This window comes from Streptomyces sp. NPDC046887, assembly GCF_040644755.1.
Taxonomy (GTDB): domain Bacteria; phylum Actinomycetota; class Actinomycetes; order Streptomycetales; family Streptomycetaceae; genus Streptomyces; species Streptomyces lichenis.
In genome coordinates this window covers 112,465-167,203 of sequence record NZ_JBEYXH010000001.1, presented here as the reverse complement: position 1 = coordinate 167,203, position 54,739 = coordinate 112,465, and the positions used below count along the sequence as shown (strand labels likewise).

The following is a 54,739-nucleotide window of genomic DNA, read 5'->3' as shown; positions in this document are numbered from 1 at the left end:
CGAGCACGTGCCGCTGGTGGAGTGCGACGCCCGCGACCGCTCGTCCAGCAAGTACGTGCTGATCACCCTGATCGAGCACCTTCGCACCCAGGTGGCCCGGGCCACCCCGCAGGCATTGCAGGAGACCCCCGTATGACCGCGCCCGTGCCCCTGTCCGGGCCCCGGTTCCAGTCCGACCCGACCCGGCTGTACCGGGAGATGCGCCGCGACCACGGCCCCGTCGCCCCGGTGGTTCTGGACGGGGACGTCCCGGCCTGGCTGGTGCTGGACTACCGCGAGCTGCACCAGGTCACCAGCGACCCGGTGCTGTTCAGCCGGGACTCCGAGCTGTGGAACCAGTGGGACCGCATCCCGGCCGACTGGCCGCTGTTGCCGATGATCGGCCGCAAGCAGCCGTCCATCCTCTACACGGTCGGTGAACGCCACCGGCTGCGGGCCCGGATGGTCGCCGGGGCGCTGGAGTCCGTCGACCCGTTCGTCCTGCGGCGGTACGCGGAGAGCTACGCGGACGGGCTGATCGACGCGTTCTGCGGGGTCGGCGAGGCGGAGCTGATCGGCCAGTACGCCTCCCTCCTCCCGGTCCGCGTGCTGGTCCGGATCTACGGGGTGCCGGACGAGCAGGGCCCGGCCCTGGTCACCGCGCTCAACGACATGATCAACGGCCAGGAGGGCGCGCTCGCGGGCCAGCAGCACATGGCCACGGCGGTGATGGAGCTGCTGGCCGCCCGGCAGCAGGAGCCGGCCGAGGACGTGGCGTCGCGGATGCTGGCCGACACCTCGGGCTTCACCGTCGAGGAGATCGCCCAGGACATGATGGTGATGCTCGCCGCGGGCCACCAGCCCACCGCCGACTGGATCGGCAACTCGCTGCGGCTGATGCTCACCGACGAGCGGTTCGCCGCCTCGCTCTCCGGCGGCCGGCACTCGGTCGCCGAGGCGATGAACGAGGTGCTGTGGGCCGACACGCCCACCCAGAACGTGGCCGGGCGCTGGGCCTCCCGGGACACCCACCTGGGCGGCCGGCACATCAAGGCCGGCGATCTGCTGCTGCTCGGCCTGGCCGCCGCCAACGCCGACCCGCAGGTGCATATCGACAGCTCGGCCATGACCGGCGGCAACGGCGCCCACTTCTCCTTCGGCCACGGCGACCACCGCTGCCCGTTCCCGGCCCAGGAGATCGCCGAGGTCATCGCCCGGACCGGTATCGAGGTGCTGCTCGACCGGCTGCCCGACCTGGAACTGACGGTCTACGCGGATGAGTTGACCCGGCGCCCGTCGCCCTGGCTGCGCGGGATGACCGAGCTGCCCGTCCACTTCACCCCGACCCCCGCCCTGGGAGGCCACCCGTGAGCGCCGAACCGCTGACCGAGCCGGAGACCGCCACCGCGCCCACGGCCCATCCCGCCGGCTGCCCGATGGGCCACTCCGGCACCCAGGCCCCCATCGTCCTCGACCCCTTCGTCACCGACCTGGACGGGGAGAGCGCCCGGCTGCGCGCGGCCGGGCCGCTGGCGCGGGTGGTGCTGCCCGGCGGCGTACCGGTGTGGGCGGTCACCCACCACGCCGAGGCCCGCGAACTCCTCACCGACAGACGGCTGGTGAAGGACATCGACGTCTGGGGTGCCTGGCAGCGCGGCGAGATACCCGCCGACTGGCCGCTGATCGGCCTGGCCAACCCGCCCCGCTCCATGCTCACCGTGGACGGCGAGGACCACCGCCGGATGCGGAGCCTGGTCGCCCAGGCGCTCACCCCGCGCCGGGTGGAGCGGATGCGCGAGCGGATCACCGAGCTGGTGGACGGCCTGCTGGACCGCCTCGCCGCCGAACAGGCGGCCGGGAACGGCGGCCCCGTCGATCTGAAGGCCACCTTCGCCTACCCGCTGCCGATGTACGTGGTCAGCGAGCTGATGGGGGTGGACGAGGCCGACCACCCCCGCCTCAAGGTCCTCTTCGACAAGTTCTTCTCCACCCAGACCGCGCCGGAGGAGGTCCTCGCCACCCTGATGGAGCTGGCCGGGATCATGGGCCGCACGGTGGCCGAGCGCCGCGCCGCCCCTGGCGACGACCTCACCAGCGCCCTGATCCAGGCCTCCGAGAACGGCGACCACCTCACCGACGAGGAGATCGTCTCCACCCTCCAGCTGATGGTGGCGGCCGGGCACGAGACCACGATCTCGCTCATCGTCAACGCCGTGGTCAACCTCTCCACCCATCCCGACCAGCGGGCCCGGGTCCTGGCCGGCGAGATCTCCTGGGACGCGGTGGTCGAGGAAACCCTGCGCCATGACACGCCCACCTCCCACGTACTGCTCCGGTTCGCCACCGAGGACGTGGCGGTGGGCGAGCAGGTGCTGCCCCAGGGCGAGGCGCTGATCGTCTCGTACGCCGCCATCGGCCGCGACGAGCGGCAGCACGGCCCCACGGCCGGGGAGTTCGACGCCGCCCGCTCCCCGATCCGGCACATCTCCTTCGGCCACGGCCCGCACGTCTGCCCGGGCGCGGCGCTCTCCCGGCTGGAGGCGGGGGTGGCGCTGCCCGCCCTCTACGCCCGCTTCCCCGCCCTCGACCTGGCCGTTCCCGCCTCCGAGCTGCGCAACAAGCCGGTGGTCACCCAGAACGACCTCTTCGAGCTGCCGGTGCTGCTGGGCTAACCACCACACCGGGATCGTCTCAAGATCACGTCTCATCGGACGGACACGGTCCTCGGCCGTGTCCGTCAGGGACTAGGCTCCGGCCCGTGGCTGAGATCCAGATTCCCGCTGACATCAAGCCCGCCGACGGCCGTTTCGGCGCGGGCCCCTCCAAGGTGCGTACGGAGGCGCTGGACGCCCTGGCCGCCACCGGCACCTCCCTCCTCGGCACCTCCCACCGCCAGGCCCCGGTCAAGAACCTGGTCGGCGAGGTCCGCTCCGGCGTAGCCGAGCTGTTCTCCCTCCCCGAGGGGTACGAGGTCATCCTCGGCAACGGCGGCTCCACCGCGTTCTGGGACATCGCGACCCACGGCCTGATCGAGGAGAAGTCGCAGCACCTCTCCTTCGGCGAGTTCTCCTCCAAGTTCGCCAAGGCCGCCAAGCTCGCCCCCTGGCTGGCCGAGCCCACCGTCATCTCCGCCGACCCGGGCACCCACCCCGAGCCGCGCGCCGAGGCCGGCGTGGACGTCTACGCCTTCACCCACAACGAGACCTCCACCGGTGTCGCCGCCCCGATCAAGCGGGCCGAGGGCGCCGACGAGGGCGCGCTGGTCCTGGTGGACGCCACCTCCGGCGCGGGCGGCCTGCCGGTCGACATCACCGAGACCGACGTCTACTACTTCGCCCCGCAGAAGTCCTTCGCCTCCGACGGCGGCCTGTGGATCGGCGTCTTCTCCCCGGCCGCCCTGGAGCGCGCCGCCCGGGTGCACGGCTCGGGCCGCCACGTTCCCGAGTTCTTCAGCCTCCCCACCGCCATCGACAACTCCCTGAAGAACCAGACGTACAACACCCCGGCCCTCTCCACCCTCTTCCTGCTCAACGAGCAGCTGAAGTGGATCAACGGCCAGGGCGGGCTGGACTGGACGGTGCGCCGCACGGCCACCTCCGCGCGGAACCTCTACGGCTGGGCCGAGGGTTCCAAGCACGCCACCCCGTTCGTCACCGACCCGGCCAAGCGCTCGCAGGTCATCGGCACCATCGACTTCAGCGACGACATCGACGCGGCCGCCATCGCCAAGGTGCTGCGCGCCAACGGCATCGTGGACACCGAGCCCTACCGCAAGCTGGGCCGCAACCAGTTGCGGGTCGCCATGTTCCCGGCCATCGACCCGGCCGACGTCGAGGCGCTGACCGCCTGCGTGGACTACGTCATCGAGCGGCTGTAATCCCTTGCGGGGAGGGCGGGGCCCGGCGGATGGTGTCCGCCGGGCCCCGCCCCCGTTTTCAGGGGCTCAGCGGCTCAACCGCCGGACCCGGCCCCGCTTCCCCGGCCTACCGGCTCAACCGCCGGAACCGCCGTACCGCCAGCGGCAGGAACACCGCCGTGATCGCCAGCGGCCAGACCACCGCCATCAGGATCGCGTTCTCCTGCACCCAGCTGCCGTCCGAGCCGACCGGGTTGCCGAAGAGTTCGCGGGTGGCCGCCGCCGTGGAGGAGATCGGGTTCCAGGCGGCGACCGCGGCCAGCCAGTCGGGCATGGTGGAGGGGGCGACGAAGACGCTGGAGACCATGGTGACCGGGAAGGCCACCACGTACAGTCCGCCGGCCGCCTCCGGGGTGGGCACCAGCAGGCCCAGCCAGGCGCCCACCCAGATCAGGCAGGACCGCAGCAGGAGCAGCAGCGCGAACCCGGCCGCCCCGCCCGCCAGTCCGCCGTCCGGCCGCCAGCCCATGGCCAGCGCGGTGAGCGCGAGGATGGCCAGCTCGGCGGAGGCCACCAGCAGATCGGTCAGCCAGCGCCCGCTGACCACCGCGGAGGGAGCCATCGGCATCGAGCGGAACCGGTCGGTGACACCCTTGGAGGCGTCGGTCACCACCGCCAGCGCGGTGTTCATGAAGCCGAAGGCCATGGTCATCACGAACATGCCGGGCATCAGGAAGTCCCGGTAGTCGGACGCGCCCCCGCCGCCCGGCGGCTTCATCGCGCCGCCGAACACATACCCGTACAGCAGCACCGAGACGATCGGGAAGCCGAGCTGCCAGAGGATGTTGACGGGCTTGCGCCGGTAGTGGGTCAGGGTGCGGCGTACGAGGTTGAGGCAGTCGGCCACCGCCCAGTACGCCCGTCCCCGGCCGCCGCCGACCTCCGATCCGGTTTTCGTGATCGTCTGGCTCATACCGTGGCCACCTCTCCGGTCAGGCGCAGGAAGACGTCGTCAAGGCTCGGTCGGCGCAGCCCGATGTCCTCGGCCGCGATGCCCTCGTCCTGGAGGGTCCGGGCGACCTCGGTGAGGGCCGCGACCCGGTCGGTGACGGGTGCGTGCACCCGCCGCTCGCCCTCCTCGGTGCGCGGCTCGCCCTCGCACACCCGGGCCACCGCCTTGGCGACCGCGGGCAGGTCGGCCGCGTCCACCGCGACCACCTCGATACGGTCGCCGCCCACCCGGTTCTTCAGCGCCTCCGGGGTGTCGTCGGCGATGGCCCGGCCCCGGTCGATGACGGTGATCCGGGAGGCCAGCCGGTCGGCCTCCTCCAGATACTGGGTGGTGAGGAGGACCGTGGTGCCGTCGGCGACCAGCGCCCGGACCGCCTCCCAGACCTCGCCGCGCCCGCGCGGGTCCAGCCCGGTGGTCGGCTCGTCCAGGAAGAGCACCCGGGGGGCGAGGATCATCGAGGCGGCCAGGTCCAGCCGGCGGCGCATCCCGCCGCTGTAGCCCTCCACGCCCTGGTCGGCGGCCTCGGTGAGCGAGAACCGCTCCAGCAGCTCGGCCGCCCGCCGCCGGGCTCGCTTGCCGCCCAGGTGGAACAGCCGGCCGAACATCTCCAGGTTCTGCCGCCCGGTCAGCACCTCGTCCACCGCCGCGTACTGCCCGGTGAGCCCGATCAGCGCGCGCACCCGGGCCGGGTCGCGGGCCACGTCCACCCCGGCGACCTCGGCGCGCCCGCCGTCGAGACGGCGCAGGGTGGCGAGGATCCGCACCGCCGTGGTCTTGCCCGCCCCGTTGGGGCCGAGCAGCCCGTGCACGGTGCCGGAGCGGACGGCGAGGTCGAACCCGTCGAGCGCCGCCTTCTCCCCGTACCGCTTCTCCAGGCCCTCGGCCCGTACCGCCCATTCGTTCATGCCGGCCTCCCCGTCCATTGAGTACACCGTACCCAGATAGCAGCGTACAGCGTACCCAGTTTCTGTCCAACGGCTTAGGCTGACGGGTATGAGCAGCGGTGACAGCGGTACGGGTCCGGCCACGGCGACCAGTGGCAGCGGGGACATCGCCCGTAGCCTGGAGCTGCTGTGGGGGCTGGGCGAGCCGCCGAACCGCGGCCCCAAGCGGGGGCTGGCCCTGGAGCAGATCGTCACCGCCGCGGTCGCGGTCGCCGACGCGGAGGGCCTGGCCGCGGTGTCGATGCGCCGCCTCTCCACCGACCTGGGCGTGGGCACCATGTCGCTCTACCGCTATGTCCCGGGCAAGGCCGAGCTGCTGGACCTGATGCTCGACCATGTACAGGGCCTGGTGATCGCGGGCCCGGGCGAGCCGCCCGCCGACTGGCGCGAGGCGGCCCGCGAACTGGGCCGCGTCGAGCTGCGGATGTACCGGGAGCGGCCCTGGCTGCTCAAGGTCAACCAGGCCCGGACGGCCCTCGGCCCGAACACGATGCGCAGCATGGAGCTGGCGCTGGCCGGGCTGCGGGACATGGGCCTGACCGACCCGGAGACCCTCGGCGTCATCGTCGCCGTGCACAACTACACGGCCGGGGTGGCCCGGATGGAGCTGGAGACGACGGAGGCCGCCCAGCAGACGGGCGTCAGCGACGAGGAGTTCTGGGCGCGGCAGGGACCGTTCCTGGACCGGGCGATGCGGAGTGGGGAGTTCCCGCTCACGGCAGCGCTCTCGGACGATACGTTCTCCGCCGACTTCGATCACTTCGAGTTCGGCCTGAACGCCCTGGTCACGGGGTTCGAGACGCTCGTCGCCGAGCGGAAGCGGGGGACGGCTTCCTGAGGGCCGGTCTCAGCCGCTGCGGCGCCTCCTGCTCCGCCGGGCGCCGAACCAGAGGGCGGCGATCCCGGCGAGCACCAGGGCGCCCACGGTCAGGCTGCCGCCCTTCCCGTCGTCCCCTGCCCCCTCGGGGTCCGCCGCCGCCCCGCCCGACGGCTTCCCGGTAGCAGCGGAGTCTCCCCCCGGCCGCTCGACACGCACCGCCGCGACACCGCTGCCCGAGCCCTCGGAGCCGAAGAGCAGGGTGGAGCCGTCCAGGGTGTACGTCACCGACTCCGACTGCCGCTGGAAGGGGGCGCTCACCGGGCGGTCCGCGCCCAGGCGGCCGTCCTTCCACTCGTACGCCCGCGCGCTGAAGTAGCTGCGCAGCACCAGCTCACGCCCGTCCGGGGAGAACGCCCCGTCGGTCACCCAGGGCACCTCGCCGATCCGCCGGAAGGTGTTCACCCCGCCCGCCGACAGCTTCGCGGGCCCCTCGTACAGCCCGCCGCCGTCCTCGTTCTTGGACGCGATATAGACCCGGCCGGTCCTCGGATGGACCATCAGCGCCTCGGCGTTCCGCGGTCCGTCGGCGTACTTCACCGTGTACTGGGTGGCGTTGACGGTCTGGTCGGCCAGCCGCTCCGGCTCGCGGAAGCGGTAGATCCAGACGTGGTCCCAGGAGCCGTCCAGGTTGTCCCCGACGTCGCCGACGTAGACCTGGCCGTCCGCCCCGACGGAGACGGCCTCCATGTCCCGGGGGGTGCCGACCCCGCGCAGGGTGACCGTGGCGACGGTCTTCCCGGTCCGCCCGTCCACCGCGAACAGCCTCGGCCCGTCCTGGTCGTTGTGCGTCCAGTAGACCCCCGGGTGCGCCCGGCTGGCGGCGAGCCCGCTGGACTCGGTGATCCGGGAGTCCTCGATCGTGAACCCGCCGTCCCCGTCCGCCGCCCGGGCCGTTCCGGCGGGAAGCAGGGCGGTGGCCGCCGCGAGCAGCAGAGCGGCGGTAGGGCGACGCGGGCTCCGGCGGCCGGAGCGACGGGAACGGTCGGAGCGACGGGAACGGTCGGAGCGAGGGGATCGGTCGGGGCGAGGGGGTCGGTTACGGAATCCGTCGGGCATACGCCCAGTGTCCCTGGTCACCCGGGACCCACCGCCCCGCCCCCGTGTCCATGGTCACACCCTCCCCCGGGCCCGCTCCCCCGTCCGCATCGGCGATGATGACGCCATGCGGTTCCTGTTCGTCGGCGACTCCATGACCATCGGGCGCTCCGGCGACTACACCTGGCGCTACCGGATGTGGCAGCACCTGAACGCCACCTTCGGCGGCCCTTACAAGATCGTGGGCCCGCGCACCGCGCTCTACGACCCGTCCACCGACGCCCCCGTCTCGCAGGAGTACGCGGACCCCGCCTTTCCCCCCAAGGCCCGCGCCCATCTGGCCGGCTGGGGCGAGGGCTGGTGCCATATGGCCCCGCTCATCGGCGACGCGGTACGGGCCGGGCGGGCGGACGTCCTGCTGGTCTCCCTCGGCCTGATCGACCTCGGCTTCTACACCGACGCCGAGCAGACCGCGGGCAACGTCCACGCCTTCCTGGCCGCCGCCCGGGCCGCGAACCCGCATATCCGGGCCGTACTGCTGCCCGTCATCCCCAACGTCCGCGCCGAGCACGAGCCCGCCTTCGCCGAGCAGTGCGCCCGCTTCAACGAACTGCTGGCCAAGGCGGTCGCCGATCTGGACGAGCCGGGCTCCCCGCTCCTCCTCGCCTCGCCCCCGTCCCCGTACGACCTGCACACCGACACCTACGACGGCACCCACCCCAGCCCGGCGGGCGAGCACCGCATCGCCGCCGCCTTCGCCACCGCCCTCCACCAGGGCTGGGGCCTGGGCGAGCCGTACGAGGGCGACGACCGGTAGGGCCGACGGCGGTCCGCTCAGTCGCTGCCGCCGTCGGCCGCGCCGAGGCTTCCGCCGCCGTCACCGGACCGGTACCCACTCCTCTTCCGGCTCGCGCGGTGGCGGGCACGCACCAGCTCACTCGCGCCGAGCGTCACGGTGGACACCGCCCGCACCCAGCGCGGGCCGCCCCGCGCCGCCCAGAAGACGCAGACACACCCTCCGACAGCGAGCACCAGCAGTCCGATCAGAATCAGTTGGGCCACACCCATGTCCGTTCCCCTCCAGCCGTCTTGGTCACCACCATCCTCTCAAGCCCGCCCGCCTCCGCCCCGGGGACCAGGACCGGAGTCCCGGTCGGACCGGGCCGCAGGCCCCAGGCGCCGGGCTCCCCGGCCCCCTACGTTGGAGACATGGCGGACACCGAGCGCACCCGGCACACAGACGGCACGGAGGCCGGGGAGAGGACCGAGGTCCAGGGCTTCGACCTGGACGCCTATCTCAGGGGGATCGGCTGGGAGGGTCCCCGGCGGGCCGACCTGGCGACGCTACGGGGTGTGCACTGGGCGCATCTGCGGGCGGTCCCGTTCGAGAACCTGGACTCCTTCGGCGGTACCGCCCCCTCCCTCCGGCCCGCCGAGCTGATGGCCAAGCTCGTCCACGGCCGCCGGGGCGGCTACTGCTTCGAGCAGAACACCCTGTTCGCGCTGGCCCTGCGGGCGCTGGGCTTCACGGTGACGACGGTGGGCGCCCGCGTCACGCTGGGCGCGAGCACCGTGGAGAGCCGCCCGCGCACCCATATGGCGCTGAAGGTGGAGATCCCGGGCGCCCCCCGCCCGTACCTCGCCGACGCCGGCTTCGGCTCCGTCGGCGGGCTGGCCGGGCCGATCCCACTGACCACCGGCGAGGAGTCCCGCGACCGGGGCCGCCGCCACCGCCTGGTCCACCTGCCGCACGACGGGCCGCTGGAGCTGTGGGCCCTCCAGGCGTACGTGACGGGTGCTGCCGAGGACGAGGAGGCCGGGTACGGGCCGGGGGACACGCCCGGCGACGCCCCCGGGGACCGCTGGACCTCCCAGTACGCCTTCACGCTCGACCCGTTCGAGCCCGTCGACGCCGAGGTCTCCAACTGGTACGTGGCGACCCACCCGCACTCCCCCTTCGTCCACCGCCCCTTCGCCCAGCGGACCGTCTCCGACGGCCACCACCTCTCGCTGGACGCCCGCCACCTGGTCGAGACCCACCCCGACGGCACCGTCACCGAACGGGACCTCGCCGACGAGGTCGAGCTCCGCCGCGTCCTGGACGAGCGGTTCGGCATCACGGTGCCGGAGGGGCTGACGCTGCTGCCGACGGCGGGCTGAGCGGGCGCCCTGCACGGCTCACTCGATCGAAGGACGCTGACATCAGTGCGCGCCTGAGTCGTCCATGTCGCTCTACCTTCGCCCTGTTGAGGCCATGGAGAGGGGACCCGTGATGAAAGCCGCGCCGGACGGCCAGGACACGGGCCCCGGACCCCACCCGGCCTGGGCGTACCTGCTCGACACATGGCGTGAGCTGGACGTGCCCGAGGGCTGGCGCACCGAGATCGACCAGACGCGGATCCTCCTGGTACCGCCGCCACACGCACACCACCACGCCATCGCGGACCGCGTACAGCGCTGCCTCTACTCGGCGCTGCCGGACGAGCTCGGCATCTACCAGAGGCTGGGCCCCCCTTCGGCGTCACCCTCGACACCGCCGCGTTCCCCGGCGGGAAGTAGTCGGCTCGCCTATGCCAGAGGCGTCCGCGCGATGACGGGATTGCCGGGGTGGTGCAGCCAGGTACCGGAGCCTGCCGGGGTCACGGTGAGCCCGTAGTCGAAGAGAGCCGGCTCGTCGGCGGCGTGCCAGGTGTCCAGCGCGCGGGAGGTCTCCTCGATGAGATCGCGAGGTCCCCACTGGTAGGCGGTCTTGCCGTCGGCGTAGGCCCAGGAGCCTGCTCCGCACCACCAGTGCCCGCCGTCCTGCGGCCAGTGCGCCACGTCCGGCAGGTACAAGCCGGTGGCGAACCGGGCGTGCGGGTTCTCCAGCCGGGTCAGCAGGGAGGCCAGGTCCAGCGGCTGGGTGCGGGCCTCGTCCCAGCCGGCCGGGGTGAAGAGAGTCTCGATCCCACTGGTGCGGCGCTGGCCACGCATCAGCATGAAGGACACCGCGCCGACGAAATGTCCCGACGCCGTACCGTCCTGCGCGACGACCAGCCGAACCAGGCCGTGGTGGTGGAAGCGGGTGCGCCACGGGGACACGATGATTCCCCTGGGGCGGGTCTGCGCCACCCACGCGTACGGCACCGCGGTCACCGCCGCGGTGGACAGCACACGGTCGTACGGGGCTTCCCCCGCCCAGCCGGCCTCGCCGTCCGCCTCCACCACCCGCACCCTGTCATACCCGGCCGCTTCCAGGGCCTGCCGAGCCTGAGCGCACACCACCGGATCGACCTCGACGCTCACCACCCGCCCACGGGCACCGACCCGCTCCGCCAGCAGCGCCGCGTTGTACCCCGTTCCCGTTCCGATCTCCAGCACCCGCTGGTCAGGCTCGGGCTCGGCTTCGGCCAACATGGTCATGACGGCCGTCATCGCGCTGATGCTGCTGGTCGGCACAACCCCCCGATGGCCCACCCCCCGATGACCGTCGGCCTGTCCATCGTCCACCTGGGTCACTACCGGGGCGTCCACCCGGTACACCAGCTGAGCCCAGCGCCGCTCGTCATCCTCCCGGTGAAAGGAGCGGTAGTCCTCACCGTCCTCCAACCACACCCGACCGGGTACGAACCGCTCGCGCGGCACCGCTCGCACTGCCCGGCGCATCCAGTCCCGCGGCATTGCTTCCCGCTGCTCCAGCTCGGCGGCGGCCTCGTCCCGCAGTTGTGCGAACTCGGCCTCCCCGACAGGCCCGTCCGCCACTCAGCGGCCCTTCGGCTTACGGTGGTCTCCGCCACCCGGCTTGGCGATGTCCGGGTGCTGACCATCCGAGTCGCGAGGCGACGGTTCATGCGGTGCGGGGTTCGGCACCGGCGGCTTGCCATGGCTGCTACCCATCTACGGGCCTCCGATCGGCGAGGGCGTCTCTGACCCTCACCTTTGCGGGTCGCCGTTCGGGCGGAGGGCGGAATGGGAGAACTCGGCCCGATTTGGACCCCACCCGACCACCGATGCCACCGGCATCCCACTCGCCGCCACCCTGGCCGGAGTCCTAAGAGGCCAGCGGCTCCCGCGCGCGGTGACCGGAATGGGCCGCCTCGGCGCCCTCCTCCGGCTGCCTGATCTCGGCCCACACCGCATCGAGCGAGAGGCCGAGGACGTCAGCGATCGCCGCGATGGTCGGGAAGGCGGGGGTGGCCACCCGGCCTGACTCGATCTTCCGCAGGGTCTCCGGCGAGACGCCTGCGGCGAGCGCGATATCGAGCATCGAGCGCTGTCCCCTGGCCCGACGGAGCAGGGCACCGAGGCGCTGTCCGCGTTCGACCTCTTCGGGGGTGAGGGGCAACCTGACCATGGGCCCAATTCTAATACCGGTACAGTATGGCCGGTATAGTTATTGGACCCACTGGACCCATGAGGGCCGTGCCGGAAGGGCTGACGCGTGATCGAGATCCTGAACCCCACCATGCTGGCGCGGGCCGGAGACACCGGCGCCCTGGTCGCCGAGATCCTGCACACCCTCAAGGGCCGCAGCGCGGTCGGCACCAACCTCCTGGACATCGACCGCTGGGCCAAGGCCATGATCGTGGAGGCCGGGGCGCAGTCCTGCTACGTCGACTACGAACCGTCCTTCGGCCGCGGCCCGTTCGGCCACTACATCTGCACGGCCGTCAACGACGCCGTACTCCACGGACGGCCGTACGACTACGCGCTCGCCAACGGCGATCTACTGACCCTCGATCTCGCGGTTGCCAAGGGCGGGGTCGCCGCCGACGCCGCCATCAGCTTCCTCGTGGGCGACGCGCGGCCCCCGGGGAGCGCCGAGTTGATCGAGGTGACCGAGCGCGCGCTGGCCGCCGGGATCGCCGCCGCCGGGCCCGGGGCCCGCATCGGCGACCTCTCCCACGCCATCGGTACGGTCCTCAGCGAGGCGGGGTACCCCATCAACACCGAGTTCGGGGGCCATGGCATCGGATCGACGATGCACCAGGACCCGCACGTGCCCAACACCGGCCGCCCAGGGCGTGGTTACAAGCTGCGCCCCGGGCTGCTGCTGGCGCTGGAGCCGTGGGTCATGGCCGACACCGACAAGCTCGTCACCGACGCCGACGGGTGGACGCTCCGCAGTGCGACGGGCTGCCGGACGGCGCACAGCGAGCACACCATCGCCATCACCGAGGACGGCGCCGAGATCCTCACCCTGCCGAGGTAGGCGCGGGCCGCCCAGGGCGGCATCAGGCCTTCGCGTCCCGCTTCCAGTCCTGGGCCAGGAGCCCGAGCAGCACCTCGTCCAGGAACTCGCCCAGCACCCAGGCCGAGGAGCGCAGCAGGCCCTCGCGGACGAAGCCGTTGCGCTCGGCCGAGCGCAGCATCGCGGTGTTGTCCGCCAGCGTCTCGATCTGCAGCCGTTGCAGGCCGCGCACCACGAAGCCGTAGTGGCACAGCGTCGCGACCACATCGGTGCCGTACCCCTTGCCGCGGGCGGCCGGCAGCAGCCCGAGACCGATGTGCGCGGACCGGTTGTGGTTGTCGATGCCCCACAGCCCCGCGGTGCCGACCAGGGTGCCGCCCTCCAGCTCGACCACCGAGAACGGGACGTTCGCCTCGTTCTTGTCGTCCACCACGAGCCGCGGATCCTTCGACCCCGGCGTGATCGGCCGCCACGGCCCGCCCTCCGCCCGCGAGCCGTTCACCACGTCGTCGTAGAGCTCGGTCCGGAGGATCGGGATGTCCTCCTCGTGCCGCGCCCTGAGCGCGACCTTGTCCCCTCGCAGCATGCGAGTCTTCCTACCGGCCGCACGGTCCGACGGCAAACGAATATGCGAGTCCCCCGCCCAGGCCGGCTCCTCCTACATCAGAACCACCGTCAGAACAGCCTCTCCCGACCGCAGGCGGTCTGCGCGGCGGCGAGGACCTGCGTGAGCTCGTCCTTGGTCAACGCGAGCTCCTGCTCGGTCTTCTTCGTCTGCTCGACAAAGGCGTCCTTCCCGGAAACGGTGCAGAAGGCGTCGCCATGGGCGACGAGCACCTTGTCGCTGATGCGGTCCAGGCCCGGGGACTGCTTACGGACGGAGTAGAGGTAGAACTTGGCCGACGTCCCGGTCAGCCTGTGCTCTTCGGCAGGGGTCGCCGACGGGCTCGGCGCGGACGGCGTGCCCGAGGCGGTTATGGAAGGCGCGGCCGAGGCGGACGCGGACGGAGCCCCGGCAGCCGATGCCACCGGGGCGCTCGCTCCACGGTCATCGGACGGACCGCACGCCGAGACCCCGAAGGCGGCGGCGAGCGCCAGGCAAGTGACGTGCAGGGACAGACGCTTGTGCATGAATCTCCTGGTACTGAGGTGAACCAAGAGATTCTCCCCCACGCCCGGGGTACTCCACGACTGTGTTTGTTCGCGGAGGCCTAAGCGCGACCGCCCCCACCCCCGCGCCTGCGCAACCGTTCGGCGGCCAGCAGCAGTTCATCCGGCGCACCACCCATGGTGTCCAACTGCAGCCGCTCCACGACCCGCCCCTCGTGCCGTACGACGAGCAGCTTGCCCTCGGCGGCGAGAGCCACCGCCCGCCAGGGGTGGGCCCAGAGCCGCTGGTCCCCGTCCCAGCGCTGGAGGCCGTAGGTGGTCACCCGCAGCTCGTGCGACGAGCTCTCGGGCCAGCGGACGGGAGGCGGACCGGAGTTCACGGGGTGGACCCGGTAGGCGCTCATAAGGATCTCGCCCGACTCCAACGCCTCCTCCCGTACGCCCTGCACCCGCCCCTCCCGGAAGCACTGCCAGACCAGCAGGCCGCCGCCGACGACCGCCAGCGGCAGCACGATCCACCAGGCGACCCGGGCGCGTAGCGCGTCCACCGCCAAGACCACCACCGCGGTGGCGCTCACCGCCCCTCCACGCAGCGCGGCCCGCCTGATCCGTCGCCGACGCTCCTCCTCGTCGCCCACAGCCCCTCCCCCGTGTCACGGCGCAGCCGCCGCTCTCACCGTACGGCGCGGCCCACCATCTCGTGCAGCAACTCCGGCTCCACGAAGGGCGTCTCGTCCGTCGGCCGGGACCGCCAGTCCAGCGGCCAGGTCAGCCCGTCGAACGCCGGGATGCCGACGAACGCCTGGCTGCGGCAGTCATCGGAGGTGTGCCTGCTGAGCGCCCGCGTCCGGGCCGGCCAGGCCAGCTTGGCCGCCGTCTGCGGCGGCAGCAGGAAGTACATGTTCTGCTCGCCGGCCAGCTCCCGCACGATGGGCCCGGCCCGGAAGTCGGTGAACTCCATGAGCGAGTAGGCCACTTCCTCGCCCAGGAAGCCCGCGATGCGTACGGCGTCGAAGTAGACGCCCGCGTGGCGAAGAGCGTGCCCGGAGGCTGGTACCCAGGACGGCACCCTGTCAAGTGATTCTGGCGAATTCATGCGGCAAGCCTTGCGGCCGAACTCTACTGTGACCAGCGCCACAGAGGTTCTGTGCAGCGCTGTGCGGAAGGGAGCGGCAATGGTGAACAACAAGAGGAACGGCGCGCGGAGGGGTAGCGCGGGCGGAGGGGCGAAGGCGTTCGGCACGCTGCTCAGGTTCTACCGGGAGAAAGCCAAGGTTTCGCGGGCGCTGATCGCCGATGAAACGGGGTACTCCACCTCGCTGGTGGCCATGGTGGAAGCGGGCGACCGGGGCCCGCGCGGGGAGCTCGCGCCGATCGCCGACAAGCTCCTCGGTGCAGACGGTGCACTCGTCGTGGTCGCGAAGGAGGTGATCGCGAGCAGCTCAGTGATCTGGTTCGAGGACTATCTGACGGAGGAGGAGAAGGCAGCGGCGGTCTACCAGTACGAGCCTCAGCTGATCCCCGGACTGCTCCAGACCGAGGCGTACGCACGAGCGGTCTACCACCAAGCCACTCCCTCCATCGGAGAGGAGGAGACGGAGGAGTACATCACCACGCGTCTGGCCCGGCACCAGCTCTTCACTCGCAAGCCGTTGCCCACGATCAGCTTTGTGCTGGAGGAATCGGCTCTGAAGAAGCGACTGGGCGGCGCGGCCGTACTCAAGGAGAACCTGCTGCACATCCTGGAAGTCGGGAAGCTCCGCAATGTGGAGATCCAGGTGATGGCGGAGGATACCGAGTACCACGCCGGGCTCAACGGTTCCTTTGTCCTGCTGGAGACGGGGAAGGACCACAGTCATCTCGTCTACGTAGAGGGGCAGGACAGTCGCTACTTCCTCACCGAGCAGCCCCAGACAAGTAACGTGGCGGCGCGTTACAGCATCCTGCGCGCACAGGCATACACGCCGAACGAATCGCTCCGGCTGATCGAGGAGATGGCGGCACGGCTATGAACGGCGACCTCAACTGGTTCAAGAGCAGCTACAGCGGTGACCAGTACGGCGACTGCGTCGAGGTGGCCGCCTGCCCGCACTCCGTGCACGTCCGGGACTCCAAGGACACCGCGCTCCCCTCGTTCAGCGTCTCCCCGGGCGCCTGGGCCGCGTTCGTCGGCGAGGCGGGGCGGTAAGCGGGCAAGGCCGCTCACGGGCGCCACACATACCGGACGTCCGGCTCCCGCTCCTCGTTGCCGCGGCCGTCGGTGTGCTCGGCGGCGACGAAGCCATGGCGCTCGTAGAAGCGGCGGGCGGGCGCGTTGGCCTGGAAGGTCCACAGCGCCAGCCCGTCCCGGCGGTGGTGCTTGGCCAGGTGTACGAGGCGGTCGCCGATGCCCCGGCCCCGCCAGTGCGGGTCCAGATAGAGCTGGTCCAGCTCCGTACCGTTCAGCACCACCATCCCGACGATCGTGCCGTCCACGGCCGCCACCCAGGTCTCATGACCGGCCCGGCCGGGGACGACCACCTCCCGGAACCAGGCGCGAACCTCCTCGTCCGTATGCGCCCGACGCACCTCCGGCAGCGCGGCCGCGAAGGACCGCAGCCACACCCCGGCCACCGCGTCGGCGTCGGACGCGGCGGCCCGGCGGATGACGGCCTCGGTATCGGCGGCTTCGGTCTCCATGGCGACGGATGCTCGCAGGGGCCGACGTCCCACCGCACCGGGTTTCCCTCGCCCAAGGCGGGGGCGCTGCTTACCCCGCTCGATCCAGCGGCTCGAAACCGACGTGCAGACGGAGACCCAAGGCCGCCGCGATCCGTTCCAGCAAGGGGAGCGTCGGCATGGTGCCGCCGCCCTCGAAGCGGGCCACGGCCGGTTGCCGGAGGCCGGCCGCCCGTGCGAGTTCCTCCTGTGTCATCCCGAGGGACTCGCGCCGCTCCCGGACGGCCCGGCCCAGCTCGTAACGGATACGGGCGGCTTCGTAGCCCTCCCTGACCTCCGGGTCGGAGAGCGAGGTGTCGCGCAGTTCGGACCAGTTGCTTCCGTCAGCCATGTCGCTACTCCTCATCCGCCGTGTGCCGTGCGTCGATGCAGGCGCCCATGGCTCGCCACGCCCGCTCGATCTCTCCAGGCTCGCGCATTCGACGCTTGCGGAACACGGTCAGCAGAATGATCCGACGACCAGGGGCGATCCAGTAGGTGATGCGGAATGCCTCGCCATCGAGGTGAAACCGCAGCTCGCGCAGCTTGCCGGACAGCTGTCGGGTGTAGGGCTCTCCTAGCAGGACACCCTGTTCCTCCAAGAGGCTCACGTCCGGCATCCGCGGCCGGATCGCCCTCGTCTGGCCGGCGGACGGCCCCACCACCCCGGCGGCGAAGGCTCTGCTCCGCCGGGCGCGGAAGGCCTTTCCACCGGTCGCACCGGTCGCGCATTGAGTCGTCACACCCCGGTCAGCCGGTTGGCGAAGGTGGACATGGTGTACGTGCCGATGCCCATCACCACCTCCAGGGCGTTGCGTTCGGTGAAGCCGTACGAGAGGAAGTCCGCCAGCTCGTCGGCGGGGACCGCGCCGGCCGAGGCGTACACGGCGGCGACAAAGTGGCGTACGGCCTCCAGCCGGTCGTCCGGCAGGGGGGCGCCGGCGCACAGGGCGTCGATCAGCTCGGGGGCGGCCTTCAGGGCGCGCAGCTTGCGGGTGTGCAGTTCGACGCAGACATGGCAGTCGTGGCGGACGGCGACCGCCATGACGACCACCTCGCGGGCGACCGGGTCCAGGGTGGTGCGGTCGAAGGCGGCGGTGAGGGTCAGGAAGCCGTCGAGGAGTTCGGGTGAGTTCGCCATCCGGGCGACGGCGGGCGGGACACGGCCGCCCATCCGCTGGGCGACGGCCGCCATCGCGGGTCGGGCGGCGGGCGGGGCGGTGTCGAGGGTGTGGTCGGTGAACATGAGGGCCGTCCCTAGAATCGACAACATGGTTGACGAGAAGAAGGTAAACCAGGTTGTCGAAACCGGCAACGGCGAGGGTGTCCGGCGGGGGTACGAGCTGCCGCTGCTGCTCTTCGCCGGGTTCCGCACCCTCATCGACCGGGTGCACGCCGAGCTGGCCGAGCAGGGCCACCCGGATGTCCGCCCGGCGTACGGCTTCGCCATGCAGGCCGTCGGAGTGGGCGGGGCGACCGCGAGCGAGGTCGGCCGGCGGCTCGGGGTCTCCAAGCAGGCGGCGGGCAAGACCGTCGACCGGCTGGTGGTCCTCGGGTACGCCGAGCGCGCCGACGACCCGGCCGACGCCCGCCGCAAGCTGGTTCGGCTCACCCCGCACGGGCTGGACTGCCTGGGCCGCTCGGCCGCGATCTTCGACCGGCTGCGGGCGGAGTGGGTGGGGGCGCTGGGCGCGGAACGGGTGGCCGGGCTGGAGGACGCCCTGCGGACGGTCGTCCCGGCAGAGGCGTTCCGACTGGACGCGGCGGGGTGGCTGGGCGGGGCGTAACCAAAAGCGTCACGTGTCGTTGGCATATGCGTCTGCATGCACGGACGCTGCAGCGGGGAGGAGTGCCACGATGACCGTCGTACACGACGACAGGATCCATATGGCCGAGAGCAACGACGAGCGCACGTTGGACGAACTGTTCGACGCGCTGGAGTCCGCCCACCTCCCCGAGGGCTACAAGACGGAAATCGTCGGGGGGCACATCTTCATGTCACCGCAGCGGGACTCCCACTGGGAGATCACCCTCGGCATCGTGGAGCAGTTGCGGGCCCACTACCCGCGGAAGCTGGTCAAGTCCGACGTCCGTATCGACTACCCCGGGCACCTCAACGGCTTCGCCTCCGACGTGACGCTGGTCGCCGAGGGGGCGAAGCCGGACGACAAGGGGCTCTGGCGGTACCAGGACGTGGTCTTCGTGGCCGAGGTCCTCTCCCGCAGTACGGCGATGAACGACCTCGGGCCCAAGCGGGACGCCTACGCGGCAGCCAAGGTGCCGGTGTACCTGGTGGTCAACCCGTACACCGGGAAGTGCGTCCTGCACACCGAGCCGAAGGACGGGGCCTACCCGGAGGGGGAGCGGTTCGGCTTCGGGGAGCCGATCGACCTGTCCGAGACGCCCGTCGGGATCACCCTCGACACCTCGGAGTTCCCCCGGGGCTGACGCCCTTGCTTCGAGCACGCTCGAAGGCGTTGGCTGTAGAACCATGAAGTACACACAGCTCGGACGCACCGGACTCAAGGTCAGCCGACTCGTCCTCGGCACGATGAACTTCGGACCGCAGACCGACGAGGCCGGCAGCCACGCGATCATGGATGCCGCGATCGACGCGGGCATCAACTTCTGGGACACCGCCAACGTCTACGGCTGGGGCGAGAACAAGGGCCGGACCGAGGAGATCATCGGCTCCTGGTTCGCCAAGGGCGGCGACCGCGAGAAGGTCGTCCTCGCCACCAAGGTGTACGGCAACATGGGCGCCGAGGGGAAGCCGTGGCCCAACCACGACAAGCTCTCCGCGGCCAACATCCGGCGGGCGGTCGAGGCCAGCCTGCGCCGCCTGAACACCGACCACATCGATCTGTACCAGTTCCACCACGTCGACCGGGACACCCCGTTCGAGGAGATCTGGCAGGCCATCGACGTCCTGGTCCAGCAGGGCAAGATCCTCTACGCCGGTTCGTCCAACTTCCCCGGCTACAAGATCGCCCAGGCCAACGAGACCGCCGCCCGGCGCGGCAGCCTCGGGCTGGTCAGCGAGCAGTGCCTCTACAACCTCGCCGAGCGGCGCGCCGAGATGGAGGTCGTGCCGGCCGCCCGGGAGTACGGCCTCGGGGTCATCCCCTGGTCGCCGCTGCACGGCGGCCTCCTCGGCGGCGTACTGAAGAAGGAGGCCGAGGGCGGCGGCCGCCGGGCCTCCGGGCGCTCGGCCGACGCGCTGGCCAACACCGCGATGCGGGAGAAGATCCAGGCGTACGAGGACCTGCTCGACAAGCACGGTCTGGCGCCCGGCGAGGCGGCGCTGGCCTGGCTGCTCACCCGGCCCGGGGTCACCGGCCCCATCGTCGGCCCGCGCACCGCCGAGCAGCTCGACTCGGCGCTGCGGGCGGTCGAGCTGGGGCTGAGCGAGGAGGTGCTGACCGGGCTGGACGAGATCTTCCCCGGTCCCGGACCGTCGCCGGAGGCCTTCGCCTGGTAGGGGTCCGCACCAAAGGTCGGCGCGGGTCGGCGCGGGTCAGCCCAGGACGGCTGCCACGGCGATGATCGCGAACATCAGCACCAGCGCGCCTGCCATGATCCGGTTTCGGGTCTTCGGGTCCACCCTTCGAGGTTAACCGGCCCGTCCCAGCGGCCAGGACCCGACCGTCTCGTAACGGGGCTGCTCGCCCGCGATCCCGCCCGACGGCAGGTTGCTGCGGACCAGGCTCAGGTCCCTGACCTGCCACGGTGTGGAGGCGAAGGAGCCCAGCTCCGCCACGTATGGGCGGAGATCGGCGTCGGTGCGGCTGCGGGCGACCGTGAGGTGGGGGTGGTAGACACGGTGCCGGTCCATCGGGATCCCCGCGCGCCGGGCCGCCGCCTCCGCCCGTCCGGCGAGCCGCCCCAGCTCCGCCACCCCGCCGTCCGCGCCCGCCCACAGGGCCCGCCGGCCGAACTTCCCGCCGCCCCGCACCCGTAGCTCGAAGGGTTCGCTGTGCCGGGCCGCCCGCGCCAGCCGCTCGTGCAGCGCGGGCAGCAGTCCCTCGTCCACCTCGCCCATGAAGGCGAGCGTGAAGTGCCAGCCGGCCCGCCAGGTCCAGCGCAGCCCGTCCGCCCCGGGCAGGGCGCGCAGCCGGTCCACGGCGACGGCCAGCTCGGAGACGGCCACGGGGTCGGGCAGCACGGCGGCGAAGAGTCTCACGCGGGGAGTCTGCCACCGGGAGGCATACGGATACGGATACGGATACGGGGACGAGGCCCGTGTGCCCGTACCCGCCCCCCGCTCAGGCCGCCGTGGTCAGCCGCTCCCGCTGCACGAAGTGGACATGCGGGTGGCCGTGGCGCAGCTCGAAGCGCAGCCGCAGGCCGCCCGCGCGGGCCAGCACCAGGCCGATCACCGCGGCGGCGACCAGGCTGACCGCGCCGCCGGTGGCGAAGCCCACCCGGGCGCCGTAGGTGTCGGTGACCCAGCCGACCAGCGGCGCGCCCACCGGGGTGCCGCCCATGAAGACCATCATGTACAGGCTCATCACCCGGCCCCGCATCACCGGGTCGGTGGCCATCTGCACCGAGGAGTTGGCGCTGACGTTGACGGTCAGGCCGATCATGCCGATGGGCACCAGCAGCAGGGCGAACAGCCAGAAGGCGGGGGCCACCGCGGCGGCGATCTCCAGGGCGCCGAACACCATCGCCGCACCCACCAGCATCCGCAGCCGGGACCCGCCGCGGCGGGCCGCCAGCAGGGCGCCGACCAGCGAGCCGGCCGCCATCAGGGTGTTGAGGAAGCCGTAGGTGCCGGCGCCGACGTGGTAGACCTCGTCGGCGAACGCGGTCAGCCAGATCGGGAAGTTGAAGCCGAAGGTGCCGACGAAGCCCACCAGGGCGATCGGCCAGATCAGCTCGGGCCGCCCGGCCACGTACCGCAGCCCCTCCCTCAGCTGGCCCTTGGCGCGCGGCGCCCGCTCGACCCGGTGCAGCTCGGCGGGGCGCATCAGCAGCAGCGCGGCCAGCGGGGCGAGGAAGGACAGCCCGTTGACCAGGAACGCCCAGCCGCTGCCGATGGAGGCGATCAGCGCACCCGCGACGGCTGGGCCGACCAGCCGGGCGGACTGGAAGTTCGCGGAGTTGAGGCTGACGGCGTTGGCGAGCTGGCCCTTGCCGACCATCTCGGAGACGAACGACTGCCGGGCCGGGTTGTCCACCACGGTGACCATGCCGAGCAGGAAGGCGACCAGGTAGACGTGCCACACCTGGACGTGCGCGGAGAGGGTCAGCACGGCGAGCGCCAGGCCGCACAGGCCCAGGGCGCCCTGGCTGGCCAGCAGCAGCAAGCGCTTGGGGAAGCGGTCCACCAGCACTCCGCCGTACAGCCCGAAGAGCAGCATCGGCAGGAACTGCAGGGCGCTGGTGATACCGACGGCGGCGGCGGAGCCGGTGAGGCTCAGCACCAGCCAGTCCTGGGTGATCCGGGCCATCCAGGTGCCGGTGTTCGAGACGATGGCACCGGCGAAGAACAGCCGGTAGTTGCGCACCCGGAGGGAGGCGAAGGTTCCGCGCCCCTCGGACGGGGCGGCGGTGGTGGTGTTGTCGTCGGGAAGGTTGTGTGCGGGTGCGGAGTCTGCTCCGGGTCCCGAACTCAACAGGTTCGCCTCCTCGTGTCGTTGCGTCTCCTACAGGTGCGCGAGCTTCTCCAGCACCGGAGCGGCCGCGCGCAGCCGCGCCCACTCGTCCTCGTCCAGGCCCTCGGCGAGGGCGGCCAGCCAGGCGTTCCGCTTGCGGCGGGACTCCTCCAGCATGGCCTCGGCGGTCTCGGTCTGGCTGACCACCTTCTGGCGGCGGTCCTCCGGGTGCGGCTCCAGCCGGACCAGGCCCTTGGCCTCCAGCAGCGCCACGATGCGGGTCATCGACGGCGGCTGCACGTGCTCCTTGCGGGCCAGCTCACCGGGGGTGGCCGAACCGCAGCGGGCCAGGGTGCCGAGCACCGACATCTCGGTCGGGCTCAGCGACTCGTCCACCCGCTGGTGCTTCAGCCGGCGGCCCAGCCGCATCACGGCCGACCGCAGCGAGTTGATCGCGGCCAGGTCGGCGTCGGGGTCCCTGAGGACTGTGGGGTCTGTGGGCTCACCGTGAGCCAGGTCAGGCATGTCTTTAGCGTAACTCATTACCCATGCTAAGGACCACCGGAAAGGGGCGTACGCAAGGAGGGGTGGCAGGGATCACCCGAAAGAGTGACGGGGTGGCCGGAAACGGCGCCGAACGGGCGCTTGCACGGTCAACCTGACCGGAAGGGCCCGGAAGGGCATCGACAGGGGGAGCGGCCGTGGCATCGACCATCGGATCGGGATCGACCGTCGGATCGACCGTGCTCAGCCTGCGGATGGACGGTGAGCTGCTCGACCGGCTCCGGCGGCAGGCCGCCCGAAGCGGGATGAGCGTCCAGGACTATGTGATCCGGACGCTGGTCAGAGAGGACTTCGACGCCCGCTTCGAGGACGCCGTGAACGAGACGGAGCGCTTCTACGGCGGGCCGGGAGGAGCGTAGGAGGGCCTACGGGTACGCGGACGGGGAGCGTCAGGGGCCCGGGTACGCGGACGGGGCGGGCGCCGTCTGCCGGTGCCCGCCCCCGTACCGCCGTAGGCCGTACCTCCCGGTCCGCTACGTCAGGCCGAGCGCCGGCATCGCGTAGTAGAAGACGAACACGGCCGAGACCACGTACATCGCCACCGGCACCTCGCGGCCCCGTCCGGCGGCCAGCCGCAGCACGCTGAAGGCGATGAAGCCGATCCCGATGCCGTTGGTGATCGAGTAGGTGAACGGCATCATCACCATCGCCAGGAACGCCGGCACCGCGATGGTGAAGTCGCTCCAGTCGATGTCCCGGATCGATCCGGCCAGGATCAGGAAGCCGACCGCCAGCAGCGCCGGGGTGGCCGCCTGGGACGGGACCATGGTGGCGAGCGGGGTGAGGAAGAGCGCCACCGAGAACAGCGCCCCGGTGACCACCGAGGCCAGCCCGGTCCTCGCCCCCTCGCCGACGCCCGCCGTGGACTCCACGAAGCAGGTGGTGGCCGAGGAGGAGGTGGCGCCACCGGAGGCGACCGCGACCCCGTCGATCAGCAGCACCTTGTTGATGCCGGGGAAGTTGCCCTTGGCGTCCATCAGCTTGGCCTCGTCGCCGACGCCGAGGATGGTGCCCATCGCGTCGAAGAAGCAGGACAGCAGCACGGTGAAGACGAACAGGCAGCCGGTGAGCAGCCCGACCTTCCCGAAGCCCCCGAACAGGCTCACCTCGCCGACCAGGCCGAAGTCCGGTGAGGCGACCGGGTTGCCGGGCCACTTCGGGGTGGTGAGCCCCCAGGACGGCACCTTGGCCACGGCCTCGATCACCATGGCCGCCACGGTCATCACCACGATGGAGATCAGGATGGCGCCCGGCACCTTGCGGATCAGCAGGGCGAGGGTGAGCAGCGCGCCCAGCGCGAAGACCAGCACCGGCCAGCCGTTCAGATGGCCGTCGCCGCCGAGCTGGAGCGGGACGGTGGTCTGGGCGGCGTCCGGCATCCGGGAGACGAAGCCGGAGTCGACCAGACCGATCAGCATGATGAACAGGCCGATGCCGATGGCGATGCCCTTGCGCAGCCCGGTCGGCACCGCGTTCATCACCCGCTCCCGCAGGCCCGTCGCCACCAGCAGCATCACCACCACACCGGCCAGCACCACCATGCCCATGGCGTCCGGCCAGGACATCCGGGGGGCGAGCTGGAGGGCGACGACGGTGTTGACGCCGAGCCCGGCGGCGAGCGCGATCGGGACGTTGCCGATCACACCCATGAGCAGGGTGGAGAAGGCGGCGGTCAGCACGGTCGCGGTGACCAGCTGGCCGCTGTCGAGCTGGTGGCCGTACATGTCCTTGGCGCTGCCGAGGATGATCGGGTTCAGCACGATGATGTAGGCCATCGCGAAGAAGGTGGCGAAGCCGCCGCGTACCTCGCGGGCGACCGTGGAGCCGCGCTCGGAGATCCGGAAGTAGCGGTCCAGGCCGCTGGACGGCTGCGGGGGCACCGGCGGCTGGCCGTCGGAGTCCACCGGCACGGTGGCCGAGGAGGGCATGCGGAAACCTCGTGTACGGGAGGGGGCTGGGGAACAGCCGGCGGAAATCGTCCGAACCGCCAGGACCGTTGATCGGGCTTGCACATCTTTGTGCGCCCATGTGCGCCCATTCGTACGTTCACACGACGGAAACCGGTCAGGCGTAGGCCGTTTCAGTATGAACACATCAGCGGGAAGATCGCTATCTCCGCGCGTAGACGCCTCCTCGCTCCCGGCAGTGCCGTCGCCGGGCGACCGTCGTTCCCCTCGGCTGCCTCGGTCGTTCACCAGTCATGAACTCTCGCGTGCTGCTGACGGCACTCACCCTCACCTCGACCGCTGCGGCCGGCGGTCTCCTGACGGCGTCCCCGGCCACCGCCGGGGGCATCGGCGACTTCCTCTCCCCCGCCTTCGGGACCAGTTGCGCCAATGACACCGGCACCCACCTGGCCGGGGCCACCAGCGCGGGCTCCGGTACGGCCGACGCCAACGTGCTCGGCCTGCCGCTCGGCAGCGCCCTCAACCAGTGCGGCGGCGCCGATCTGCCCGCCGACACCCGCGATGTGTGCGAAATGGGCAACAGCATGGCCGAAGGCGGCCTCGTCGCGATCGATATCCCCGTCAACCTGCTGTCCTCGGTGAACAACGTCTGCTCGGCCTCTCCCGTGTAAGGCGTCTTCGCGGGCGCATAGACTCAGGCGCATGGCGAAGTGGACCCCCCGGCACGAGGCGCCCGAGCCCCTGGAGGGGCCCGTGGTGCCGACCATCATCGGCGGCACCGTGCTGTGGTTCGTGCTGTTCCTGGTGCAGGTCCCCTTCTACGGCTGGTTCGATGACCGGGACCTGACCTGGTGGGTGTGGACCTGTCTGGCCGGGGCCGGACTGGGACTGATCGGCATCTGGTACGTCCGGGGGCGCGACGCCGCGATCAAGCGGGACGCCGCCCGGCGCGCGGCGGAGGGCGACGGCGGCCACTGAAGGCCCCTGCCCGTACCCCGGAGCCCTAGGCCCCGTCCCCGTACGTCTCGTCCCCGTACGTCTCGTCCCCCTACGGCCCCTCCCCGTACGACTCGCGGACCATTCGGCTCCGTCCAGGGTCGGATCATGTCCGCTTTCGGCGGGTGACCCGGCCCCCGCCGCCGTACCGTCGGAGGCATGACGCAGCGGGTGGGTCCGGGAGAGGACACGGCACAGAGCACGGCAAGGAGCGGGGCGGACGGCCCGGCACAGGCCGAGGTGGAGCACCGGCCGGGCGGGCTGAGCTCCGCCGAGGTGGCCGAGCGGGTGGCCCGGGGCGAGGTCAACGACGTCCCGGTGCGCAACTCGCGCTCGGCCGTGGACATCGTCCGGGCCAATGTCTTCACCCGCTTCAACGCGATCATCGGCGTGCTCTGGGTGATCATGCTCTTCGTGGCGCCGATCCAGGACAGCCTGTTCGGCTTCGTGATCATCGCCAACACCGGGATCGGCATCGTCCAGGAGCTGCGCGCCAAGAAGACCCTGGACAGCCTGGCGGTGATCGGTGAGGCGAAGCCCAAGGTCCGCCGGGACGGGGCCGCCACCGAGGTGCCCACCTCGAAGATCGTGCTCGGGGACTGCGTGGAGCTGGGGCCCGGGGACAAGGTGGTGGTGGACGGGGTGGTCGCCGAGTCCGACAGCCTGGAGGTGGACGAGTCACTGCTGACCGGCGAGGCGGACCCGGTGGTCAAGCACCCCGGCGACCAGGTGATGTCCGGCAGCTTCGTGGTCGTGGGCGGCGGGGCGTTCACCGCCACCAAGGTCGGCCGGGAGGCGTACGCGGCGCAGCTGGCCGAGGAGGCGTCCCGGTTCACCCTGGTCCACTCCGAACTGCGCTCCGGGATCTCCACCATCCTGAAGTACGTGACCTGGATGATGGTCCCGACCGCGATCGGGCTCATCCTCAGCCAGCTGGTGGTCAAGGAGTCCGATCTGCGCGGCTCCATCGCCCGGACGGTCGGCGGGATCGTGCCGATGATCCCGGAGGGGCTGGTGCTGCTGACCTCGGTGGCGTTCGCCATCGGGGTGGTGCGGCTGGGGCGCCGGCAGTGCCTGGTGCAGGAGCTGCCCGCGATCGAGGGGCTGGCCCGGGTGGACGTGGTCTGCCTGGACAAGACCGGCACCCTCACCGAGGGCGGGATGGACGTGACCGAGCTGCGGACCCTCAATGGCGCCGACGAGGGGTACGTGCGGACCGTGCTGGGCGCGCTCGGCGAGTCCGACCCGCGCCCCAACGCCTCCCTCCAGGCGATCATCGACGCCTACCCGGACGGCGAGGAGTGGCGGTGCACCCAGGCGCTGCCGTTCTCCTCGGCCCGCAAGTACAGCGGCGCGGCCTTCAGCGAGCGTGACGGCGAGTCCAGCGCCTGGCTGCTGGGCGCGCCGGACGTGCTGCTGGCGGACGGCGACCCGGTGCTGGCCGAGACCGACGGGCTGAACGAGAAGGGGCTGCGGGTGCTGCTGCTGGCCCGGGTGGACGGGGAGCTGGACGCGCCCGGGATCGCCGAGCGGGCCGAGGCGGCGGCGCTGGTGGTGCTGGAGCAGCGGCTGCGGCCCGACGCCTCCGACACCCTCGCCTACTTCTCCGAGCAGAACGTGGCCGCCAAGGTGATCTCCGGCGACAACGCGGTCTCGGTGGGCGCGGTCGCCGGGAAGCTGGGCCTGGCGGGCGCCGAGGACACCGTGGACGCGCGGAAGCTGCCCGCCGGGACGGAGGAGATGGCGGCCCGGCTGGACGAGCACACCGTCTTCGGGCGGGTCAGCCCGCAGCAGAAGCGCTCGATGGTCGGGGCGCTCCAGTCGCGCGGCCACACGGTGGCGATGACCGGCGACGGGGTGAACGACGTACTGGCGCTCAAGGACGCCGACATCGGCGTCTCCATGGGGTCGGGCTCGGAGGCCACCAAGGCGGTGGCCCAGATCGTGCTGCTGAACAACAGCTTCGCGACCCTGCCGCATGTGGTGGCCGAGGGCCGCCGGGTGATCGGCAACATCACCCGGGTCGCGACCCTCTTCCTGGTGAAGACGGTCTACTCGGTGCTGCTGGCCATCCTGGTGGTGATCGCGGGCATCGAGTACCCGTTCCTCCCCCGCCACCTCACCCTGCTCTCCACCCTCACCATCGGCGTCCCCGCCTTCTTCCTGGCGCTGGCCCCGAACAAGGAGCGGGCCAAGCCGCAGTTCGTGAAGCGGGTGATGCGGTACGCGGTGCCGGGCGGGATCGTCGCGGCGGCGGCCACCTTCCTCACGTACCAGCTGGCCCGCTCCCACTACACGGGCCCGGACGCGCTGGGCGCCGAGACCAGCGCGGCGACGCTGACACTGTTCCTGGTCTCCATCTGGGTGCTGGCGATCATCGCCCGCCCCTACACCTGGTGGCGGATCGCCCTGGTGCTGACCATGGGCGGGGCGTTCCTGGTGGTGCTGGCGGTGCCCTGGCTCCAGGACTTCTTCGCGCTGCGGCTGGTGGGCACCACCATGCCGTGGCTGGCGGTGGGCATCGCCGCGGCGGGCGCGGCCGCGGTGGAGCTGGCCTGGCGCTGGGTGGAGCGGCGCTTCCCCGTCTGAGCCGGTACGCGCGGAGGCGGGGCGCCCGGTGGATCCGGCCGGGCGCCCCGCCTCCTCTGTGCTGCCGCGGACTACTTCACGTCGACGAAGTCGCCCGCGGTGGTGATCGCGTTGGTGGTGCTCGTACCGGCGAAGCTCCAGCGCCAGTAGCCGTCCTCCACCGCGGTACGGGTGGCCTTCAGCTCACCGGTGTTGTTGGTCTTCACCGTGGCGACGGTGGTGTAGCTGCTGGCGTTCTTCTTGCGGAACTGCAGCTTCACCGGCTGACCGGTGTAACCGGCGTACTTGTTCGTCTCCCAGTTGGCACGGGCCAGCTTGCCGGTGACGGTGATCTTCTTGCCCTTCTTCACCGGCTCCGGAGCGGCGTTCACCGTCAGGGTGGAGTTGCGCTGGACCAGGGTGGTGCCCAGGCGCTTCTGGTGGTCGAGAGCGGTCGGCTCTTCGTTGCCGTCGAGAGTGGCCGCGGCGGCGGACACCTTCCAGGTGCCGGCGTCGGAGTTCAGCAGCCAGCCGTCGGCGGGGTAGAAGTCGACCCGCCCGGTGCAGCTGGCGGTGGTCGAGGTGACGGCCTTGCAGGTGGCGGGCGCGTCACCGCCCGCCATGTTGTCGGGCATGTCGTCGGAGCCCCGGTAGAGGATCGGCAGGGTGACGAAGTTCTTGGCGGTGATCTTCAGCCCGGCGGGGTGCTTCATGGTGTACGTGACCTTGGAGGTCACCTGCTTGGTGGTGCCGACCTTGATCGCCTTGGCGACCTTGACGTTCGAGAAGGTGACGCCCAGCGACGGCGGCTCCTCGTCCACGGGCCCGGCGGCCCGCGACTGCTTGCCGGAGCCGGCCTGGACGTCGCCCAGCAGACCGGCGACCAGCTCGGCGCGGGCCTTCGACGACGAGACGTGGTTGTCCTCGGCCTGTGCGCTCTGCATGGCGAAGGAGGACAGGACCAGGGCGCCGGAGACGGCGGCCACGGTGACGCGAATACGCATGCGTTTTCCCCAGTGGAGAAAGGCCCGGAGGGGTGGCGTCGGACGTGCGACGCGCGGCCCGCCCCCGGGACGAATGATCGAGGAGCCGTGTCGGCTCGCAGAAGGAGATCATCGAGGGGGCGGCATGGTTGTACGCGATGCGCATCGATTTTCGGAAGACGCTGGAGCGGGGCCCGGGGCCGGGAACCGACGCGGGATACCAGCGTGCGGGCCGGGGGCACCTCGGCTACTGCCGCGCCAGCCCCGCCGGGTCGATCTCGAAAGGGAACGGGACGTCCAGCCGTGTGCTCGCGCCCGCCAGGGCCGTCGTGCGCTCCACGTACCGGCCACCTTCCAGGTCATAGGCGACGAGCATGGGGGCCGGGTCGAACTCAAGCCGCCAGAAGTGCGGGATGGCGGCCTCCGCGTAGAGCATCGGCTTGAACTTGCGGTCCACGGTGCGGTTGCCGGGCGAGACGAGTTCGATCACGAGCAGTACCCCGTCGGCGTCCACGCTGACGCCGTCCGCGGCGGTGGCACCGGCGTCCGCCACCACCAGATCGGGGACCACCAGGCCCGAGGGCAGGATGACGTTGACGGCCTCCAGCACCTCGACCGGCGCGTCGGCGGCCCCGGACGCGGCATGCAGGGCCATGGCGAGCCTCAGGGAGGCGCGCTGGTGCCGGATTCCCGGCGCCGGGGACATCACGAGCGACTCCCCCAGGAGTTCATAGCGGGTAGTGCGGTCCTCGGGCAGCGCGAGGACGTCGGCGACGGTCCAGGGGCCGGTGTGGTCGAGTGCGACGCTCATGACCTTCGCCTTCCTCCTGCGACCGGAATACCGACGGACCGGCGGCTCCGGTGCGGCCGCGACGTGCAGTTCACCCCAATGATAGGGACACCCGCCTCGATGAACAGCCGGTTCTGGCCCCAGTCCCCGGCCCCCGACCGTCGGCTTCAGTCGAACCAGCGGTCGCGCTCCAGTTCCTCCGTGCGGGAGGGGTCCTCCAGCAGGGCGGCGACCTCGAAGCGGCGGGGCCACTGGGCGGCGGCCCAGGAGAGGCCGGCGGCGACGCCCTCCAGGGTGGCGGCGTGCACCACGCCGTCGGCGGTGCGGTGCCAGTCGAGTTCGACGCCGCCGACGAGCAGTTCCTCGTGCTCCACGTAGGAGGCCGGGACGGTGTGGCCCAGCAGTCGGCGTACCGCGTCCGGGACCTGGTGCTCCTCGCCGCCGCCGGGCGCCTCGGGGGCGGCCTCCTCGGCCAGGGCGCGGACCTGGAGCAGCTCGGCCAGGTCGGCGGCACGGCTCGGGGCGACCGGGAGCAGCGGCAGCCCGGTGGCGAGCGGCAGCAGGTCGGGGGCGTCGGCGACCAGGGCCTCGGCCGCGGGCACCACCCGTACCTCGCCGTCCACCACGGCCCGCAGCTCGTCCGGGAGGGTCACCTGCTCGGGGTCCAGGTCGGCGAGGAGGGTGTAGAGGGCGTGCAGCTGGGCCGCGGTGACCGGGCGGTCGGGGTCGGCCAGCCGGGACAGCAGCTCGGCGGCGCCGCCGGGATCTTCGAGCAGGGCCGCGGCGGAGGTCCGTACGCCGAGCGCGCGCAGCACCTCGGTGTCGGTGAAGCCGGTGGTGTCCGCCGGGTCGTAGAGCCCTTCGAGGAGCGGGTCGGCGCCGGCGGCGCGCAGTCCGGCGGGGCGGCGGCCGCCCAGGACCGGGTGGTCGCGCAGCCACCAGGCCGTATAGGAGCGGACGGTCTCGGTGGTGCCGTCGGGCAGCAGCACCCGTACCGGCTGGGTGAGGGCGTCCCGCAGCGGCGGCTGGGCGAGCAGGGCCAGCGCCCGGGGCCAGGCCTCGTCATCCACCAGCTCCAGATCCCGTACGGCGGTGATCTCGGTCGCCACCGGCGGCACCGGGGACTCCGGCAGCCGGTCCAGCACGTCCTCGCACCAGACGTCCACCGCGTCCAGCAGCCCGGCGTCGTCCGGCTCGGGGAAGTCGCCGTCGCGCGGCTCCAGTTCGTCCGGGTCGAGGACCACGTCGGTGGCGCGGACCAGGGCGAAGGCGTCGAGCACCCCGCAGGCGGCCAGCGGGGCGGCGCCCCAGCGCTCGGCCAGCTCGGCGTCGCAGAGCGCCGCTTCACCCTCGCGCATCACGGCGGCGAAGTCGCTGCCGGGGAGGATGAGTTCGGCGGCGGGGGCCAGTTCGCCGTCCTCGTCGGGCAGGGCCAGCGCCCCGAGCCACGGTTCGTCACCCGGCTCCAGGCCCGCGTCCCGTACCAGGGCCAGCACGATCTCCCCCAGCTCCTCGGCGTCCGGCGGCCCGGAACCGTCCTCGTCCCACACCTCGTCCGCGTCCAGCGAGGCGGCGACCGCGGCCCGCACCTGCGGGGTGGTCAGCACCGCGCGCGGGGTGGCGGGCAGCGCGCCCAGCTTCTCCAGCACCGGGTGGGCGGCGTCCGGGTGGGCCACCTTCAGCCCGAGCCGGCCCAGGTCCACCGGGGTGTCGGCGAGCGGCAGCAGCACATGGCGGGGCCCGATCGCGGTCCGGCCGCCGGCCAGCGGCACCGGCAGCCCGGTCAGCCGGTCCGGGTCCACCCCGGCCAGCGTCTCGTACAGCCGCCCCCACCACTCGGGCGTCCGCTCCACCCCGGCCAGCCGGTCGATCGCGTCGCCCAGGGCCAGCCGCGCCACCCCGAGGGCGCGCAGCTCGGCCCGGCGCTCCAGCCCGGCGGGCAGCAGCGTCGGCAGCACCTCCGCCAGCACCCGTACGGTGTCGGCGCCCGCGCCCTCCACCACCTCCGCCTCGAACGGCCGCAGCGCGGTCAGCTCCTCGGAGGGCGCGGCGGGGACCAGGAACGCCACCCTGGGCAGCAGTTCGAGCACCGCGGCCCGGATCGCCCCGTCCAGCACGCCCTTGCCGAGCGGGCCGGGGACCAGGTCGATGGCGCCGGTGGTGACGGGCCGCCAGCCGGCCAGCAGCTCCGCGTACGCCTCGGCGGCCCGGGCGGTCAGGAAGTCGGTGAGCGGGCCGGGCGCCGGGTGGCGGCGGCTGGTGTCCAGCGGATAGCTGGCGATGAGCAGCGCGGGGACGCCCAGCGGCTCGTCGGTGGGGGTGGGCGCGTGCACCACGGGTGCGGTACGGGGCCGGGCCGGTGCGCCGTCCTCGTCCACCGGCACCGCCCAGGTCACCGACCAGTGCGGGCGCAGCCGCTCCTCGACGGGGCGGTCCCGCAGCAGCTCGGCGTCGAGCGCCCCGGTGCGGCTGACGGTGCGCCACCGCCGCGTACCGTCCGCGGAGTCCCCGATCTCGACGTACCCCTCGCCCTGCCGGCGGGTCAGCACCCGCTCCCCGGCCGGGGTCTCGACCACGACCTCGGCCAGACCGGGCAGGGTGAGCAGCAGGGCGTCGTCGATCCCGGCGAGCAGCCGCTCGGTGAGGTCCACGGCGGCGGAGTCCCGCAGCGGCAGGATGACCACGGTGTCGTAGCCGGCGGGCGCGGTGCCCTCGGCGGGCATCGGCAGCCGCAGCAGCGGCACATGGCCGTCCCGGCGGCGCAGCTCGTCGCCGAGGCCGGGGCTGACCCGGGCCGCGTCGGCGGCCATCTCCCGGGCCTCCCGCAGCGACCAGCGCACCCCGCCGTGCCGGCCCACCAGCGCCGGCTCGTCGCTCACCGCGAGCACCGCGGCGAACCCGACGCCGAAGCGGCCCACCGCGCCCTCGTGGCCCTCCCGCTTGGCGGAGGCGCGCAGGGTGCTCAGCGACTCCACCCCGGTGGCGTCCAGGTGCTGCCCGGTGTTGGCGGCGGCGAGCACGGCGGGGCCCTGGGGGCTCGCCGGGTGCAGGGTGAGCCGCAGCCGTCCGGGCACCCCGGCGCGGGCGGCGGCGTCGGCGGCGTTCTGGGCCAGCTCCACCACCAGCCGGTCGCGGTAGCCGCCGAGCGCGAGGTCCTCCTCGGCGTTGGCGTCCTCGCGGAACCGGGCCGGGCCGGCGCCCCAGGCGTCGAGCACCCCGCGCCGCAGCCGGGCCGTACCGAACGGGTCGGCCCCTTCGGCCACCGTCGCCCTCACGCTCACGCTGTGCTCCGCTCTCTCGCCCCTCGCCGGACCGCTGACGCGCCCGGCACCTGCGGGTGAAGGTACCGCGCTGGTGCGGGTACCCCTGAACGGCGTCCACGAGCGGGACGGGGGCGGCGGGCAGGAGTGTCGCCAGGACCGGCACACCCCGCACACCGAACCCTCGCGCAATCTCCCCGAGGGTTAACGGGCCTCCCGGGGCGGTGCGGAGGCCGGGGACGGCACCGGGGACGGGGTGCGGGGACTCAGCTGTGGCCGAGGTCCTCCGCCGCGGCCTCGTCCGCCGAGGCGGGCGGCACCGAGCCGCCCTCGTCGGCGCGGGCGGCCGGGTGGAGCGGGAAGGCGTCCGCGGCCATCGAGTCGAGCACCGGCTCGGCCGGCTTCGGGGGCTTGGGCATGACGGCCGCCTCGGAGTGCCCGCCGCAGCCGTAGGCCAGGGACACCACCCGGCCGTCGGCCGGTGAGTACTCGTTGGCGCACACCCCGAAGGCCTGCTTCAGCGAACCGGCCATCGGCACCAGGAAGCCGCAGGAGACACAGGCGGCGGGGGCGGCCTGGGCCATCGGGGCCTTGGCCCCGAAGTCCTCCTCCCAGCGGTCGGCGGCGGTGTGCAGCCCGTACCGGGAGAGCACCCGGGCCCGGCGGAGCCCGATCTCCTCGCCGACCGCGGCGATCGTCGCGCGGGAGGGCGAGAGCGTACGGGTGGTGAGGTCGGCGTCCTCGGCGTCGAGGTGGTCGGCCATCTCGTGGGAGACCGCGGAGTTCGGCGGCGGCTCGTCCTCACCGGTGTAGCCGGGCTCCAGGCGCAGATCGTCCTGCTCGGTGGGGAGCAGGTCGCCGGGGCCCATGTCGCCGGGGCGCAGCCGCTCGCTCCACGGCACCCACTCGGGCGCGAGCACCGCGTCCGGGCCGGGCAGCAGCACCGTTTCGTCGAGCGTGACGTTCTTGGCGCGGGAGGCACGGGCGACGGTGACCGCCCAGCGCCAGCCCCGGTAGCCGGGCTCGTCGGCGGCGAAGAAATGGGTGACCACCCGGTCGCCCTCGGCGACGGTCCCCGTATGCTCGCCTACGGCCGCGGGCGCGGCGGCCTCCTCGGCGGCCTCCCGGGCCAGGCCGACCGCCTCGGCGCACAGACGGTCGGGGGTACGCGGGGTACGGCTTCGCGTCGTCGCAGCACTCACAGGTCTCGCTCATCTCCTACGCCGTGTCACAGATGCGCCGGCCGGTCCGCGATGCACGGGCGGCGGGCGGAGCGGACCTGTGGGCCGCATCGACGTCCGCGCCCGACGTGTCTCGGGCACACCTCACGCCATCCATTCTGCGGGATGCCGAAGAGGCGCGCGGCCGAGAAGCTACGCCGCCGACGCGCTACGCACGCTACCCCCTACCCACGCCCCGGGCCCACCTGCACGTCCCGGGGAGCCCCGAGGTCGGGTTCCGGAGAGGGGGGTAGGAGGCCCACGCGGCGGGGGTCGGGGGTGGGGCTCGGGCAAGGTGAAGGTGGGGCAGGGGCGGGGCTCAGGGAGGCCCGAGGCGGGGCCCGGGCAGGCCCGAGGTGGGGCTCAGGGAGGCCTGAGGTGGGGTTTGGGCAGGCTCCAAGTGGGGCTCGGGCGCCCCCGCCTGGGGGGTGGGCGGCCGGGTTGGGCGCCGAGGTGTCGGGCTCAGGCGCCCCGCCTGGGGGCCGACGGCCGGCCTGGGTGCCGGGGGCGGCGGTCGGCTTGGGCGGCGCCGCGTCGGGCGGGCGACCGGGGCAGGGGCGCCCAAGCCCATGGGCCGACCGCGCGCGATCAACTGGCCGAAACAAGCCCTGCCCGCCCCGCGGCTCCGGCGGCCGCCTCTCCTCCGCCGGGGAGCCACGGCGTCGCTCCCCGACCGCCGGGGCGTACGAGCCGCGCCAGCCACCGGGTCGTACGAGCCGCACCAGGCGCCGGGCCGTACGAGCCGCGCCAGGCACCGGGTCGTACGAGCCGCGCCAGGCACCGGGTCGTACGAGCCGCGCCGGCCGCCCCTGGGCGCCCCGGGCCCCGGACGGCCGCCCGGCCCCGTCCGAAGCCCAACCCCCGCCCCTCTCGGCGCCACCGCCGCCCGCCCCAACCGCCCATCGCAACCGCCGCGCCCACCCGGCCAGCGCGCCCCTAGGCTCCCGGCCCCCGACGGCCGGGCCGTACGAGTCACGCCGACCGCCGGGCCGTACGAGTCACGCCAGCCACCGGGTCATACGAGCCGCGCCAGGCGCCGGGTCGTACGAGCCGCGCCGGCCGCCCCTGGCGGCCCCGGGCCCCCGACGGCCACCCGGCCCCGTCCGAAGCCCAACCCCCACGCCTCCCGGGCCCCGCCGCCCACCGCAACCGCCGAGCCGCCCGGCCAGTGGGAGCCCCAGGCCCCCGACGGCCGCCCGGCCACTGCGCACCACAGTTCCCGACGGCCCACCCGGCCGCCGCAGGCCGCACGCCTCCCGGCGACCACCCACCGCAGCCCCCGCGCCTCCCGGCCACCCGCCGCCCCGCCAAGCGCCACTACCCACCGGCCCCACCCGCCGACCCCACCGCCCGGGACCCCCCTCCCACCTCCCCGTCTCCCCCACCCCTCCCCCTCGCCAGGGTCCAAGTAGCCGTCAGACCGGTTCGCCATGCGGGGTGCCGGGGCACTATGACGGCGTGGCAGCCGTGAGCTCGTCCGACGACGGCGCCGGACCGCTCAGGAGGGCGGGCCGGCGGACCGGGCGTGCCCTGCGGGCCCCGTTCGCCGGGACGGCGCGCTCCATCCGGCGGGCCACCCACGCGCACGGCGCGGGCGAGTCGGGGCTCGGCAAGCTGATCGAGCTGCACGCGGTGAACGGCGCGGGCGACGTCATGGTGACCGTCGCGCTCGCCTCCACCGTCTTCTTCTCGGTGCCCACCGACGAGGCCCGCGGCCGGGTCGCGCTCTACCTGGCCATCACCATGGCCCCGTTCACCCTGCTCGCCCCGGTGATCGGCCCGCTGCTGGACCGGTTGCCGCACGGCCGCCGGGCCGCGATGGCGGGCGCCATGCTGACCCGCGCGGTGCTGGCGGTGCTGATGTCCGGCGCGGTCGTCACCGGCTCGCTGGAGCTGTATCCGGCGGCACTCGGCGTCCTGGTGGCCTCCAAGGCATACGGGGTGGTGCGCAGCGCCGTGGTGCCCCGGCTGCTGCCGCACGGCTTCTCCCTGGTGAAGGCCAACTCCAGAGTCACCCTGGCCGGGCTGCTGGCCACCGGGATCGCCGCGCCGGTCGGCGTGGGGCTCCAGCAGCTGGGGCCGCGCTGGCCGCTGTACGGGGCGTGCGCGCTGTTCGTCGCCGGGACGTTCCTGGCGCTGTCGATGCCGCCCAAGGTGGACTCGGCCCGCGGTGAGCGCAAGGCGCACATGCTGACCCACGGCGAACGCAAGCCCAGCCTGCGCACGGTCGGGCCCTCCGTACTCCATGGGCTCCAGGCCAACGCGGCGCACCGGGTGCTCTCCGGGTTCCTCATCTTCTTCCTGGCGTTCCTGCTGCGTGAGCATCCGCTGGACGGGCAGAGCGCCGCCGTCTCGCTCGGCATCGTCGGCGTGGCGGCCGGTGCCGGCAACGCGCTGGGCACGGCGGTCGGCGCCTGGCTGCGGTCCCGCGCCCCGGAGCTGATCGTCGCCGTGGTGCTGGCCGTGGCGCTGGCCGCGGCGATCACCGCGGCGGCGCTCTTCAGCGGGGTGGCGGTCGCCGTGCTGGGCGCGGTGGCCGGGTTCACCCAGGCGCTCTCGAAGCTGTCGCTGGACGCGATGATCCAGCGGGACGTCCCGGAGTCGGTGCGCACCTCCGCCTTCGCCCGTTCCGAGACGCTGCTCCAGATGGCCTGGGTGGTGGGCGGCGCCATCGGGATCGCGCTGCCGCTCAACGGCCCGCTGGGCATGGCCGTGGCGGCGGCGATCCTCGCCCTGGGCGTGCTGCTGACGCTGCGCGGGCTGCTGGGCGCGGCCCGGCACGGCACCCCGCACGCCCGCGTCGCGTGAGGGCCCGGGTGAGGGGCCCGGTGCGGCGCGCCGCACCCCCGCGTGGCATGGGCGGGACCGGCGTATAGCCTTCAGGCCATGACCGTTGCGTTCTCTTCCGGTAAGGCCCGTCGGGCGGCCGTCGCCCTGGGTGCCGTCTCGGCCGGACTCCTCGTGCTCTCCGCCTGCGACAAGCCGACGCCGCTCGCGACCGTGACGGTCGGCTCGGAGTCCGTGTCCACCGAGGCCACCTGCTACAACGACGGCGAGGCCATCAAGCAGTCCGAGATCCAGGGCTGCCTGAACAAGAAGGCCGGCAAGACCATCAAGGTGGCCATGGACGACCGGATCCGCTTCGGCGTCGAGCCGGAGATCGCGGAGAAGGGCTGGACGCTGTTCATCGGCGGCCAGCAGGCCGAGCAGGAGCCGTACCACAAGACGTACCGGACCATTCCGGCCAACGCCTTCCTCTCCAGCCAGCAGACCGGCGAGTCCGCCGCGAACGCGCAGATCTCCATCGTGGAGACCTCCGGCAAGAAGCTGACCGGCGTCTGGCACGTCGAGCTGGTCAAGGAGTCCTGACCTGCGCGTCCTGGTGGTGACCGCGGTGGCGGCGGAGGCGGAAGCCGTCTCCGCCGGCCTCGCGGACCCCGCGCCGGACGACCGCCCAGCCGCTCCCGCGCCGGACGACCTCCCCGCCGCCCCCCGGCCACTACCCGCCGCTCGGCCGCTGTCCGCGCCCCGGCCGCTGCCCGGGGGCCGTACGGTGCTCCGGCATGTACGGGCCGGGGGCGCCCCGGAGGCGCAGGGCCTGGTGGACGTGGTGGCCGGCGGTGTCGGCCCGGCGGCCGCCGCCGTGGGCGCCGCCTGCGCGCTGGCCGCCGAGCCCGTCCCGTACGACCTGGTGGTCTCCGCCGGCATCGGCGGCGGCTTCCCCGCCCACGCGCCGCTCGGCGGCCTGGTCGTCGCCGACGCGCTCACCGCCGCCGACCTGGGCGCCGAGACGCCCGACGGCTATCTCACCGTCGACGAACTGGGCTTCGGCCGCACCGTCCACCTCCCGCCGCCCGGACTGCCCGAGCGCCTCGCCCGCGCCCTGGGCCCGGCGGTGCCCACTCTGATCGCCCCGGTGCTGACCGTCTCCACCGTCACCGGCACCGCCGCCCGCGCCGCCGAACTGGCCGCCCGCCACCCGCGCGCCGCCGCCGAGGCGATGGAGGGCTTCGGGGTCGCCGAGGCGGCCGCCGCGTACGGCGTACCGGTGGCCGAGATCCGCGCCGTCTCCAACGCCGTCGGCCCCCGCGACCGCGCCGCCTGGCGCATCGGCGACGCCCTCGCCGCGCTGAGCGGCGCGTTCCGCACCCTTGGCGCCACCGTCTTCCTGGAGGAGCTGTGACCACACCGGACACCACCGCGACCACCCTGGTGGCCGGGATCTCAAGGGAGCTGCGGATCGCCTACTCCCCCTGCCCCAACGACACCTTCGTCTTCGACGCCTGGGCGCACGGCCGGGTCCCCGGCGCGCCCACGCTCGACGTCCGTTTCGCGGACATCGACATCACCAACGGCATGGCCGAGCGCGGTGAGTACGACGTGCTCAAGGTGTCCTACGCGGTACTCCCCTGGGTGCTGGACGAGTACGCGCTGCTGCCCTGCGGCGGGGCGCTCGGCCGCGGCTGCGGCCCCCTGGTCCTCACCCGCGGCCCGGGCGAGTCCGGCACCGGAGCCGACCTGGCCGGCAAGACGGTCGCGGTGCCGAGCGAGCGCTCCACCGCCTATCTCCTGTTCCGGCTCTGGGCGGCGGACCAGGTCCCCGGCGGCGTCGGCGCGATCACCGTGCTGCCCTTCCACGAGATCATGCCCGCGGTACGGGACGGCCGGGTGGACGCCGGACTGGTCATCCACGAGGCCCGGTTCACCTACCAGGAGTACGGGCTGCACCGCCTCGCCGACATGGGCGAGCACTGGGAGGACACCACCGGGCTGCCGATCCCGCTCGGCGCGATCATCGCCAAGCGGTCACTGGGCCCGGACGCGCTGCGGCGGCTCGCCGAGGCGGCCCGCGCCTCGGTACGGATGGCCTGGGACGACCCCGAGGCCTCTCGGCCCTACGTACTGGAGCACGCCCAGGAGATGGACCCGGCCGTCGCCGACCAGCACATCGGGCTGTACGTCAACGAGTTCACCGCCGACCTCGGGGAGGACGGCTACGCGGCCGTACGCGGGCTGCTCACCCGCGCCGCGGCCGAGGGGCTCGTCCCGCCCCTCGCCCCCGACGCGCTGTCCTTCCCCTGAGGCCCCGGTCGCGGCTCAGACGTCCAACTGGTCGGCGACCGCCCGCAGTAGCCCGGCGATCTTCTTGCCCTGGGCCTTCTCCGGGTAGCGGCCGCGCTCCAGCATCGGGCCGATGTTCTCCAGCAGCGTGGTCAGGTCCTGCACGATCGAGGCCAGCTCGTCCGGCCTGCGGCGCTGGGCGGCGGCGACCGAGGGGGTCGGGTCCAGGACCGTCACGGAGAGCGCCTGGTCACCGCGTTGGCCGGCGACCACACCGAACTCCACGCGCTGACCGGGCTTGAGCGCCTCCACCCCGGCGGGCAGCACGGACGAGTGCACGAAGACGTCACCGCCGTCGTCGCGGGAGAGGAAGCCGAAGCCCTTCTCGGGGTTGAACCACTTGACTTTGCCGGTAGGCACGTCCGTCCTCGTCCTCGTACTCGGTGGCTTACGCCATGATCGGCTCGCGCTCGCCGCGATCGGCTCCGCACAGGGCTCGCAGGGCTCACCGGGGCTCACAGAGCTCCGGACAGCACTGCAGCGGGTCACCCGGGACCCGCCACTGCTCAAGGCTAGTGGTCAGCGGGCCGGAGACAAGACGTCGCCGGTCCACCGCCCCGGCCTGGGAACTACCCTGGCCGAATGCGTAACGAAACCCCCTCGCGCGCCGCCGCCCCCGGAGACGGCCTGGTCCGGGCCGGTGCGGTGGTCTTCATCGTCGGCGCGGTGGCCACCCTGGCCACCATGGCCCCGCTCTTCCTCGGCACCGACCCGTTCCCGCCGATCGCCTGGGCGGTCTGCATGCTGATGGGCGTGGGCTTCGCCATCGCCGGCGCCGGAGTGCTCCGTTCCGTCGCCGCGCAGCGCCGTCAGGCCAAGTCCGCCGCGGGGCCCGCCGAGGCCCGCTGACCGGCGGCCGCCGCCCCTTGCCTGGCCGCCCGGTACGCCTCCCACCAGGCAGGAAAGGCCGTCAGGTCGTCCAGGACGACATCCGCGCCGGCCGCCGTCAGCTCGTCCGCGTCGCAGGGCCCGGTGGTCACCGACACCGCCAGCGCCCCGGCCGCGCGAGCGCCCCGGACGTCCCCGACGTGGTCGCCGACGTAGACGCTCGCCCCGTGCTGCCGCAGCGCCTCCGCCTTGCCCTCGGCCCACAGCCAGCCGATGACGGCGTCCGGCTCGATGCCCAGGTGCGCGAGGTGCAGTTCGGCGTGCGGCTCGCTCTTGGCGGTGACCACGATGGCCCGGCCGCCCGCCGCACGAACGGCCTGAATCGTCTCCCGCGCCCCGGGCAGCGCCCGCGTCGGCTCGATGGCGTGCGCCGGGTACAGCGCCCGGTACCGATCCGCCAGCTCCGGCACCAGCGAGGCCGGCACCCACTGCGCCAGCTCCTGCTCCAACGGCGGCCCGAGCCGGCTGACGGCCAGTTCGGCGTCGATCGTCACCCCGGTCTCGGCGACCAGCTCCCGATAGGTGGCCCGGATGCCGGGGCGCGAGTCGATCAACGTCATATCGAGGTCGAAGCCGACAGTGAGGGGGCCGGCTGCGTCGGCGGAGTCGGCGGAGTCGGCGGAGTCGGCGGAGTCGGTGGGATTGACGGGGTCGTGGGGTGCCATGCCCGCCATTGTGCGCGGGGCGGGGAAGGGGCCGGGAGGGCGGGGCGAGGGCGGGGGTACGGGAGGGGCTCCCGTAGCGCGCGGGGCGGCCGGGGAAGGGGCCCCGTACCGCCCAGGTCGCCGCCCCGCAGTGGGGATCCGGGCTGCCGCAGTACACGGAGGCCTGGCGCAGCCCCCTACCGCACCCGTCCGGGCCTCCGGCCGCCGTACCGCTCTGCGGCCGGAGCTACAGCTTCCGCCGCCCCAGCCCTCCCCGGCCCGCCGCTCACACTCGGCGGGCGCGCCAGACCAGATACAGGGCGGAGACCAGGGCGGCGGCGCGCAGCGACCAGGGCCAGGTGTCCGCGAGGGCTTCGCGCATCGCGGTCTCACCGGTGGGGAGCGGATCGCCCCAGCGGCCCTGGGCGCGGCCCCAGAGCCACACCGCGGTGGCCACCGCGACCGCGCCCGGCAGTCCCAGTACGGCGAACTTCGCCTCGGTACGGGAGAGTCGGCGCGAGACATAGGCCAGCCCCCAGCCGGCGGCCAGCACGATCCAGGAGCCCATCACCACCCCGGCCACCAGCAGCACGGCCGCGATCAGCAACACCGGACTGCCGCCCTGGGCGGGCACCCCGGCCGGCCCCAGCCGACGGCGCCAGAACGGGACGGCCACGACCGCCTCCCCGTCCCCGGCCGCCGCCACCTCCACCACCGGCGTCTTCCCTTCCCCCTCCCCCTCTTCCCCGTCCTCGGGGTCGGGTTCCGGCGGCGGTGGCCGGAGCATGGCGGGGATCTCCACCCCGCCACGGAAGCCCGGCACGCCCGGCACCAGACCGTCCCCACCGAACCGGCCTCCGCCGAAGCCGTCCCCGTCGAACGGGCCGCGCTCCACCCGCCACCAGTCCGGGACCTCCCCGTCACCCGGACCGGCGGGGTACGGGCCCCAGAGGTCCGCCGGTTCCTCCGCGACCGCCGGCTCCTCGGGGCGGGCGGACTTCCGCCACCGGAGTTTCGGCATCCGGGGCCCGCGCTGCTCGGGCACGTCGGGAGTGCCGGGTTCCGCGGCCTTCGCGGCCTCCGCCTCGGGATGCCCGTGGTCCGGAGGGTCGGCCGGACGCGCCCAGGAGGCGAACCGCTCCGGAGGGGGCGCGCCGGTAGAGGCGGCGGCCACGACCTTCTCCGGGGTGCCGAGCGAGCCGAGGATGGAACGCACGGCGGCGGGGGTGTCGTTGCGGGCCCGGCGGCTGTCGATCTCGCCGCGCAGCGACGACACCAGGCGCATCCGCGTCCCCGAGTCGAGCTGCCGCTGCTGGGCCAGGTCGCCGACGCGGCTCAGGTAGTCCAAGACAAGCTGGTCGCTTTCGATGCCCACCGTCACGACGGTAGCGCCTCCGCAGGGGCTACCGTGGTGCGGATGGGGACCGGCTGAGCACGATCGGGAGGCGCACGTGCCCGCAGGCACCGAACGCGACGGCGGAACGGCCGGGTCCGGCAACGGCCGTACGGGCGACGGAAACCCGGGCCACGGCACCACGGGCACCGGGAACCCGGGCCGCAGAAGTCCCGCGCCGCCCGGCCTCCCGGCCGCACCACCCGACACACCCCCCGGCACCCCCTCCGACACGCCGATCGCCGCCGCGGTCCCCCGCACGCTCGCCGAGGCGTTGCGGGCGCGCGGGGACGCGGGGCTGGCCGAGCTGCTGCGGATCCGGCCCGACCTGCTCGCCCCCGTCCCGGCGGACCTGACCCAGCTGGCCACCCGGGCCGGGACCCGGGCCTCCGTCGTCCGCGCGCTGGAACGCCTGGACCGCTTCACGCTCCAGGCGGCGGAGGCGCTGGCCGTCGCCCCGGACCCGGCCCCGTATCCCGTACTCCTCGGCCTGATGGCGGGCGACGACGGCGACCCGGAGGTGGCGGCGGCGCTGCCCGGGGCGGTCGAGGCGCTCCGCACCCAGGCGCTGCTCTGGGGCGGCGACGACCGGCTGCGGCTGGTGCGCACCGCCCGCGAGCTGCTGGCGCCCTCCCCGCAGCACCCCTCCCCCACCGGGCTCGGCCCGACCGTCACCGAGGCCACCGCGGGGATGTCACCGGGGCGGTTGCAGGAGATCCTGACCGCCGCCGGGCTGCCCACGACACACGATCCGGTGTCGGCGGTCGCCGCGTTGACGGGGCTGTTCACCGACCGGGAGCGGATGGGCGCGCTGCTCGACCGGGCGCCCGCGGAGGCGCTGGGGGTGCTGGACCGGCTGGTGTGGGGGCCGCCGTACGGGGAGGTCACCGCCGATCCGACGCCGCCGGTGCGCTGGCTGCGCGACCACGGGCTGCTGCTGCCCACCACGCCCCGCACGGTGGTGCTGCCCCGGGAGGCGGCGCTGCATCTGCGGGCCGGGCGGGCGCACCGCATCCCCGAACCCGTACCGCCCGCCGTCGCGGTGGCCCGGGAACACCGTCCACAGGCTGTGGACAGTACGGCGGCCGGGCAGGCGTACACCGCCCTGGCCACCGTCGAGGAGCTGCTGAAGCAGTGGAACGAGGGCGGGCCGCAGGTGCTGCGGGCCGGAGGCCTGTCGGTACGGGACCTCAAGCGCACCGCCGTCGCCCTGGACCTGTCCGAGCCGGTGGCCGCGTTCTGGCTGGAGCTGGCGCACGCGGCCGGGCTGATCGCCTCCGACGGGGAGGCCGACGAGCGGTACGCGGTGACCCCCGCGTACGACGCCTGGCTGGAGCTGCCGGCCGCCGAACGGTGGGTCCGGCTGGCGACCGCCTGGCTGGCGGCCACCCGGACCTCCGGCCTGGTCGGCTCCCAGGACGGCAAGGGCCGTACGCTCTCCGCGCTCGGCCCGGACCTGGACCGGGGCGCGGCGCCCGAGGTGCGCCGCCGGGTGCTGGCGCTGCTCGCCGCCCTGCCGGCCGGGGCCGCCCCGGACCGAAACGCCCTGCTGGCCCGGCTCCGCTGGGAGCGCCCCCTGCGCGGCGCCGGCCGCCCGGCCGCCGGGGACCAGCCCGCCGACCTCCGTACCGCCCTCGCCGACTGGACCCTGTCCGAGTCCGAGCTGCTCGGCGTCACCGGCCGCGGCGCCCTCTCCGCCCACGGCCGCGCCCTGGCAGCCGCCGGCGAGGGCCTCGCGGGGGTGCCCGGCGCGCAGAGTCCGGCGGGGGCGCCCGCCGCCGACGGGCCGAGGGAGGCCGTCACCCACGGGCCCCAGGAGTCCACCGCCCCCGGACTCCAGGAGGCCACCGCCCACGGCCCCCGGCAGGCCTCCACCCACGGCTCCCAAGAGGCAGCCCCCGCCGGTCCCGGACAGGTCGCCGACCTCCTCGCCCCCCTCCTCCCCGAGCCGGTCGACCATGTCCTCCTCCAGGCCGACCTGACCGCGGTCGCCCCAGGCCCCCTCCGCCGCCCGCTCGCCGACACCCTGGGCGTGCTCGCGGACGTCGAGTCCAAGGGCGGGGCGACGGTGTACCGGTTCACGCCCGCCAGCGTGCGGCGCGCCCTGGACGCCGGGCAGTCCGCCTCCGACCTCCAGGCCTTCCTCACCGCGCACTCCCGCACCCCCGTGCCGCAGCCCCTCAGCTACCTCATCGACGATGTGGCCCGCCGGCACGGGCACCTGCGAGTCGGCGCGGCCTCCGCGTATGTCCGCTGCGACGACGAGGCGGTCCTCGGCGAGATCATGGCCGACCGCCGGGCCGCCGCCCTGCGGCTGCGCCGGCTCGCGCCCACCGTGCTCGCCGCCCAGGCCGACCCCGCCGCCCTGCTCGACGGCCTGCGGGCGATGGGCTTCGCCCCGGCGGCCGAGTCGGCCGAGGGCGACGTCCTGATCAGCCGCGCCCGCGCCCACCGCACCCGCCCCCGGACGGCGCCCGCCCCCGTACCCGACGGCCCGCCCACCCCCGACCCCACCCTCCTGGACGCGGCGGTACGGGCCATCCGCGCCGGCGACCTCGCGGCCACCGCGGTACGCCGTGCCCCGGCCGCCGCCGTCCCCGCGGGCACCCCGTCCGGCGACCTGCCTCGCACCTCCTCCGCCGAGACCCTCGCCACCGTCCAGGCCGCCGCCCTCACCGGCTCCGCCGTCTGGATCGGCTACGTCAACGCCGACGGCGCCGCCAGCCAGCGCGTCATCGCCCCGGTCCGCGTCGAGGGCGGCTTCGTCACCGCCTACGACCACACCGCCGACGAGGTCCGCACCTACCCCCTGCACCGCATCACGGGGGTGGCGGAACTGGCGGAGGAGGGGAACTGAGCCCTCCATACCGGCCGGGGGGCGACAACCCGGAGGGCCGGGTGCGTCCGCGTGGTGGCGGGTGGCACCCGGCCCGGGCCGGTGTGGAGTGGGGGGCGGTGTCGGTGGCTCGGCACCGGCCGGTCATCCGCTGGACGCCGGGTCCGGGTCCGCGGAGGTGCGGGGAGTGCGCGAGGCGCGCTCTGCCCGCCGTGCCGCGTCTCAGACGGTCAGCTTCCAGGAGTTGATGACTCCGGAGTCGTTGACCGAGACGTCCTGGGCGCGCAGCTTCCAGGTGCCGTTGCGGGCCTCGGAGGAGGCGTTGACGGTGTAGGTGGCGCGGATGTTGTCGGCGGAGTCGCTGTCGGAGGCGGACTTCAGCCGGTAGGCGGTGCCGTCGGGGGCGATGAGGTCCAGGACGACGTCACCGCGGTAGGTGTGGCTGATGTCGACGGTGACCGAGGTGGTGGACGACGCCTGGCCGGAGCAGCCGGAGATGGTGAGGGGGCTGGTGACGGCCGGGGAGTTGTCCGGGATGTTCACCCGGGTGGTGCTGGTGGCCTGCGGGCAGGTGGACGGGTTCGGGTCCGTGCCGCCGGAGTTGACGTTCAGTACCTTGTTCGGCGAGCCGGACTTGGCGTCGCCGACGGTGACGGTGGACGCCTGGCCGACGAGGGCGTCGCGCACCTGCTGCGGGGTGGCGGAGGGGTTGCCGGCCAGGTAGAGGGCGGCGGCACCGGCCACGTGCGGGGCGGCCATCGAGGTGCCGGTCATGGTCCGGGTGCCGGTGTCGTTCTGGTGGCTGGCCGAGACGATGCTGGTGCCGGGGGCCCAGATGTCCAGACAGGAACCGTAGTTGGAGTCCTGGTAGCGCTTGTCGGAGCTGTCGATGTTGCCGACCGTGATGGCCTCGGGCAGCTTCGCCGGTGAGGACTGGCAGGCGTTGCTGTTGAAGTTGTTGGCCGACAGCGACCAGGTCACGCCGGAGGCTATGGACCGCTTGATCGCGCCTTCCACCACGGTGTCGTTGGAGCCGAACTGCAGACTCATATTGGCCACCGCGGGCTTCGCGGCGTTCTTGGTGACCCACTCGATGCCGTTGAGGGCCTTCTCGGTGTCGCTGCTGTCGTTGCAGTCCAGGATGCGTACCGAGACGAGCTTGACGCCCTTGGCGACCCCGTAGGTGGAGCCGCCGACCGTGCCGGCGACATGGGTGCCGTGGCCCAGGCAGTCGGAGGCGTTGCTGTCGTTGTCGACGAAGTCGTAGCCGCTCTTGGCGCGGCCGCCGAAGTCCTGGTGGGAGAGGCGGATACCGCTGTCGACGATATAGGCGGTGACATTGGAGGCGGTGCTGCCGTAGGTGTACTTCTTGTCCAGCGGCAGGGCCTTCTGGTCGATCCGGTCCAGTCCCCACGGGGGGTTGCTCTGGGTGGCCGAGGAGTGCCCGATCTGGACCGGCGCGACGTACTTCACCTGGGAGTCGGCCGCCAGCTCGGCCGCCTCGTCCCGGCTCATCCGCGCGGAGAAGCCGCGCAGCGCCCGGTTGTAGGTGTGCTTGGCCTGGCCGCCGTACTTGCCCGCGAGCTTCTGCGCCGAGGTGGCGGACACCTGCTCCTGGGTGTCGCCGAGGACGACGATGTACGTGTCCGCGACCTGCGTTCCGGTCGTGACGCTCAGCAGCTTGTCGGGCCGGGGCGTCGGTTCGGCTCCGGCGGCCGCGGACGGGGCCCACATCGTCGTCGCCGCCGCCGCGAGGGTGAGCGTGGCGATGCCGAGCGGGATTCTGCGCCCGGTGGGGGTGTTCGTCATGTCTCTCCAGGGGGAGGGCCGACCGGAGCCGGCCATCAGGAAAAGGCGGAAAGAGGGAGAAAGTGAACGGAAGGGGGATGGGTTGCTTCGATTCCGCTCGCTGACCGAACAGTTGCTTTCGGACACCCAGAACCATGGGCGCGTGCCGATCCGAGGGCAACGGCCTGGTCATTAGCTGCGTATACGCAAGAAAGCGCCCGCTCCCGGGCCTTGTGCCGCCGAACGGCCGGAGCTAAGGTCCGCGCATGCCGCCGAGAGCCAGGGATGCGCGATGACCCCGCTGGTGGGCAGGTCACAGGACCTGGACCGGCTGCTGGAGGCCGTGCGCCGGCCCGAGGGCACCGTCCTGATCGAGGGCGAGGCCGGATCCGGTGCGTCCCGGCTGGTGCGGGAGCTGTGCGCCCGGCTCCGCGACGGTGGCCCGCTGGTGCTGCGAGGAGCCTGTCTGCCGCTGCGGACGCCCCTGCCCTACGGGCCGGTCATCGAGGCGATCCGCCCGTACGCGGGCCGCGCCGACGGCCGGCGGCTCGGCCCCCTGGCCGAAGAACTGCGGTCGTGGCTCCCCGAGTTGGCCCTGCCACCCGCGCAGCCGCCGCCCGCCGCACCGGCCACCGCGCGACGGCCGGGCGAGGCGCACCCGGCGGTCGCCGGCGCGGTCGCCGCAACGGGCGGGCGCCATCGCCTCTTTCGCGCGTTCGGCGAGGTGCTGAGCGCGCTGGGCCCCGCGGTGCTGGTCATCGAGGACGTGCACCTCGCGGACGGTGAGACCTGGGACCTGGTCCAGTACCTGAGCGCCCAGGGCCCGCCCGGGGTGACGGTCGTGCTGACCCGCCACCGCCCCGGCGGCGCGGCGCCGGCCGGTTACGCGAGCCTGCCGCTCGGCTGCCGCATCCGGCTGCGGCAGCTGACCGTGCCCGAGACGGGCCTGCTGGCGGCGCACATACTCGGCGTCGGCGAGGTGCCCGCGGCCTTCACCGAGGCGCTGCACACCCGCACCGCCGGAAACCCCCGCTGGGTCGAGCACCTCGCCCACGGCGTACGGGCGCACCGCCCCGCGGACCTCACGCCCTCCCTCCTCGACGACCTCCCCGTCCCCGTACCACTGCTGGACACCACCGCGGAGCTGCTGGCGGCCTGCGGACGGGCGGCGGCCGCCGTCGTCCGCGCCGCCGCGGTGCTCGACGAGCCGGCCACCGAGCAGGACCTGGCCCAGATCGCCGAACTCCCGCCGCGGCGGGTGCGCGCCGCCCTGGTGCGCGCCCTGCGCCTGGGAGCGCTGCGCGAGGTCGCGCCCGGCCGCTACACACCGCCCCACTCCTTCGCCGCCAGGGCCGTACGCGATGGCGTTCCGGGTCCCCGGCGGGCCCGGCTGCACGTGCGCACCGCGGAGCTGCTGGCCTCACGGGGCGGGTACGAGCCGGCCCGGCTGGCCCACCACTACCGGCACGGCGCGGACCGCGAGGCCTGGGTGCGGCTCACCCTGGCGGCGGTCGACGCGGAGGTGGGCCACGGAGCCGCCGACGTCGCCGTGGACCTGCTGGTCAGGGCCCTGGCCGACGCCACCCTGCCGGCCGGCGCGCTCGACCTGTTCGCCGTCCGGCTCAGCCACGCGATCCTGGCCGGCATCACCTGCGAGCAGACCATCGGGCAGCTGCGCGCCGTCCTGGGCGACGAACGGCTGTCCGTCCGGGCCCGCGGAGAGGTGCGGCTGAACCTGGGGCGGTGGCTGATCAACCAGGCCGGCGAGCTTGACGCCGGACGGCGGGAGATCGAGGCCGCCGTCCCCGACCTGCGGGACCAGCCGGAACTGGCCGCCCGCGGCATGGCGGCACTGGCCCTGCCCAGCTTCGGCACCGCCCCGGTCGCCGCGCACCTGCAATGGCTGCGCCGGGCCGAGCGCACCCTGGACGACAGCACCGACACCGAGGCCCTGGAGGCGGTACACGCCAACCGGCTCTCGGTCCGCATGCAGATGGCCGACCCCCGGGTCTGGGCGGACGTCGACGAGCTGCCGCGCACCCTGCCCTCCACGGCCCAGCGCGTCCGGGCCTACTTCAACCTCGCCGACGCGGCGACCTGGAACGGGCACTACGACCGGGCCCGTACCTTCCTCGCGGAGGGCGGGAGGCTGGCGGGCGGGAAGGAGACCTTCCTGTCGATGCTGGGCGACGGCACCTCGCTCCGCCTTCAGGTCGCGACCGGCCGCTGGGACGACCTCCCCCGCGAGGCCGACCGCGTCATCGCCCTGGCCGGCGAGCGGGAGTTCCTGGCCGCCGACGCCTGGCTGGCCACCGGCTGGCTCTCGCTGTGGCAGGGAGCCCGCGCCGCGGCCCTCCACCACTTCGACGCGGCCCTGCGCACCGCCCCGTACAACGTCCCCGTGATCGCCTCCGCACGGGCCGGCCGGGCAACGGTCCTGCTGGCCCAGGGCCGCCCGGCCGCGGCCTGCTGGGAGACCGACCGCGCCCTGGTCCAGCTGCGGGACAAGGACAACTGGATCTGGGCGGCCGAGCTGCTCCCGGTAGCGGTGCAGGCGCTCACCCGGTGCGGCCGGTCATCCGACGCCCTCGCCCTGCTGGCGACGGTCGAGGAGAGTCTCGCCGGCAAGGACGCGCCCCTGGCCACCGCTGCCCTCCAGTCCGGCCGCGGCGCTCTGAGCCAGGCCCGCGCGGCCCGGTCCGAAGCCGCCGCGCACCACATCCAGGCCGCCTCCTGCTACCGGCGGCTCCCCCACCCCTTCGCCGCCGCACAGGCCCATGAGGCGGCCGGGTGCTGCCTCGCCGACGCCGGCGACCGCGCGGCGGCGGCGACCCAGCTCGACGCCGCCATGGCCCTGTACACCGCCCTGGGCACCGGCCACGACACCGCCCGCTGCCGGCAGCGCCTGCGCCACCTCGAAGGCGGCCACCGCAGGGGCCGGAAGGGCTACGGCCGGCAGCTCTCCCCGCGCGAGGCGGAAGTGGCCACCCTCGCGGGCCAGGGCCTCACCAACCACCAGATAGCCGAGCTGCTCGTCCTCTCCATCCGCACCGTCGAGCAGCACGTCGCCCGTGCCCTGCGCAAGCTCGACCTCAGCTCCCGCGTGGCCTTCGCCGACCACCCCCTCACCCCGCACGACCCATCGCAGACCCTCACCCCGCACCACCCACCGCAGCCCCCCGCCCGGCGCGAAGACGCCCCGCACGAAGACGCCCCGCTCGAAGACGCCCCGCGCGAAGACGCCCCGCGCGAAGACGCCCCGCCCCCGATCGGCCGCCCCACCCGCTGAGGAGCCGCCGCACCGCCTCCCCCTCCCCCCTTTCCCCGCCGATGCGCGACACTGGATGTTTGGCCGCGTACCGCGGCCAGTGCACCGGGGCCGCCAGGAAAGGGTGAGGCGTGAACGGACCGCTCATCGTTCAAAGTGACAAGACGCTGCTGCTCGAAGTGGACCACGAGCGTGCCGACGCCTGCCGCCGGGCCATCGCGCCGTTCGCGGAGCTGGAGCGGGCGCCCGAGCACATCCACACGTACCGGGTCACCCCGCTCGGCCTGTGGAACGCGCGGGCGGCCGGGCATGACGCCGAGCAGGTGGTGGACGCCCTGGTGGAGTTCTCCCGCTATCCGGTGCCGCACGCGCTGCTGGTGGACGTGGCCGAGACTATGGCCCGCTATGGGCGGCTGTCGCTGAACAAGCACCCGGTGCACGGGCTGGTGCTGACCACCACGGACCGCCCGGTCCTGGAGGAGATCCTGCGCTCCAAGAAGGTGCAGCCGCTGGTGGGCACCCGGATCGACCCGGACACCGTGGCCGTGCACCCCTCCGAGCGCGGGCAGATCAAGCAGACGCTGCTGAAGCTGGGCTGGCCGGCCGAGGACCTCGCCGGGTACGTGGACGGCGAGGCGCACCGGATCGAGCTGGCCGAGGACGGCTGGGCGCTGCGGCCCTACCAGCGGCAGGCGGTGGAGGGCTTCTGGCACGGCGGCTCGGGCGTGGTGGTGCTGCCGTGCGGCGCGGGCAAGACCCTGGTGGGCGCGGGCGCGATGGCCGAGGCCAAGGCGACCACCCTGATCCTGGTCACCAACACCGTCTCGGCCCGCCAGTGGAAGCACGAGCTGGTCAAGCGGACCTCGCTCACCGAGGACGAGATCGGCGAGTACAGCGGGACCAGGAAGGAGATCCGCCCGGTCACCATCGCCACGTACCAGGTCCTCACCACCAAGCGGAAGGGCATCTACCCGCACCTGGAGCTGTTCGACTCCCGCGACTGGGGTCTGATCGTCTACGACGAGGTGCACCTGCTCCCCGCCCCGGTCTTCAAGTTCACCGCCGACCTCCAGGCCCGGCGCCGGCTCGGGCTGACCGCGACCCTGGTACGGGAGGACGGCCGCGAGTCGGACGTGTTCTCGCTCATCGGTCCGAAGCGGTTCGACGCGCCGTGGAAGGAGATCGAGGCGCAGGGGTACATCGCGCCCGCCGACTGCGTGGAGGTCCGGGTCGATCTGACCGAGTCCGAGCGGCTGGCGTACGCCACCGCCGAGACGGAGGAGAAGTACCGCTTCTGCGCCACCACCGCGACCAAACGGAGGGTGACCGAGGCACTGGTGGCCAAACACCGGGGCCAGCAGACCCTGGTCATCGGCCAGTACATCGACCAGCTGGACGAGCTCGGCGAGCACCTCGACGCCCCGGTGATCAAGGGGGAGACCAGCAACGCCCAGCGGGAGAAGCTCTTCGACGCCTTCCGTAACGGCGAGATCAGCGTCCTGGTCGTCTCCAAGGTCGCCAACTTCTCCATCGACCTGCCGGAGGCCACGGTCGCCATCCAGGTGTCGGGCACGTTCGGCTCCCGCCAGGAGGAGGCCCAGCGGCTGGGCCGGGTGCTGCGCCCCAAGGCGGACGGCCATGAGGCCCGCTTCTACTCGGTGGTCGCCCGGGACACCATCGACCAGGACTTCGCCGCCCACCGGCAGCGGTTCCTCGCCGAGCAGGGGTACGCCTACCGGATCGTGGACGCGAGCGAGCTGGCGTCGGACGGCAACGGAAGCGGCCGGGCCGGCTCCGATCCGGATGTGGACCTGAGCGGAGCCTAAGGGGGGCCTTGGGGCCGGGGGCTGAGGCGCCTGGGCCCGGGGCCGGGGGCCGGGCGGGTCAGCGGCGGCGGACGCCGGTCTCCTGGCCGTACTCCCCGAGCACCACGACCCCGAACGCCGCCTCGGCGAACACCTTGAGCGCGCGCAGCGCGTTGCCGAGGGGGTGGGAGTGGGGCGCGGTGCCGAGCGCGGTGGCTCCGGAGCGGCCCGGCGGCGGGTCGGCCTGCGGGGTGGTGAAGGCTGCTGTGGTCATGTCTCCATGGTGGCCATCCGGCTCCCGGCCCACATCGGTCCTCCGACCGAACCGGCGCCACCCGTCCGTACGACTCCAGATGGCCGCCGTCCCCCTGCAGTGCTACGGGGCGGGAGGACACCCCTAGGGGGAGGGGCGACCTTCTTGGCCCGCCGGTCCGAGCGTCGGCCTGGTGGGAGGGGCGGGGGCTGCCAGGCTGGGGGAATGTGGACACCGAGGCGGGACGCGCTGCGGGGCAGGGTGGCGGTGGTCGCCGGGGCGACGCGGGGCGCGGGGCGGGGGATCGCCGCGGCGCTGGGGGAGGCCGGGGCGACGGTGGTGTGCACCGGGCGGAGCAGCAGCGGGGGCGACCCCGCGATCCGGTCGGAGTACGGGCGGGCCGAGACCATCGAGGAGACCGCCGAGCTGGTGAGCCGGCTCGGCGGCCGAGGCGTGGCGGTGCAGGTCGACCATCTCGACCCCGACCAGGTGGCGGGCCTGGCCGACCGGTTGCGCCGCGACTTCGGGCGGCTGGATGTGCTGGTCAACGACATCTGGGGGGCCGAGGTCCTGAAGGGGCCGCCGCCGACGTGGGGCACACCGGTCTGGCGGCACGACCTCGACGACGGGCTGAGGATCCTGCGGCTGGCGGTCGACACCCACCTCATCACCTCGCACCACCTGCTGCCGCTGCTGGTCGACCGGCCCGGCGGGCTGCTGGTGGAGGTCACGGACGGCACCACCGCGTACAACGCCGACCGGTACCGGATCTCGGTGTTCTACGACCTGGCGAAGACGGCGGTGAACCGTCTGGCCTTCTCCCAGGGGCATGAGCTCGCCCCCTACGGGGCGACCGCGCTGGCGGTCACACCGGGCTGGCTGCGCTCGGAGATGATGCTGGACAACTTCGGGGTGAGCGAAGCGAACTGGCGCGATGCCTTGGACGGGCGGGTGGAGGGTTTTCCGGCGGCTCCCGAGGGGTTCGGGGACTCGGAGTCGCCGCGTTTTGTCGGCCGCGGGGTCGCCTCGGTGGCGGCGGATCCGGATCGGGTGCGTTGGAACCAAGGGTCGGTGACGTCCGCGGAGCTGGCACGGGAGTACGGCTTCACCGACGTGGACGGGTCCCGGCCGGATGGCTGGGGCTTGGGCTGAGGTGACGGACGGGGGCGGGAGGTCAGGGGAGGCGGCGGGTGAGGAGGCGGCCGGGCCAGGTGCCGGTGGGGCCCGACTGGAAGGGGGTGGCGGGGGTGAAGCCGTTGCGCTGGTAGAAGGCGACCAGGGCACCGCCGCCACCGGCCCAGCAGTCGACGCGCAGCAGGTGGACGCCGGCCCGGCGGGTCTCCTCGGCGGCGTGGGCGAGCAGGGCGGCGCCGATGCCCTGGCCGGCGTGGCGGCGGTCGGTGACCAGGAGGCGGACATAGCGCTCGGGCTCGGGGGCCGGGGGGATCGGCAGGTCGGGGCTGGGGCCGGTGTGGAGGACGAGGGCGCCGACGGGCGTGCCGTCCAGCTCGGCGATGTAGGGGGTGTGGTGGGTGGTGTACTGCTCGACCCGGGCCGGACCCTGGGGGCGCTGGGAGTAAGGGATGGTGCCCCACTGCTCGGTGTTGCCCCGGGCGTTCATCCAGGCGACGGCGGAGTCCAGCATGGCGAGGATGGCGGGGGCGTCGGCCGGACCGCCGGGACGGATGCGGAGGGTGGGGGTGGGGGCGTCTTCCATGAGGGGAAGGGTAGGGCGGGGCGATCAAGGGGCGGTGGGGCGGTTAATCGGTCGCGGGTGGGGGCGGGGGTGGCTAGAATCGCCGACCTTGCCTGCCTCCCTCTTGGAGCGCCGCCCGCCGGTCGGTAACCGGACGGGCCGTCATGTCGTCGTGTCCGGTCGGACCGCGCCCCTGGTCGGTGGCGCGCCTCGGCCGGTGCTCCCGTGAACCGCTCTGGAGGGCTTCGCCGTGTCCGCGCATGATCGCCGAGAGAACCCGGAACCGGAACAGCTGAACGAACCGCTGGCGCGGGAGCGGGCGCATCTGGCGTCCTCGCGGGCCGCGTTGCGGACCATGCGGGAGGAGGTCGCGGCGCTGGACATCCGGGATGTCACGGCGAACTGGGTCAACGCCGAGGTGCTGCGGTCCCAGATCGACGAGCGGATCAAGGCGCTGGCGGATCTGGCCCACACGC

Annotated in this window: 54 protein-coding genes and 2 pseudogenes (2 of these 56 running past the window's edge); 28 read left to right on the top strand and 28 right to left on the bottom strand. The window is 73.4% G+C overall.

Annotation, left to right across the window (positions count from 1 at the left end; translation table 11 throughout):
• The 4 genes from ABZ945_RS00800 to serC form a co-directional block, all read left to right on the top strand.
• Window positions 1-136, top strand: partial view of an ATP/GTP-binding protein gene (locus ABZ945_RS00800; RefSeq protein WP_282576894.1) — the end only. It extends 428 nt beyond the left edge of the window; 136 of the gene's 564 nt are visible here — the last part of the coding sequence; its start codon lies off the left edge, out of view; it ends in the stop codon at window positions 134-136.
• Window positions 133-1,350: a cytochrome P450 gene (locus tag ABZ945_RS00795; protein WP_361261721.1), complete on the top strand. Its 1,218-nt coding sequence runs from the start codon at window positions 133-135 to the stop codon at window positions 1,348-1,350. Before ABZ945_RS00800 ends, ABZ945_RS00795 begins: the two co-directional genes overlap by 4 nt.
• A gap of 65 nt (window positions 1,351-1,415) precedes the next feature.
• Complete coding sequence (locus ABZ945_RS00790; protein WP_361262859.1) at window positions 1,416-2,651, top strand: cytochrome P450; 1,236 nt, start codon at window positions 1,416-1,418, stop codon at window positions 2,649-2,651.
• Window positions 2,652-2,737: 86 nt separating this feature from the next.
• Window positions 2,738-3,856, top strand: coding sequence for a phosphoserine transaminase (serC, locus tag ABZ945_RS00785; RefSeq protein WP_361261718.1), 1,119 nt, complete (start codon window positions 2,738-2,740; stop codon window positions 3,854-3,856).
• A gap of 106 nt (window positions 3,857-3,962) precedes the next feature.
• On the opposite strand, the gene ABZ945_RS00780 is transcribed toward serC, so the two are convergent.
• Both ABZ945_RS00780 and ABZ945_RS00775 read right to left on the bottom strand, forming a co-directional pair.
• The gene (locus ABZ945_RS00780) at window positions 3,963-4,808 is read right to left on the bottom strand and encodes an ABC transporter permease (RefSeq protein ID WP_361261715.1); all 846 of its coding nucleotides are present in this window, start codon (window positions 4,806-4,808) and stop codon (window positions 3,963-3,965) included.
• Window positions 4,805-5,752 carry an ATP-binding cassette domain-containing protein gene (locus ABZ945_RS00775; RefSeq protein WP_361262856.1) on the bottom strand — a complete coding sequence of 316 codons (948 nt, stop codon included), beginning with the start codon at window positions 5,750-5,752 and terminating at the stop codon, window positions 4,805-4,807. Before ABZ945_RS00775 ends, ABZ945_RS00780 begins: the two co-directional genes overlap by 4 nt.
• An 88-nt stretch (window positions 5,753-5,840) precedes the next feature.
• Here ABZ945_RS00775 and ABZ945_RS00770 point away from each other — a divergent pair, with 88 nt between their 5' ends.
• Entirely contained in the window at window positions 5,841-6,629 is a 789-nt protein-coding gene (locus ABZ945_RS00770) for a TetR/AcrR family transcriptional regulator C-terminal domain-containing protein (RefSeq protein ID WP_361261712.1), read from the top strand.
• A 9-nt stretch (window positions 6,630-6,638) separates the two neighbouring features.
• On the opposite strand, the gene ABZ945_RS00765 is transcribed toward ABZ945_RS00770, so the two are convergent.
• Window positions 6,639-7,727, bottom strand: a complete 1,089-nt coding sequence (locus tag ABZ945_RS00765; RefSeq protein WP_361261709.1) for a WD40 repeat domain-containing protein — start codon at window positions 7,725-7,727, stop codon at window positions 6,639-6,641.
• Window positions 7,728-7,833: 106 nt separating this feature from the next.
• Here ABZ945_RS00765 and ABZ945_RS00760 point away from each other — a divergent pair, with 106 nt between their 5' ends.
• Window positions 7,834-8,523, top strand: coding sequence for a GDSL-type esterase/lipase family protein (locus tag ABZ945_RS00760; protein WP_361261706.1), 690 nt, complete (start codon window positions 7,834-7,836; stop codon window positions 8,521-8,523).
• Window positions 8,524-8,540: 17 nt separating this feature from the next.
• On the opposite strand, the gene ABZ945_RS00755 is transcribed toward ABZ945_RS00760, so the two are convergent.
• Window positions 8,541-8,768: a hypothetical protein gene (locus ABZ945_RS00755; protein ID WP_361261703.1), complete on the bottom strand. Its 228-nt coding sequence runs from the start codon at window positions 8,766-8,768 to the stop codon at window positions 8,541-8,543.
• A 147-nt stretch (window positions 8,769-8,915) separates the two neighbouring features.
• On the opposite strand from ABZ945_RS00755, the gene ABZ945_RS00750 reads away from it, so the two are divergent.
• Both ABZ945_RS00750 and ABZ945_RS00745 read left to right on the top strand, forming a co-directional pair.
• Complete coding sequence (locus tag ABZ945_RS00750) at window positions 8,916-9,866, top strand: arylamine N-acetyltransferase (protein WP_361261700.1); 951 nt, start codon at window positions 8,916-8,918, stop codon at window positions 9,864-9,866.
• A 112-nt stretch (window positions 9,867-9,978) separates the two neighbouring features.
• Window positions 9,979-10,215 (top strand): annotated as a pseudogene (locus tag ABZ945_RS00745) (Uma2 family endonuclease); the annotation flags it as partial.
• A gap of 59 nt (window positions 10,216-10,274) precedes the next feature.
• Here the strand turns inward: ABZ945_RS00745 and ABZ945_RS00740 are convergent.
• The gene (locus ABZ945_RS00740) at window positions 10,275-11,447 is read right to left on the bottom strand and encodes a methyltransferase domain-containing protein (protein ID WP_361261697.1); all 1,173 of its coding nucleotides are present in this window, start codon (window positions 11,445-11,447) and stop codon (window positions 10,275-10,277) included.
• A gap of 289 nt (window positions 11,448-11,736) precedes the next feature.
• Window positions 11,737-12,039, bottom strand: a complete 303-nt coding sequence (locus ABZ945_RS00735; protein WP_361261694.1) for a helix-turn-helix transcriptional regulator — start codon at window positions 12,037-12,039, stop codon at window positions 11,737-11,739.
• Between the two features lie 87 nt (window positions 12,040-12,126).
• Here ABZ945_RS00735 and map point away from each other — a divergent pair, with 87 nt between their 5' ends.
• Window positions 12,127-12,897 (top strand): type I methionyl aminopeptidase, encoded by a 771-nt coding sequence (gene map / locus ABZ945_RS00730; protein ID WP_361261691.1) that lies wholly within the window; start codon window positions 12,127-12,129, stop codon window positions 12,895-12,897.
• Between the two features lie 22 nt (window positions 12,898-12,919).
• Here map and ABZ945_RS00725 read toward each other — a convergent pair whose 3' ends face one another.
• From ABZ945_RS00725 to ABZ945_RS00710, 4 genes are all read right to left on the bottom strand, one after another.
• The gene (locus ABZ945_RS00725; protein WP_361261689.1) at window positions 12,920-13,462 is read right to left on the bottom strand and encodes a GNAT family protein; all 543 of its coding nucleotides are present in this window, start codon (window positions 13,460-13,462) and stop codon (window positions 12,920-12,922) included.
• An 89-nt stretch (window positions 13,463-13,551) separates the two neighbouring features.
• Window positions 13,552-14,007, bottom strand: a complete 456-nt coding sequence (locus ABZ945_RS00720) for a hypothetical protein (RefSeq protein WP_361261686.1) — start codon at window positions 14,005-14,007, stop codon at window positions 13,552-13,554.
• Between the two features lie 80 nt (window positions 14,008-14,087).
• Window positions 14,088-14,564, bottom strand: a complete 477-nt coding sequence (locus ABZ945_RS00715; protein WP_361261683.1) for a hypothetical protein — start codon at window positions 14,562-14,564, stop codon at window positions 14,088-14,090.
• Between the two features lie 95 nt (window positions 14,565-14,659).
• Window positions 14,660-15,055 (bottom strand): hypothetical protein, encoded by a 396-nt coding sequence (locus tag ABZ945_RS00710; protein ID WP_361261681.1) that lies wholly within the window; start codon window positions 15,053-15,055, stop codon window positions 14,660-14,662.
• Between the two features lie 106 nt (window positions 15,056-15,161).
• Here ABZ945_RS00710 and ABZ945_RS00705 point away from each other — a divergent pair, with 106 nt between their 5' ends.
• Together ABZ945_RS00705 and ABZ945_RS00700 are read left to right on the top strand one after the other, a co-directional pair.
• Window positions 15,162-15,998 (top strand): helix-turn-helix transcriptional regulator, encoded by an 837-nt coding sequence (locus ABZ945_RS00705; protein WP_361261678.1) that lies wholly within the window; start codon window positions 15,162-15,164, stop codon window positions 15,996-15,998.
• Window positions 15,995-16,174, top strand: coding sequence for a DUF397 domain-containing protein (locus ABZ945_RS00700; RefSeq protein WP_361261675.1), 180 nt, complete (start codon window positions 15,995-15,997; stop codon window positions 16,172-16,174). The genes ABZ945_RS00705 and ABZ945_RS00700 overlap by 4 nt, the downstream gene beginning before the upstream one ends.
• A gap of 14 nt (window positions 16,175-16,188) precedes the next feature.
• Here ABZ945_RS00700 and ABZ945_RS00695 read toward each other — a convergent pair whose 3' ends face one another.
• The 4 genes and pseudogenes from ABZ945_RS00695 to ABZ945_RS00680 all read right to left on the bottom strand — a co-directional run bounded on the left by ABZ945_RS00695 (window position 16,189) and on the right by ABZ945_RS00680 (window position 17,929).
• Complete coding sequence (locus ABZ945_RS00695; protein ID WP_361261673.1) at window positions 16,189-16,665, bottom strand: GNAT family N-acetyltransferase; 477 nt, start codon at window positions 16,663-16,665, stop codon at window positions 16,189-16,191.
• A 70-nt stretch (window positions 16,666-16,735) separates the two neighbouring features.
• A complete protein-coding gene (locus ABZ945_RS00690; protein WP_361261670.1) occupies window positions 16,736-17,035 on the bottom strand; it encodes a helix-turn-helix transcriptional regulator in 300 nt (99 codons plus the stop codon).
• 4 nt (window positions 17,036-17,039) lie between these two features.
• A pseudogene (locus tag ABZ945_RS00685) lies at window positions 17,040-17,264 on the bottom strand (type II toxin-antitoxin system RelE/ParE family toxin); the annotation flags it as partial.
• A gap of 158 nt (window positions 17,265-17,422) precedes the next feature.
• Window positions 17,423-17,929 carry a carboxymuconolactone decarboxylase family protein gene (locus ABZ945_RS00680; RefSeq protein ID WP_361261667.1) on the bottom strand — a complete coding sequence of 169 codons (507 nt, stop codon included), beginning with the start codon at window positions 17,927-17,929 and terminating at the stop codon, window positions 17,423-17,425.
• Between the two features lie 25 nt (window positions 17,930-17,954).
• On the opposite strand from ABZ945_RS00680, the gene ABZ945_RS00675 reads away from it, so the two are divergent.
• From ABZ945_RS00675 to ABZ945_RS00665, 3 genes are all read left to right on the top strand, one after another.
• Window positions 17,955-18,470, top strand: coding sequence for a MarR family winged helix-turn-helix transcriptional regulator (locus ABZ945_RS00675; protein WP_361261665.1), 516 nt, complete (start codon window positions 17,955-17,957; stop codon window positions 18,468-18,470).
• A 70-nt stretch (window positions 18,471-18,540) separates the two neighbouring features.
• Complete coding sequence (locus ABZ945_RS00670) at window positions 18,541-19,131, top strand: Uma2 family endonuclease (protein ID WP_361261662.1); 591 nt, start codon at window positions 18,541-18,543, stop codon at window positions 19,129-19,131.
• Between the two features lie 43 nt (window positions 19,132-19,174).
• Window positions 19,175-20,164: an aldo/keto reductase gene (locus ABZ945_RS00665; RefSeq protein ID WP_361261659.1), complete on the top strand. Its 990-nt coding sequence runs from the start codon at window positions 19,175-19,177 to the stop codon at window positions 20,162-20,164.
• 132 nt (window positions 20,165-20,296) lie between these two features.
• Here ABZ945_RS00665 and thpR read toward each other — a convergent pair whose 3' ends face one another.
• From thpR to ABZ945_RS00650, 3 genes are all read right to left on the bottom strand, one after another.
• Window positions 20,297-20,866 carry an RNA 2',3'-cyclic phosphodiesterase gene (gene thpR / locus ABZ945_RS00660; protein WP_361261656.1) on the bottom strand — a complete coding sequence of 190 codons (570 nt, stop codon included), beginning with the start codon at window positions 20,864-20,866 and terminating at the stop codon, window positions 20,297-20,299.
• 82 nt (window positions 20,867-20,948) lie between these two features.
• Window positions 20,949-22,304: an MFS transporter gene (locus ABZ945_RS00655; protein WP_361261653.1), complete on the bottom strand. Its 1,356-nt coding sequence runs from the start codon at window positions 22,302-22,304 to the stop codon at window positions 20,949-20,951.
• Window positions 22,305-22,334: 30 nt separating this feature from the next.
• A complete protein-coding gene (locus tag ABZ945_RS00650) occupies window positions 22,335-22,808 on the bottom strand; it encodes a MarR family transcriptional regulator (protein WP_361261651.1) in 474 nt (157 codons plus the stop codon).
• 233 nt (window positions 22,809-23,041) lie between these two features.
• Between ABZ945_RS00650 and ABZ945_RS00645 the strand changes: the two genes are divergently transcribed.
• Window positions 23,042-23,206, top strand: a complete 165-nt coding sequence (locus ABZ945_RS00645) for a ribbon-helix-helix protein, CopG family (RefSeq protein WP_361262853.1) — start codon at window positions 23,042-23,044, stop codon at window positions 23,204-23,206.
• A gap of 114 nt (window positions 23,207-23,320) precedes the next feature.
• Here the strand turns inward: ABZ945_RS00645 and ABZ945_RS00640 are convergent, their stop codons facing one another.
• A complete protein-coding gene (locus ABZ945_RS00640; RefSeq protein WP_361261648.1) occupies window positions 23,321-24,775 on the bottom strand; it encodes an NCS2 family permease in 1,455 nt (484 codons plus the stop codon).
• Between the two features lie 272 nt (window positions 24,776-25,047).
• On the opposite strand from ABZ945_RS00640, the gene ABZ945_RS00635 reads away from it, so the two are divergent.
• From ABZ945_RS00635 to ABZ945_RS00625, 3 genes are all read left to right on the top strand, one after another.
• Window positions 25,048-25,425, top strand: a complete 378-nt coding sequence (locus tag ABZ945_RS00635) for a hypothetical protein (protein WP_361261645.1) — start codon at window positions 25,048-25,050, stop codon at window positions 25,423-25,425.
• 31 nt (window positions 25,426-25,456) lie between these two features.
• Window positions 25,457-25,732: a DUF2530 domain-containing protein gene (locus tag ABZ945_RS00630; RefSeq protein WP_361261643.1), complete on the top strand. Its 276-nt coding sequence runs from the start codon at window positions 25,457-25,459 to the stop codon at window positions 25,730-25,732.
• Between the two features lie 177 nt (window positions 25,733-25,909).
• Window positions 25,910-28,339 carry an HAD-IC family P-type ATPase gene (locus ABZ945_RS00625; protein ID WP_361261640.1) on the top strand — a complete coding sequence of 810 codons (2,430 nt, stop codon included), beginning with the start codon at window positions 25,910-25,912 and terminating at the stop codon, window positions 28,337-28,339.
• 71 nt (window positions 28,340-28,410) lie between these two features.
• On the opposite strand, the gene ABZ945_RS00620 is transcribed toward ABZ945_RS00625, so the two are convergent.
• The 4 genes from ABZ945_RS00620 to ABZ945_RS00605 all read right to left on the bottom strand — a co-directional run bounded on the left by ABZ945_RS00620 (window position 28,411) and on the right by ABZ945_RS00605 (window position 34,553).
• Window positions 28,411-29,322: a hypothetical protein gene (locus tag ABZ945_RS00620; protein ID WP_361261637.1), complete on the bottom strand. Its 912-nt coding sequence runs from the start codon at window positions 29,320-29,322 to the stop codon at window positions 28,411-28,413.
• Window positions 29,323-29,548: 226 nt separating this feature from the next.
• Window positions 29,549-30,112, bottom strand: a complete 564-nt coding sequence (locus tag ABZ945_RS00615; protein ID WP_361261633.1) for a Uma2 family endonuclease — start codon at window positions 30,110-30,112, stop codon at window positions 29,549-29,551.
• Window positions 30,113-30,258: 146 nt separating this feature from the next.
• Window positions 30,259-33,372, bottom strand: coding sequence for a molecular chaperone Hsp90 (locus ABZ945_RS00610; RefSeq protein ID WP_361261630.1), 3,114 nt, complete (start codon window positions 33,370-33,372; stop codon window positions 30,259-30,261).
• A 245-nt stretch (window positions 33,373-33,617) separates the two neighbouring features.
• Window positions 33,618-34,553, bottom strand: a complete 936-nt coding sequence (locus ABZ945_RS00605; RefSeq protein WP_361261627.1) for a DUF3027 domain-containing protein — start codon at window positions 34,551-34,553, stop codon at window positions 33,618-33,620.
• Between the two features lie 1,476 nt (window positions 34,554-36,029).
• Here ABZ945_RS00605 and ABZ945_RS00600 point away from each other — a divergent pair.
• The 4 genes from ABZ945_RS00600 (at window position 36,030) to ABZ945_RS00585 (ending at window position 39,653) form a co-directional block, all read left to right on the top strand.
• Entirely contained in the window at window positions 36,030-37,379 is a 1,350-nt protein-coding gene (locus ABZ945_RS00600; protein WP_361261624.1) for an MFS transporter, read from the top strand.
• Between the two features lie 78 nt (window positions 37,380-37,457).
• Entirely contained in the window at window positions 37,458-37,940 is a 483-nt protein-coding gene (locus tag ABZ945_RS00595; protein ID WP_248634932.1) for a DUF2771 domain-containing protein, read from the top strand.
• 13 nt (window positions 37,941-37,953) lie between these two features.
• Complete coding sequence (locus ABZ945_RS00590; RefSeq protein WP_361261621.1) at window positions 37,954-38,754, top strand: futalosine hydrolase; 801 nt, start codon at window positions 37,954-37,956, stop codon at window positions 38,752-38,754.
• Entirely contained in the window at window positions 38,751-39,653 is a 903-nt protein-coding gene (locus tag ABZ945_RS00585) for a 1,4-dihydroxy-6-naphthoate synthase (protein ID WP_361261618.1), read from the top strand. The genes ABZ945_RS00590 and ABZ945_RS00585 overlap by 4 nt, the downstream gene beginning before the upstream one ends.
• A gap of 15 nt (window positions 39,654-39,668) precedes the next feature.
• Here the strand turns inward: ABZ945_RS00585 and ABZ945_RS00580 are convergent, their stop codons facing one another.
• Window positions 39,669-40,052, bottom strand: a complete 384-nt coding sequence (locus ABZ945_RS00580) for a cold-shock protein (RefSeq protein ID WP_361261615.1) — start codon at window positions 40,050-40,052, stop codon at window positions 39,669-39,671.
• A 222-nt stretch (window positions 40,053-40,274) separates the two neighbouring features.
• On the opposite strand from ABZ945_RS00580, the gene ABZ945_RS00575 reads away from it, so the two are divergent.
• A complete protein-coding gene (locus ABZ945_RS00575) occupies window positions 40,275-40,541 on the top strand; it encodes a hypothetical protein (RefSeq protein WP_361261612.1) in 267 nt (88 codons plus the stop codon).
• Here the strand turns inward: ABZ945_RS00575 and ABZ945_RS00570 are convergent.
• A complete protein-coding gene (locus ABZ945_RS00570; protein ID WP_361262850.1) occupies window positions 40,502-41,140 on the bottom strand; it encodes a haloacid dehalogenase-like hydrolase in 639 nt (212 codons plus the stop codon). The two genes, ABZ945_RS00575 and ABZ945_RS00570, sit on opposite strands and share 40 nt — an antisense overlap.
• Window positions 41,141-41,510: 370 nt before the next feature.
• On the bottom strand, window positions 41,511-42,599 hold the full coding sequence (locus ABZ945_RS00565) for a hypothetical protein (RefSeq protein WP_361261609.1): 1,089 nt from the start codon (window positions 42,597-42,599) through the stop codon (window positions 41,511-41,513).
• Between the two features lie 256 nt (window positions 42,600-42,855).
• Here ABZ945_RS00565 and ABZ945_RS00560 point away from each other — a divergent pair, with 256 nt between their 5' ends.
• The gene (locus ABZ945_RS00560) at window positions 42,856-45,474 is read left to right on the top strand and encodes a helicase C-terminal domain-containing protein (RefSeq protein ID WP_361262847.1); all 2,619 of its coding nucleotides are present in this window, start codon (window positions 42,856-42,858) and stop codon (window positions 45,472-45,474) included.
• A 201-nt stretch (window positions 45,475-45,675) separates the two neighbouring features.
• Here ABZ945_RS00560 and ABZ945_RS00555 read toward each other — a convergent pair whose 3' ends face one another.
• Window positions 45,676-47,262 carry a S8 family serine peptidase gene (locus tag ABZ945_RS00555; protein ID WP_361261606.1) on the bottom strand — a complete coding sequence of 529 codons (1,587 nt, stop codon included), beginning with the start codon at window positions 47,260-47,262 and terminating at the stop codon, window positions 45,676-45,678.
• A gap of 271 nt (window positions 47,263-47,533) precedes the next feature.
• Between ABZ945_RS00555 and ABZ945_RS00550 the strand changes: the two genes are divergently transcribed.
• Complete coding sequence (locus tag ABZ945_RS00550; RefSeq protein ID WP_361261603.1) at window positions 47,534-50,530, top strand: AAA family ATPase; 2,997 nt, start codon at window positions 47,534-47,536, stop codon at window positions 50,528-50,530.
• Between the two features lie 110 nt (window positions 50,531-50,640).
• The gene (locus tag ABZ945_RS00545; RefSeq protein ID WP_361261600.1) at window positions 50,641-52,335 is read left to right on the top strand and encodes a DNA repair helicase XPB; all 1,695 of its coding nucleotides are present in this window, start codon (window positions 50,641-50,643) and stop codon (window positions 52,333-52,335) included.
• 58 nt (window positions 52,336-52,393) lie between these two features.
• Here ABZ945_RS00545 and ABZ945_RS00540 read toward each other — a convergent pair whose 3' ends face one another.
• Window positions 52,394-52,588 (bottom strand): hypothetical protein, encoded by a 195-nt coding sequence (locus tag ABZ945_RS00540; protein WP_248637465.1) that lies wholly within the window; start codon window positions 52,586-52,588, stop codon window positions 52,394-52,396.
• 204 nt (window positions 52,589-52,792) lie between these two features.
• Between ABZ945_RS00540 and ABZ945_RS00535 the strand changes: the two genes are divergently transcribed.
• On the top strand, window positions 52,793-53,719 hold the full coding sequence (locus ABZ945_RS00535; RefSeq protein WP_361261595.1) for an SDR family oxidoreductase: 927 nt from the start codon (window positions 52,793-52,795) through the stop codon (window positions 53,717-53,719).
• A gap of 22 nt (window positions 53,720-53,741) precedes the next feature.
• On the opposite strand, the gene ABZ945_RS00530 is transcribed toward ABZ945_RS00535, so the two are convergent.
• Window positions 53,742-54,284 carry a GNAT family N-acetyltransferase gene (locus ABZ945_RS00530; protein ID WP_361261592.1) on the bottom strand — a complete coding sequence of 181 codons (543 nt, stop codon included), beginning with the start codon at window positions 54,282-54,284 and terminating at the stop codon, window positions 53,742-53,744.
• A gap of 334 nt (window positions 54,285-54,618) precedes the next feature.
• On the opposite strand from ABZ945_RS00530, the gene ABZ945_RS00525 reads away from it, so the two are divergent.
• Window positions 54,619-54,739 carry the 5' portion of a UvrD-helicase domain-containing protein gene (locus tag ABZ945_RS00525; RefSeq protein WP_361262844.1) on the top strand. It continues 1,850 nt past the right edge of the window, so the window shows 121 of its 1,971 coding nt (coding positions 1-121); the start codon lies at window positions 54,619-54,621; its stop codon lies off the right edge, out of view.

What these genes read in the sequence shown, in the direction of transcription:
- ABZ945_RS00795 (WP_361261721.1), top strand. Translation starts at nt 133, where the DNA reads ATGACCGCGCCCGTGCCCCTGTCCGGGCCCCGGTTCCAGTCCGACCCG.
- ABZ945_RS00790 (WP_361262859.1), top strand. Translation starts at nt 1,416, where the DNA reads ATGGGCCACTCCGGCACCCAGGCCCCCATCGTCCTCGACCCCTTCGTC.
- ABZ945_RS00780 (WP_361261715.1), bottom strand. Translation starts at nt 4,808, where the DNA reads ATGAGCCAGACGATCACGAAAACCGGATCGGAGGTCGGCGGCGGCCGG.
- ABZ945_RS00775 (WP_361262856.1), bottom strand. Translation starts at nt 5,752, where the DNA reads ATGAACGAATGGGCGGTACGGGCCGAGGGCCTGGAGAAGCGGTACGGG.
- ABZ945_RS00770 (WP_361261712.1), top strand. Translation starts at nt 5,841, where the DNA reads ATGAGCAGCGGTGACAGCGGTACGGGTCCGGCCACGGCGACCAGTGGC.
- ABZ945_RS00765 (WP_361261709.1), bottom strand. Translation starts at nt 7,727, where the DNA reads ATGCCCGACGGATTCCGTAACCGACCCCCTCGCCCCGACCGATCCCCT.
- ABZ945_RS00760 (WP_361261706.1), top strand. Translation starts at nt 7,834, where the DNA reads ATGCGGTTCCTGTTCGTCGGCGACTCCATGACCATCGGGCGCTCCGGC.
- ABZ945_RS00750 (WP_361261700.1), top strand. Translation starts at nt 8,916, where the DNA reads ATGGCGGACACCGAGCGCACCCGGCACACAGACGGCACGGAGGCCGGG.
- ABZ945_RS00735 (WP_361261694.1), bottom strand. Translation starts at nt 12,039, where the DNA reads ATGGTCAGGTTGCCCCTCACCCCCGAAGAGGTCGAACGCGGACAGCGC.
- ABZ945_RS00725 (WP_361261689.1), bottom strand. Translation starts at nt 13,462, where the DNA reads ATGCTGCGAGGGGACAAGGTCGCGCTCAGGGCGCGGCACGAGGAGGAC.
- ABZ945_RS00720 (WP_361261686.1), bottom strand. Translation starts at nt 14,007, where the DNA reads ATGCACAAGCGTCTGTCCCTGCACGTCACTTGCCTGGCGCTCGCCGCC.
- ABZ945_RS00705 (WP_361261678.1), top strand. Translation starts at nt 15,162, where the DNA reads ATGGTGAACAACAAGAGGAACGGCGCGCGGAGGGGTAGCGCGGGCGGA.
- ABZ945_RS00700 (WP_361261675.1), top strand. Translation starts at nt 15,995, where the DNA reads ATGAACGGCGACCTCAACTGGTTCAAGAGCAGCTACAGCGGTGACCAG.
- ABZ945_RS00695 (WP_361261673.1), bottom strand. Translation starts at nt 16,665, where the DNA reads ATGGAGACCGAAGCCGCCGATACCGAGGCCGTCATCCGCCGGGCCGCC.
- ABZ945_RS00690 (WP_361261670.1), bottom strand. Translation starts at nt 17,035, where the DNA reads ATGGCTGACGGAAGCAACTGGTCCGAACTGCGCGACACCTCGCTCTCC.
- ABZ945_RS00680 (WP_361261667.1), bottom strand. Translation starts at nt 17,929, where the DNA reads ATGTTCACCGACCACACCCTCGACACCGCCCCGCCCGCCGCCCGACCC.
- ABZ945_RS00675 (WP_361261665.1), top strand. Translation starts at nt 17,955, where the DNA reads ATGGTTGACGAGAAGAAGGTAAACCAGGTTGTCGAAACCGGCAACGGC.
- ABZ945_RS00670 (WP_361261662.1), top strand. Translation starts at nt 18,541, where the DNA reads ATGACCGTCGTACACGACGACAGGATCCATATGGCCGAGAGCAACGAC.
- ABZ945_RS00665 (WP_361261659.1), top strand. Translation starts at nt 19,175, where the DNA reads ATGAAGTACACACAGCTCGGACGCACCGGACTCAAGGTCAGCCGACTC.
- ABZ945_RS00650 (WP_361261651.1), bottom strand. Translation starts at nt 22,808, where the DNA reads ATGCCTGACCTGGCTCACGGTGAGCCCACAGACCCCACAGTCCTCAGG.
- ABZ945_RS00645 (WP_361262853.1), top strand. Translation starts at nt 23,042, where the DNA reads ATGGACGGTGAGCTGCTCGACCGGCTCCGGCGGCAGGCCGCCCGAAGC.
- ABZ945_RS00640 (WP_361261648.1), bottom strand. Translation starts at nt 24,775, where the DNA reads ATGCCCTCCTCGGCCACCGTGCCGGTGGACTCCGACGGCCAGCCGCCG.
- ABZ945_RS00635 (WP_361261645.1), top strand. Translation starts at nt 25,048, where the DNA reads ATGAACTCTCGCGTGCTGCTGACGGCACTCACCCTCACCTCGACCGCT.
- ABZ945_RS00630 (WP_361261643.1), top strand. Translation starts at nt 25,457, where the DNA reads ATGGCGAAGTGGACCCCCCGGCACGAGGCGCCCGAGCCCCTGGAGGGG.
- ABZ945_RS00625 (WP_361261640.1), top strand. Translation starts at nt 25,910, where the DNA reads ATGACGCAGCGGGTGGGTCCGGGAGAGGACACGGCACAGAGCACGGCA.
- ABZ945_RS00620 (WP_361261637.1), bottom strand. Translation starts at nt 29,322, where the DNA reads ATGCGTATTCGCGTCACCGTGGCCGCCGTCTCCGGCGCCCTGGTCCTG.
- ABZ945_RS00615 (WP_361261633.1), bottom strand. Translation starts at nt 30,112, where the DNA reads ATGAGCGTCGCACTCGACCACACCGGCCCCTGGACCGTCGCCGACGTC.
- ABZ945_RS00595 (WP_248634932.1), top strand. Translation starts at nt 37,458, where the DNA reads ATGACCGTTGCGTTCTCTTCCGGTAAGGCCCGTCGGGCGGCCGTCGCC.
- ABZ945_RS00575 (WP_361261612.1), top strand. Translation starts at nt 40,275, where the DNA reads ATGCGTAACGAAACCCCCTCGCGCGCCGCCGCCCCCGGAGACGGCCTG.
- ABZ945_RS00570 (WP_361262850.1), bottom strand. Translation starts at nt 41,140, where the DNA reads ATGACGTTGATCGACTCGCGCCCCGGCATCCGGGCCACCTATCGGGAG.
- ABZ945_RS00555 (WP_361261606.1), bottom strand. Translation starts at nt 47,262, where the DNA reads ATGACGAACACCCCCACCGGGCGCAGAATCCCGCTCGGCATCGCCACG.
- ABZ945_RS00550 (WP_361261603.1), top strand. Translation starts at nt 47,534, where the DNA reads ATGACCCCGCTGGTGGGCAGGTCACAGGACCTGGACCGGCTGCTGGAG.
- ABZ945_RS00540 (WP_248637465.1), bottom strand. Translation starts at nt 52,588, where the DNA reads ATGACCACAGCAGCCTTCACCACCCCGCAGGCCGACCCGCCGCCGGGC.
- ABZ945_RS00535 (WP_361261595.1), top strand. Translation starts at nt 52,793, where the DNA reads ATGTGGACACCGAGGCGGGACGCGCTGCGGGGCAGGGTGGCGGTGGTC.
- ABZ945_RS00530 (WP_361261592.1), bottom strand. Translation starts at nt 54,284, where the DNA reads ATGGAAGACGCCCCCACCCCCACCCTCCGCATCCGTCCCGGCGGTCCG.